The organism is Pseudomonas sp. 3HC3 (assembly GCF_044904505.1).
In the GTDB taxonomy this organism is placed as follows: domain Bacteria; phylum Pseudomonadota; class Gammaproteobacteria; order Pseudomonadales; family Pseudomonadaceae; genus Aquipseudomonas; species Aquipseudomonas putida_Y.
In genome coordinates, this window is record NZ_JADDRH010000012.1 from 1 (window position 1) to 55,982 (window position 55,982).

Sequence of the window (55,982 nt, forward strand, 5' to 3'; positions counted from 1 at the left end):
CCGTTGCAATCACCACCGTATTCGCGGGTAAACCCGCTCCTACACACGCATCGGTGGTTGGACGCAGGCCGTCGTAGGAGCGGGTTCACCCGCGAAAGGGCCGGACCTGCTGGCCAATTTCCCCCCGTCGTTCACCGTTGCAATCACCACCGTATTCGCGGGTAAACCCGCTCCTACACACGCATCGGTGGTTGGACGCAGGTCGTCGTAGGAGCGGGTTCACCCGCGAATGGGCCGCAAAGCGGCCCCAGCTATCTCAGGCCAGTTCCTCGGCCTGATCCTCACGCACAGCCGCCCTCACTTCATCCAGCCGGCTGATGAACTTCCAGTCCGCCTCGTCGATGTAGATGCCGTTCGGCCCGCTACCACCTTCCAGGTCGATCGCAACGTGTGCCGATACCTGTGGTTTCACACTCGCCAGGATCGGTACGAAGCCCAGTTGCTGGCTGGTCTCCAGCAGTGCCGCCTGGTTGCGTTCGTCGATATCTGCCGCTTCGTCCAGGTAGTACGGCAGGCGAATGCGCCCGGCCAGGTCTCGGTCCATCAGGTGCAGCAACAGGTACATGTTGGTCAGCGCCTTGATGGTCATGGTGGTGCCGTTGGACGCTGCGCCGTCAATGTCGGCGTGGATGATCGGCTGGCCATTGACCTTGGTGATCTCGAACGCCAGCTCGAACAGGTCCTTCAGGCCCAGCTGGTTGTGGTTGGCCGCCACCAGCCGTGCCAGGTACTCCTTGGCCTCCTCGTTCTTGTTGTCCTGGTCGGCACTCTGGGTCAGGTCGAAGACCGACAGGGTTTCGCCTTCTTCGTACTGGCCGGCACTGTGGATAATCTGGTCGATGTGCTTGAGCGCTTCCTTGTTCGGCGCCAGTACCACGCGGAAGCTTTCCAGGTTGGACACCTGGCGCTTGTTGATCTCGCGGTTGAACAGGGCCAGTTGGTGCTCAAGGCTGTCGTAGTCGCTGCGGATGTTGCGCAGGGTTCGGGCGATGTCGGTGACTGCGGCGCGGCGTGCCTTGGCCAAGGTCAGGGCTTCGTCGGTACGGTGCGCATAGGCGTTCACCAGCAGTTGCAGGCGGCGTTCCATGTCGTCTTCGCTGTCGAACTTGGCCACGCCCTTCAGGCGCACCTGGGCGTACAGCGCCTCGATCTGGTTGTCCACCCGTTGCAGGCCTTGCCAGCTGTCCTGGTAGTCATTGAGCAGCGGCAGCAGGTTGTCCATCGAGTCGTCGATGGCTTCCATGTATGGCGTGCCGTAGGGCAGGTCGGCCGGCAGCAGCTGGCGACGGCGCAGGGCGTCTTCCAGGGTGCGCTGCTTGGACTCGAGGTCGCCGAGCTGGCGGCCGACCAGTTGCAACTTGGCTGACAGCTGCTGGACGCGCTCGGTGAAGGCGTCGCTGGAGCGTTTGAGTTCGTCCTGGGCCGCTTCCAGTTGCGAGAGTTGTTCCAGTTTCTCGGGCTCTTCGGCGGCAAGGGTCTGGCTGCGGCGGAAGTCTTCCAGCGCCTTCTGCGCGTCCAGCACCTCCTGGTACAGGGTTTCGGTCTGCGCTTTGGAGGCGGAGCGGTCGGCGGCCACGGCTTGCTGGGTTTTTAGCTGCTTGAGCTCTTTTTCCAGGCGCTCTTTCTGGTCGCGCAGGGCGGCACGGTCGGCCAGGGCCTGCAGTGCCGGCGGGTCGATGTGGGTCAGGTCGATGGCCAGGCCCGGGGCCTCGAAACGTTCGCCCTTGAAGCCGTCGAGCACCGCTTCCAGCGACTTCACCCACAGGTCGCTGTCGTCCAGCTCGATGCCGCGGTCGCCCAGCGGCAGGCTGAACAATGCGCCGTTGAACAGGCGCATCAGGCGGTCGACGTCCTGCTGCGAGAACTCTTCGCGCAGGCGGGCATAGCTATTGTTGTCAGCGTGATCCAGCTGCTGCTTGACCTGCTTCAGGCGTTTTTCCAGGTCGCGTACGCGCTCGTCGAGGTCTTCGGCACTGAACTGGCGTGACTGGGCCAGTGCGCCAGCCAACTCGTCGTGGGCGTCCTTGGCCGCCAGCAGTTGCTGTTCCAGCACCTTGACGTCATCAACCAGCGCAAAGCGGTGCTTGAGCACCGACAGCTCGCCTAGCCAGCGCTGGATACCGGTAATTTCACGCTCCAGGCGCATCAGCTCCTGGGTGCCGCCGCGCTGGTCGTTCTGCAGGCGGTCCTGCTCGCCACGGTAGTGCTCGGACTGGATGACCAGCTCTTCCTTGCGTGCCATGGCGTATTCCTGCCAAGTGCCCAGCAGGGTGTCGAGCACAGGCGAAATGCGGTGCAGCTTGCCACGCAGGATGTCGCGCTGGGCCACGCCACCGGCCAGGGCCTCGACCAGCGGGCCGGCAGCGACCAGGGCGTTGTAGTCCTGCTCCATGCGACGTACGTCGCGGAAGGCTTCCTCGCACGCAGCGATGTAGTCGACGCTGCCCGAGCGCAGGCTGTGCTCGAAGGCGTCGAGGAACAGCTGCTTGAGTTTGGCGGCGGTGATTTCACGCATGTGCAGCAGGTTGATGAACAGCGCGCGGAAGGTTTTCAGGCTTTGCTCGCTGGTGGAGCGCAGCGGGATCATGGTCAGGTCCAGCGGCACCGAGGTGTGCCCGCCCACCAGTAGTCGGCGCAGTTCGTCCGGCTTCAGTTCGTAAGCCTTGATCCCCAGGCGTTCAAGGTTGGTGAACAGCTCTTTCTGTCGCAGGCAGGTGTCGTTCTTCTGGTAGTGGGCCAGGTCCAGTTCGCCCTTGTAGGCGAAGAACTGGTGGCCGAAACCGCCGCCCGGGCCGCGCCCGACCACGCCGATCACGTGCGGGCCGTGGGGCAGGCTCAGTTCGCAGAGAATGTACGAGGTGTCGCTGGCGAAGTAGAAGCGACGCGACTGCTCAAGGCTGTACTTGCCGAAACTCATGTCCGACATGCGTGCCAGGATCGGGAACTGCAGGGCGTTGATCGACGCCGATTTACCCAGGTTGTTGGCGCCGTATACCGACAGCGGGTGCTCCAGCGGGAACAGGCCAAGGCTGTAGCCGGCGGTGTTGAGCAGTGCGAAGCGGCGGATGCCGTAGCGTTCCTGGCTCATGCGTCAATCTCCTGTTGCTCTTCGCGGATAGCCCGGGCCAGGGCGTCCTCTTCGCTTTCCTCACCCTGGAAAGGCGCGAGGTCGAGCGGGTCGTCGGTACGGTTGAGTTCTTCGGCGCTTTCTTCCTCGACCAATACTGGGGTCGGTAGCGGCAGGTCGCTGTGCAGGGTGGCGGCCAGGTCACGGTCCTGCTGCACCGAAAGGCACACATCGAGGAAGCGGTGCATGGGCGGCAGGAAGCGGTAGATGCCGCCTTCCTCATGGGCGAAGCCGAGCTGGGTCATGCGGCGCAGGATTTTTTCTTCCAGCTCGTCCACGGTCTGCACTTCGGCCTGCAGGAACAGGTCGCGGTACTTGTCCAGAAGCGAGGGCAGTTCGTCGCGGCCGATGCTACCGCCGTCGAGCACGGCCATCGGGTCGCGGCCTTGGTCAGCAAGGTGCTCGACCAGAATGAAGGTGAACAGCGACAGGCGCTGCGCGGTCTTGTTGACCTGCGCGGCGGTCATGTCCGGAACGAAGTAGTAGAAACCACGGGTGTCGCATACCAGCTCGAAGCCCAGGGCCTTGAACAGGGTGCGGTACTGGTCCTGGAAGTTCGACAGCTGGGCGTACAGCTCAGGGTCGCGCCGGCTGACGTGGAAGCCTTTGAACAGCTCGCGGAAGATCGGCGCGAGCTGGGACAGTTCGGAAAGATCAAGATGCATGGGCTGGGCTCGCGTTGGGTTCGGTAGGCGCGCTGGGAGCGTCTTCGCGGCTGGAGGTCAGGGCGAACGAACGCAGGCTGACCAGGTGTTCCTGAGTTGTGTATTCGCGGCGGTCGAGGCGTTCGCGCTTGAAGCGCTTTTCCCGCGACAGACGCGAGAACCAGTACAGCAGCTCGTCGGTGGCGCCTTCGGGCTCCTGCTCCAGCAGCCAGACCATCAGGTCGGGCAGTGGCAGGGCCTGTTCGCAGCGTTCGGTCATTTCCTTGACCGTGCGCGGAGCACGGGGCAGGGCGTCAGACTGGGTCTTGTGGGCTTTGGGGAAGCGCGCCGGTTTGGGCTCGAAGCGGGCCAGTGCGTAAACGTAGGCCTCAACCTGGCTGGCACTGCCAAGGAAGGTGCTTTGCGGACGTGTGAACATCGGCATGGCCGCTTGCGGCACGGCATCGATGCCCTTGCGCCGGATCACCGACAGGGCCAGTGCGGCGCCGCGGGTCACGGCGTTGTGCCGGCGGGCTTCTTCGCGCAGCGGCAGCAGCAGTTCGCGGGCGTGGCGCAGGGTCAACTGGGCGCTGGTCTGCATTTCAAGGATGCGCGCGTGGGTGCGCAGCAGCATGTCGTCGTCGACCAGGTGGCCCAGGCGCGCTTGTTCGCCCAGCAGTTTCAGCAGCACGGTCTCAACCTTGCGTACACCCTGCTCGAAGGCGCCGTCGGCGTTGACCAGCTGAATCATCGGCTCGACGTATTCGTCCCAGGTGGCCAGTACTTCTGCATAACGCTGGCGCAGCGGAATCTGGCGGTTGCTGGTCTTGGCCCGTTCGGCCACGGCCACCAGCGCCTGCTCGTCGTTGTCGAGCTTTTTCAGCACATCGCGCACGCGCATGTCGAGCAGGCGCAGCTGGCGTGCCAGGTCGTCGCTGTCGCGGTTGTCGAAGGCATCCTGGATGTGCCCGGCCAGGCGCTCCAGGTGGCGCAAGTAGGCTTCGATCTCCAGGCACAGGCCCAGCCGGTGTTCGCGGCGCAGGTAGGCGAGGAAGTCGTGGATCTGCGCGTTGAGCTCGAAACGGTTCGGGCTCTTGGCCACCGGGACCAGGATATCCAGGCGGATCCAAACGTCGAGTAGCTGGGTGATGTCCTGCGGGGTGCTTTCGAGCTGCTGGCGAGCCACATGCTGGCGCAGTTCGACCAGGCTCAGGGTGCCCTGGTCGAAACGCTCGCACAGCGGCTCGATCAGGGCCCAGTGTTCGGCTAGGGCGCGCAGGACGCGCTTGGGTTCGATCATTGGCTTCGACTCGTTGCCAAGAAAAAGGGGGCGATTGTACTGCATTCGCGGGGGTGGTTTTTACCCCTTGGTCTGTAATGAGAGATAACCATGGAGTGTGTAGGTGTAGGGCGTTGTTGGTGCGGTGGCGCTCGGTCTGATAGGCGCTGCAAAAACCACGGCGTACACGTTAGAATGCCCAATTGCCGTCCCCCCCCCCTCGGATACCCGCCCCTTGCTGACCGAACCCCGTCGCCGCGCCTACCTTTCCGCCATGCAAGTGGTGCACTGGCTGCCGCGTGCCGAGCTGCCGTTCGCCGCACCTTCGCGGCCCGAACTGCTGCTGCCGGTTGCGCCAGTCGAGGACATCGATTTCGAGGTCAGGCCGGCGTCGGCAACCAACGAAACACCCGTCACCCCCCAGGCCCGCTCTGGCGAACGGCCGAAAATCGAGATCCCGCGCCCGGGCAGTGTGCCCAAACCCGCCGTCAAGCCCGCCGAAGCACAAGAGCAGCCCGTAGCTGCGCGCCCGACGCCCGTGCCACCACCGCGCTTCTCGCTGCAGTTGTTGCGCGCCGGCAGTTGCTTGCTGCTGGTGGAACTGGCCACCGGCCAGCCGTTCCAGAGCCGCGACCCCTCCTACCTGCTGCTCAAGGACATGCTGCGCGCCGCCGGCCTGCCCGACGCCCCGCAGATCATCGGCGAGCCGGTGCGCTGGCCGCTGCTGGTACGCGGCAACATGGACCAGGGGCCGGAGGCTGCGCGCGATTTCGTCCAAGGCTTCGTTCAGGCCCGCCTGGAAGACGCCCCGTGTACCTGTCTGTGGTTGGTCGGCCTGCCTGCATTGCGTTTTGCCGCCAATGCCGACGCCGAGGCCTACTACCAAACCCTGACGCTCGACAGCCTGGGCGACGCCTGGGCATTGCCGGGCCTTGAACTGTTGATGGACGAGCCGCAACGCAAGGCGGACGTCTGGAAAGCCATGCGCCAGCTGATGGCGCGCTGGAAGAGCGTTGAATGAGTGACTCGATCAGCTTCCGCCCGATGAACGAGGCGGATCTGGATGCCGTACTTAAGATCGAATATGCCGCGTTCAGTCATCCGTGGACCCGCGGAATCTTTCAGGATGCGCTCAAATCGTACGAAGTCTGGCTGATGTTCGACGGCGAGCAGCAAGTGGGTCATGGCGTGATCAACGTGATCATCGACGAAGCGCACCTGCTCAACATCACCGTAAAACCGGAAAACCAAGGTTGCGGCCTGGGCCTGCGTCTGCTCGAGCACCTGATGGCCCGGGCCTATCAGCTCAATGGCCGCGAATGCTTTCTGGAAGTACGCGCCAGCAACCAGTCGGCCTATCGTTTATACGAACGTTACGGTTTCAACGAAATTGGCCGCCGCCGCGACTACTACCCGATCGCCGGCGGCCGTGAAGACGCCCTGGTAATGGCCTGCACCCTGTTCGAAGACTGACCTTGCAGGGGCTTGCCCGGGCGCGCAGGCTTTGTTCTCGGCAGGGACGGATAAAGAATGAGAAAACTGCTTTTGGCAGCGGGCCTGTGTGTAGCAAGCGCTGCCCACGCAGACGAGCGCGACGTGTGGATGTTCGCCCAGTGGGCGGGTGATCATCAAACCCGCCCCTTCCGTGAAATGCTGGTAGATGCCCGGCTTTACGGTGTAGTGCCAATCCACCAGTTGCTGCGCTCGGCATCGGACTGGAAGCTGTGCCACGCATCGCCTTTCGCCGTACCGCCCGCCGGTAATTGGGCGGCTGTACGCTCGACCCTCGCGTTGATCAATGCACTCGACGACCAAGGCATCCTGCGCCAGTTCGAGGTGGTTTCGGCTTACCGTGAGCCGCGTCTGAACGCCTGTGCGGGCGGGGCGGCCAACAGTGCGCATACCCGCGCTTTTGCCGTCGACATACTGCTGCCGGCCTGGGCCGATCCCAATCCGCTGTGCCGTTTCTGGCAGCAGCACGGCCAAGCCTGGAACATGGGGCTGGGCCGCTACCCATCAGGCCGCATTCATGTGGATACCGCCGGCTATCGCACCTGGGGTGGCGATGGCAGTGCCGGGTCGTCGTTCTGCATCAAACCCAAATGAGCCAGGCAACCCCGGCATTCGTCCATTATCCACTCGGCGAAGCGCTGGCACTTGCCGCTGTCGCCCAAGGGCTGTGGGCTGAGCAGGTGGTAGGCCGAGCCATCACGCACAAAACCGTACGGCGCCTGCAACTGCCCGCTGTCGAGTTCGTCGCGCACCATCAGGGCTGAGGCAATGGCCAGGCCCAGGCCGGCGCTGGCGGCCTGAATCGACAGGTAGAAATGTTCGTAGTCGCTGCGCTCGCTGTGTCGCGCCTGCTGGCCGCTCAGGCGCAGCCAGGTGGGCCAGGCAGCGGGGCGGGTGGTGCTGTGCAGCAGCCGTTGGCCGTCAAGGAGGGCAGGGGAGGCGGCGTGGCAAACCGGGCCGATCCATTCGTCGCAGATTTTCTGGCTGTACAGTTGGTTGTCCCAGTGGAAGTCGTCGCGGCGTATTGCCAGGTCGACACCGCTGCGGGCGAAGTCCAGCGGGCCGCCTGCGGCGACCAAGTGCAACTGAAGGTCGGGGTGGGCGGCATGGAATCTCGGTAAGCGCGGGATCAGCCAGCGCATGGCGATGGTCGGCTCGCAAGACAGCACCAGCACATTGTCGCGAGCTTGCTGCTGCAGGCGCTGCACGGCGCCTTCAAGTTGTTCGAAGATCGCTTGGGTGGTGCCTTGCAGGGCACGACCGGCGGGGGTGAGGAAAATGGCCCGGTTGCGGCGCTCGAACAGTTCCACGCCAAGGCTTTCTTCAAGCAGGCGAACTTGGCGGCTGACCGCGCCGTGAGTGACGTGCAAATGTTCGGCGGCGCGCACGAAGCTTTCGGTCTGGGCGGCGATGTCGAAGTAGCGGAAGGCGTTGAGTGGCGGCAGTTTCATGATATCCCTGTTCAGCTGTGCCGGCCTCTTCGCGGGTAAACCCGCTCCTACATGGCCACATATTTCTCTGTAGGAGCGGGTTTACCCGCGAAGAGGCCAAGGCAGGCTGTACATATCTGTGAGCAAAACTATCAGATTCATCTCAGCATAAATCGATTTTGCCGCGTCTGTAAGCGCTCGATAATTGGCGTTCTGTGCATTTCCATCGCCTATCGAGAGCCCTCAGCATGACCGAACTCATCGCCGTCGCCCTGTTCACCCTGCTCGCCGTCATAAGCCCCGGCGCAGACTTCGCCATGGTCACACGCAGCAGTTATGCACAGGGGCGCAAGGCCGGGCTGGCTGCTGCCGTAGGCATCGCCCTGGGGGTGCAGGTGCATGTGTTGTACACGGTGTTGGGCATTGCCGTAATCATCAGCCAGAGCCCGGCGCTGTTCCTGATCATGAAAGTGCTGGGTGCGGGCTACCTGATCTACCTGGGGTACAAGTCATTGACCAACACCCGGCGCATCAGCCTGAACGGGGTTGGCCGGTCCGCTGCCGGCGTACTGCAAGCGCTGCGCACCGGCTTTCTGACCAATGCCCTCAACCCCAAGACCATGTTGTTTGTCATCAGTGCCTTCACCCAGGTGGTACAGCCTGGCAGCCCGCTGGCACTGAACTTCGCCTACGGTGCGTTCATGTCCGTCGCCCATTGGCTGTGGTTCAGCCTGGTGGCGGTATTTTTCTCCAGTACGGCATTGCGCAAGGCGATGATCGAGCGGCAAGTGCTGGTGGATCGGGCCATTGGTCTGGCATTGATCGGGCTTGGCCTGGCTGTGGCGGTGACCGGAATGCGTTGAGGCGGCGATTGCAGCAGCCAAGCTGAGATTCGAGGCTGCTGCTGGAAGGGTTTTGCGCTGGTGCCAGTGAACTTTTTTGCAGGCAAAGAAAAAGGGCTTACCTTGCGGTAAGCCCTTCGTCTTGTTTGGTGGCTACACAGGGACTTGAACCCCGGACCCCAGCATTATGAATGCTATGCTCTAACCAACTGAGCTATGTAGCCGATGGCGCGCATTATTCTCTTGAACGCCCCCCCTGTCAACACTCATTTCAAAAAAAATTTGCACGCTTTCAAAAACTTAGCGGCCAGCCCCGGTTTCAGTGCACCACAAGCCAGTGCCCGCGCACGTCCAGCAACTGCAACTGCTGGGCTGTAGCCAAGGGTTGCAGGCTTTGGCCAGGCCGGTCGAGGCAGAAGTCGCCGCCCTCCCGCCGAGACCATCCGCTGCTCCCCCCTGGATGACAATGACCTTGCTACTGAGCACCACAAGTTGGTCATGCCCTGCATGGCGGGCTATCTGCAAGCGAGTACCCTGCGCCAGGTGCAGTCGGCGGATGCGGCCGCGCAGGTCAATCTTCATCGCGCTGGCGCTTTCCATTTTCAAGCGTGTGGCAACAGGCAAATAAAAAGGTAGCTATGTATCTATTTGTTTCCCGATAATCGGATCCCAAACCTGAGGACGGAGATTTAGGTAAATGGCCACCAGTAGTGCCTCCACCGCATCCACCCCGGCAGCGGCAAGCCAAGCCTCGCCGTTGGTGATGCGTATCATCGGTTTCTGCGCCTTGGCGCACTTGATCAACGACCTGATCCAGTCGGTGCTGCCGGCGATCTACCCGATGCTCAAGGCCAACTACGACCTGAGCTTCGCCCAGATCGGCATGATCACCCTGACGTTCCAGATCACCGCCTCGCTGCTGCAGCCTTGGGTCGGCTTCTTCACCGATCGCCGGCCCACGCCAAATCTGCTGCCGCTAGGCACCCTGTGCACGTTGGTGGGGATTGTGATGCTGGCCTTCGTTGGCAGCTTTCCGATGATCCTGCTGGCGTCGGCGCTGGTGGGCATCGGCTCGTCGACCTTCCACCCGGAAACCTCGCGCATTGCAAGGCTGGCCTCGGGCGGGCGCTTCGGCCTGGCCCAATCGACCTTCCAGGTCGGTGGCAACACCGGCTCCGCTCTGGGCCCGCTACTGGCAGCGGCCATCGTCATTCCGTTCGGCCAGACCCATGTGGCGTGGTTCGGTGTGGCCGGGCTGTTCTTCCTCGGCGTCACCCTGATGCTGCGCGGCTGGTACAAGGAGCACCTCAATCAGGCCAAGGCGCGCAAGGCGGTTCAGGCTACCCACGGCATTTCGCGCAATCGGGTCATTGCGGCGTTGATCGTGCTGGGCCTGCTGGTGTTCTCCAAGTACTTCTACATGGCCAGCTTCACCAGCTACTTTACTTTCTACCTGATCGAGAAGTTCGGTGTGTCGGTGGCCAGCTCACAGCTGCACCTGTTCCTGTTCCTCGGCGCGGTGGCGGCGGGCACCTTCTTTGGCGGGCCGATCGGTGACCGTATCGGGCGCAAGGCTGTGATCTGGTTTTCGATACTGGGCGTGGCGCCGTTCACGCTGGCGCTGCCGTATGCCGATTTGTTCTGGACCACAGTACTGAGCGTGGTGATCGGCTTTATCCTGGCTTCTGCGTTTTCCGCGATCGTGGTGTATGCGCAGGAACTGGTGCCGGGCAGCGTGGGCATGATTGCCGGGATCTTCTTCGGCCTGATGTTCGGCTTTGGTGGCATTGGCGCTGCGCTGTTGGGGTACGTAGCAGACCTGCGTGGTATCGAGTATGTGTACGGGTTGTGCTCGTTCCTGCCATTGTTCGGGTTGTTGGCGGTGTTCCTGCCAAGTACAGGTAAACGCTGAAAGCGCCGGGGGCCTCTGCCAGGCCCCCGGGCAATTGACTCGCCCCCCGGAGGTGGCTAGAGTGCCGCCTCTTTTTCAATCACCTGCGTAGTAGCCAAAGCAATGCGCCGTACCCAGTCCCTCCCACACGCCCGCCAGCCTGCCTTCCAGGCACTGCGTCGTGCATGGCCGAGTGACACGGTGCTCAAGCGCCGCCGCAGCGTGCTGTTTGCCTTCACCTTCTCGCCACACCTCGCCTGAACTGATCTGCGCTTTAGCGTCGCTCGCCGTCCCGGCGTGCGCGCCTGTTTCTGCACGTCTTTTCGGTTTGCCAGGAGTGGTACATGAACATGCGTTTATTGGCGGGCTTGTTGTTCGCCGTTTCTGTCGTGGGTTTCAGTTTGGGAGCCAGCTTGCCGCTGGTGTCGTTGCGCCTGCATGAAGCGGGGGCGAGCACACTGGAAATCGGCATCATCTCGGCCATCCCTGCCGCCGGCATGATGCTCTCTGCTTTTCTGGTCGACGTCTGCTGCCGCCATCTCACCCGGCGCACCATTTATCTGCTGTGTTTCAGCCTGTGCACGGTCAGCATCGCCTTGCTCGAGTCGGCGTTCGGCTCGTTGTGGCTGCTGGCGCTGCTGCGCCTGGGCCTGGGGCTTGGCATGGGGATCGCCATCATCCTTGGCGAGTCGTGGGTCAACGAATTGTGCCCCGAGCATAACCGCGGCAAGATCATGGCCCTGTACGCCACCAGCTTTACGGGCTTTCAGGTGCTCGGCCCGGCCATGCTGGCAGTGCTGGGCGCCGATAGCCCTTGGATCACGGGTGTCGTCACGGTCTGTTATGGGCTGGCGTTGCTGTGCATCGTGCTGACCGTGCCCAACGACCATGTCGCGCACGAAGAGGGCGAAAAAAGCTTCGGCTTGGCCGGGTTCTTCCGGGTGGCACCGGCGTTGTGCATGGCGGTGCTGTTCTTCTCGTTCTTCGATGCCGTGGTGCTGTCGCTGCTGCCGGTGTACGCCACCAGCCATGGCTTTGCCGTTGGCGTGGCGGCATTGATGGTGACGGTGGTGTTTGCCGGCGACATGCTGTTCCAGCTGCCGCTGGGCTGGTTGGCCGACCGGGTTGAGCGCACCGGGCTGCACCTGGCGTGCGGGCTGGTGGCGATGGTGATCGGCATCGGTTTGCCCTGGCTGCTGAATCTGACCTGGCTGCTGTGGCCGCTGTTGGTAGTGCTGGGCGCGGTGGCGGGTGGCATCTATACCCTGGCGCTGGTGCTGATCGGGCAGCGCTTCAAGGGCCAGGACCTGGTCACTGCCAATGCCAGTGTGGGCTTGCTGTGGGGCGTGGGCAGCCTGGTCGGGCCGCTGGTCAGTGGGGCAGCCATGAATGTCGCGCCCCACGGTTTGCCCATGGCGCTGGCGCTGATGGCCGGGCTGTTCGTGTGCTTTGCCAGGCAGTCATACCGGCGACGTGGGCGGATGCGGGCTGTGGCGCAGTGATATCCCTTTAGGCCGCGCCGATGCTTACCCAATAACGCGTCCTGTACTCGACCCGCACGGGCAGGCTGCGGGTGAGCAGTTGCAGGATTTGCCCGGTGTCAGCCAACTGATAGGTGCCTGAAACTTTCAAGCCCGCCACTTCTGGAACGCAGCGCAGCAGGCCCGGTCGGTAGCGGCCAAGCTCGGTAACAAACTCGGCGAGTGGCATCTGCTGCACGCTGAGTACACCTTCGGTCCAGCCCCAGGGGTCGTTGTGCAGCGTTCTGGCCTGAATGCTGCCGTTGGTTCCGACTTGCAGGGTTTCACCCGGCAGCACTTGCCTCGCTGAGGCCGAGGCAGGGAACAACGTGACTTCACCACGACGCACCGACAGCAGCAGGCCCTGACTGTTTTCGCGTAGCAACAGCTGGCCATCGAAGGTGGTCAGCTGGCCGACACGGGTGGCGATGTGGAACGGGCGGTTGTCGCTGGGGTTGCTGTCCAGGCTGACCTCGCCATGGATCAGTTTCAGCTGGCGTTGCTCCGCGCTGTAGTGCAAGTCGATGGCACTGGCGGTGTTGAGCTGGATTCGGCTGCCATCACTGCCTTGCCATTGGCGCTGCTCGCCTGTGGCGGTGCTGGTGTCGGCCAGCAGTTGTGGCAGGCCTAGCGGTTCGCGCGCGGCCCAGCCCAGGCTGCCGCCCACGGCCAACAGCCCCAGCAACTTCAGGTGGTCCCTGCGGCTGGCTTTGGGGGGCTGGCTCGCGTCCAGGGTGCGCCGGCTAAGGTCCTTGGGCAGCCCGGCCAGTTCATCGCCCAGATTACTGACCCGCTGCCAGGCCAGGCGGTTGTGTGGGTGGCTGGCCAGCCAGTGTTGAAACTGCTGCTCGGTGCGCGGGCTGGGGCTGTCGAAACGCAGCTTCACCAGCCAGTCGATGGCCTGATCGACCTGAGCCTGTGCGGGCGTATCATCAGGCATCGGCATAGCGCAACCGGTAGCAGACGCCCAGGGCCTTGGCCAGGTCGCGCTCAACGGTGGCCCTGGACACCTCCAGACGTTGGGCAACCTGCGCGATGCTCAAACCGTCTAGCTGAGCCAGCAGGAACGCTTGGCGCACGCGCGTTTTCAACTGGCGCAAGGCGCGGTCGAGGCGTTCCAGGCTATCGAGGATGACAAGCTTATCCTCTTCGCTGGGCACTTCTGCTTCGGGCAGGTGAGCCAGGCTTTCCTGGTAGGCCCGCTCCAGCGCGCGGCGGCGGAACTGGTCGATCATCAAGCCGCGGGCAATGCTGCTGAGGTAGGCGCGCGGTTCTTTGAGCGGCGACACCTGGCGGGCGCGCAACAACCGCACGAAGGTATCCTGGGCCAGGTCTGCGGCATGTTCACTGCAACCGACCCGGCTGCGTAACCAGCCACGCAACCAGGCATGGTGAGACTGGTAGAGCAGAGCAACCTCGGTGGGCTTGAGCGTGTCGTTGATCTGCATCGTAGAGAAGGCCCAGTCCAGTGATGTGTGCGATTGTGAATGGTTCTCAATTCTATGCGGGGAAGATGGTGCCGAGCAATGGCATGCCAAAGATTAGCTGCGCAAGAACCGGCGTTTGCCCGATGAACGGCTGCGCTAAGCTGGACCTGCAATCGACTTGATGGAGGTGCCATGATGCTGGCCGACCTTTCGCCCGAGGCCTATCGCGAGGCCACGCAACACCTGGCGGCACTTGATCCGGACTGGTCGCGGCACATCGCAGCGATCGGGCCCTGCCTGCACCAGGCTACGCCGGGACGTGAGCCTTATGAGGCGTTGGTGCGGGCGATTGCCTACCAGCAACTGCACGCCCGTGCCGCGGAGGCGATCCTGGGGCGGTTGCTGGCGCTGTTCCCGGCGAATGATTTTCCGCAGCCAGAGCAGTTGCTGTCGGTAACCCCGGAAACCCTGCGCGCCTGCGGCTTTTCGGCAAGCAAGCTGGTGACGGTCCAGGGCATTGCTCAAGCCACCCTGGAGGGCCTGGTGCCGACGCGGGAGCAGGCGTTAGCCTTGGCTGACGAGGCGTTGATCGAACGCCTGGTCGCGCTGCGTGGGGTAGGGCGGTGGACGGTGGAGATGCTGCTGATCTATAGCCTGGGGCGGTCTGACATTCTGCCAGTGGACGATTTTGGCGTGCGCGAGGGGTATCGGCGGCTCAAGGGGCTGGAGAAGGCGCCGACACCGGCACAAATGCGTTCGCTGGGCGGCGCCTGGCGGCCGTTTCGTACCGTGGCGGCCTGGTACCTGTGGCGGGCCTGAGGTTTTTGCATCGCCTGTACAGGCAACAACATATCCGGGAATCATAGATGAACCTGTACACCACCCCCGACCAACGCTGGCAAGCCGTAGCGTGCCGAGACACTGCCGCCACGGGCCACTTTGTCTATGCCGTACGTACCACCGGCGTTTACTGCCACCCCGGCTGCAAATCACGCCAGGCCAAGCGCATGAACGTCGAGTTCTACGACACCGCCGCGGCCGCCGAGGCTGCCGGCTACCGTGCTTGCAAACGCTGTATCCGCAAGGCCAGTGCCACCCGACACAGCCAGCTTGTCACCCACGCCTGCCGCTTGATCGAAGCCAGCGACCCCGCGCCAAGCCTCGACCAACTCGGTGCACGGCTGGCCGTCAGCCCTTTCCACCTGCATCGGCTGTTCAAGGCTGAAACCGGGGTAACCCCCAAAGCCTACGCCACGGCCTTCCGTGCCCGGCGGCTGCGTGCGCACCTGGAAGACGGCCAGCGCTCGGTCACCGATGCTATCTACGACGCCGGCTACAACTCCAACAGCCGCTTCTACGAAAGCGCCGACCAGCGCCTGGGCATGCGCCCCCGGCAATACCGCGCCGGCGGCGCCGGGGCAACCATTCACTTCGCCCTTGGCCAGTGCTCGCTGGGTGCAATACTGGTAGCCCAGAGCGACAAGGGCATCTGCGCAATCTTGCTGGGTGACGACCCCGAGGCCCTGTTGCACGATCTGCAGGACCAGTTTCCCAAGGCCCATCTCATTGGCGGTGACAGCGCTTACGAACAGCTGGTCGCCGAAGTGATCGGTTTCGTCGAAGCGCCGGCTTTGGGCCTGGCCTTGCCGCTGGATGTGCAAGGCACCGCGTTTCAGGAGCGGGTGTGGCAGGCGCTGCGTGAGGTGCCGGCCGGCAGCCGGGTCAGCTACACCGACATCGCCGCGCGCATTGGCGCCCCCAAGGCCGTGCGGGCGGTAGCCATGGCCTGCGCGGCCAACCCTATTGCCGTGGCCATCCCTTGCCACCGCGTGGTACGCCGGGATGGTGATATCAGCGGCTACCGCTGGGGCGTGGAGCGCAAACAGCAGTTGCTGAAGCGAGAAACGGCACTCTCCTGACTGCCCGAAGCCGCGTAGAATCCCCCGCCAAATCGAATTGCTAAGAGGAATATTCGATGAGGCGTGTCAGCCTTGACCGTTACTGCCCGGGCCTGCTGGTCCTGCTGGCCCTGATGCTGGTACTTGCCAGCCCGGCCTGGTCGGCCCCAGCCACGCCATTGTCCAATCTGGCGGCTGCCGAAGCGCCAGCATTGGACGAAAACGCCAGCCTCGAACAGCTGAGCGACCACTTGGACCTCATCCGCCAGGGCGTCACCAGCGAGGCCAACGACGACGTGCTGTCGCAACTGCGCCTCGCAGCGATGCAGGTTCAGCGTCAAGCTGATGCATTGAGTGCACAGCGCACTGCCGATGTGGGAAGGCTCGACGACCAGCTGAAGGTCATCGGCCCAGCCCAGCCGGACGAGGCCGCTACCCTGACGCAGCAGCGCAAAGCGCTGGAGGCCGATAAAAAGGCGCTGGTAGCTCAGCAGGATCAGGCCACCAAGCTGACCCAGTCGGCCCGCGACCTGTCCACGCAAATCGTCAACCTGCGCCGCAGCCAGTTCAACTCGCAAATCACCAGCCGTGCGGCCTCGCCGCTGAGCCCGGCGTTCTGGCAGAGCATCATCCGCCCCACCCAGGATGACGTGGCGCGCCTGCGTGACTTGCGCGGCGAGGCGGCCGATGCCATCGGCAGCGCCTTCAGCGCCGAAAACCGCTGGCAGTTCGTTGCCAGCCTGGTGGCAGCGATTCTGGTGTGGACGTTGGTACGGCGCGTGCTTGAACGCATGCTGGCCAGTGCCATGGTCCGCTGGTTGCCCGACGGCCGCCTGCGCCGCAGCGCCTTGGCTCTGGGCGTTAGCCTGGCAACCCTGGGTACCATCGCCGGCTCGGTTTCGTTGCTGCGCTGGGGGCTGGAAAGTAATGCGCAATTGGGTTCGGACATCGCCAGCCTGACCAACCACATCCTCACCCTGGTGGTGTTCAGTGCCTTCATCACCGGCCTGGGCCGCGCCATGCTGATGCTGCAGCGCCCGTCCTGGCGGCTGCCGGCGATCCACGACCAAGTCGCCAGTGCGTTGGGCTGGTTCCCGAAGGTGCTGGCATTGGCACTGATGTTCATGATGACCATGGAGCGCATGAACAGCGTGATCGGCGTCAGTCTGGCGCTGACGGTGGCCGTCAACGGGCTGACCGCGCTGGTGGTGGCGTCCACCTTTGCCAGCGCGCTGCTGTGTTACCGCCGCACCCTGCGCAAGCATGACCTGCAGCGCCCGACCGGCCTGGCCGGGCTGATCCCGTTCGTGATGGTCATCTGGCTGACGTTGATCCTGCTGGCACTGTTCACCGGCTACCTGACACTCGCCTATTTCCTCACCGCCAAGCTGTTGTGGGTCAGCCTGGTGATCACCTGTGCCTACTTGCTGACCACCTTCCTCGGCGACCTGTGCGAAACCCTGCTGTCGCCCCGCCAGCCCGGTGGCCTGGCACTGGCCTCGACCCTGGGCCTGGCGCCTCGTCACCAGGCGCAGGTCAGCACCATACTGGCCGGTGTCGGCCGCACCATCGTGCTGTTCCTGGCGCTGTTGCTGGTGTTGATGCCGTCAGGCACCAGCCCCAGCGAATTGCTGCTGAGCCTTGGCGACTGGGATGGGACCGGGGGCAAGTTACTCGGCAACCTGAACATCGTGCCGCAGGACATCCTGCTGGCCTTGGCGATCTTCCTCGGCGGCCTGTTCGCCATCCGTGTGGTCAAGCGCTGGCTAAGCGATCGCCTGCTGCCGGAAACCGACATGGACGCCGGCATGCGGGCCTCGTTGGTAACCCTGGTGGGTTACCTGGGCTTCCTGTTCCTGGCCATGCTGGTGATGTCGACCTTGCGCATCAACCTCACCAGCCTGACCTGGGTGGTCAGTGCCCTGTCGGTCGGTATCGGTTTCGGTTTGCAGCAGATCGTGCAGAACTTCATTTCTGGCCTGATCCTGCTGACCGAGCGCCCGGTGAAGGTAGGCGACTGGGTCAGCCTGGCGGGTGTCGAGGGCGATATCCGCCGCATCAATGTACGCGCCACCGAGATCCAGATGTCTGACCGTTCCACGGTGATCGTGCCCAACTCGCAGTTCATCTCGCAGAACGTGCGCAATGTGACCATGGGCAATGCGCTGGGCGTGGTCAGCATAACCCTGACACTGCCGCTGGAGACTGATGCCAACCGTGTGCGGGAGCTGCTGCTGGCGGCTTACCATGAGCATGAGGCGATTCTGGACGCGCCCGCTGCCTCGGTGTCATTCAAGGACCTGACGGCCAACGGTATGGTGATTGGTGTGAGTGGCTACGTGGCCGGGCCGCGACAGGTGTCGGGCACCCGCAGCGACCTTCTGTTCACCATTCTTGGCCGGTTGCGTGATGAAGGCATTCCACTGTCTTCGCCGCAGAGCATGGTGCTGGTGCAGGAAGGTGCGCGGCCGGCTGACGAGTCGGTGTAGGCATCGGGGGGCGGTCCAGCTTGTAGGAGCGGGTTCACCCGCGAATGGGCCGGCCCTGCTGGTCAATCTCCACCCGCTGCTCACCGTCGCCGCCGCCACCGTATTCGCGGGTAAACCCGCTCCTACACAGATTGGTGGTGGAGACACACCGGGGGGTTGGACATAGGCCGCCGTAGGCGCGGGTTTACCCGCGAAGAGGCCGGCCCTGCTGGCCAATCTCCATCCGCTGCTCACCGTTGCCGCCGCCACCGTATTCGCGGGTAAACCCGCTCCTACCACAGATTGGTGGTGGACACACCTCGGGGGTTGGACACAGGCCGCCGTGTAGGAGCGGGTTCACCCGCGAAGAGGCCGGCCCTGCTGGCCAATCTCCACCCGCCGTTCACCGTTGCCGCCACTACCGTATTCGCGGGTAAACCCGCTCCTACGCGGATTGGTGGTGGACACACCTCGGGGGTTGGACACAGGCCGCCGTGTAGGAGCGGGTTTACCCGCGAAGAGGCCGGCCCTGCTGGCCAATCTCCACCCGCCGTTCACCGTTGCCGCCACTACCGTATTCGCGGGTAAACCCGCTCCTACCATAGATTGGTGGTGGAGACACACCGGGGGTTGGACACAGACCACCGTAGGAGCGGGTTTACCCGCGAACACCGGCAGAGCCGGTGCCATAACGCGGCCCCTTGCGATATCAGCCCAGGCAGCGCGTCACATGCTTGACCGACTGATACGCTGACAACCCCCAAGGCCCCAGCTCACGGCCGATCCCGCTGCCTTTGGTGCCACCCCATGACGTCTCGACGAACACCGCCTGCACCGAGTTGATCCACACATGGCCAACTTCCAGCGCATCGGCCACGCGCTCAGCGCGTTCCAGGTCGGCGGAGCACACCGTGGCGACCAGCCCAAAGCGGCTGTCATTGGCTTCGGCAATGGCCTGCTCCTCGGTGGTAAAGCGCCGTGCGCAGAGCACTGGGCCAAAGATTTCCTCGGTCCATAGGCGGCTGTCTTTCGGCACATCGGTATACAGCGTTGGGCTGACGAACCAGCCTTCACGGTCCAGTGCATGGCCGCCCGCCAGGCACTGCAAACCTTCTTCCCGCGCCGTGGCAAAGTAGCTGGCCACCTTCAGCCACTGCGCCTGGCTGGTCAGCGGGCCCATGTCGACCTCTTCGGTCAAAGGATTACCCACCCGCAAGTTTGCCAGTGCCGCCTGCAAGCGCGGCAGCAATGTATCGGCAATGCCGTCCTGCACCAGCAGCCGCGATGTGGCCGAACACATCTGACCTGCGTTCCAGCTGATGCCGGCCACAATCCATTCCACCGCCTGGTCGACATCGCAATCCTCGAACACCACGATGGCCGACTTGCCGCCCAGTTCCAGCGTCACCGGCCGGCACTGCGCCGAAGCGCTGCGCATCACCTGGCTGCCGACGCTGTTGCTACCTGTGAACGACAACTTGTCCAGGCCGTTGTGGTTGCTTAGCGCGGCGCCGGTCTCGGCCTTGCCGTTGACGATGTTCAGTACCCCGGCCGGCAGGCCCAAGGCGTCGGCGATCTGGCCGTAGGCCTGCTCGATCAGCGGCGTAACCTCTGAAGGTTTGAGCACCACGGTGCACCCGGCGGCCAGGGCCGGGGCAAGCTTCCAGGCGCTGGTCACCAACGGGAAGTTCCACGGCACGATCAGGCCGACCACGCCCACTGGTTCAAGGCGGGTGCGGGCGGTGAAACCCGGCGCAGCCAGCGGCACGGTGCGGTTCTTCGATGGCAGTTGCTCGGCCTGCTCGGCGTAATAGCCAAAGGTCGCGATGGCGTCATCCAGGTCGATTTCCGCTTCGTGACGCGGTTTGCCGTTATTGCGCATCTGCAGGGTAACAAGCGCTTCACGGCGCTGCCCGAGCTGTTCGGCAAAACCACGCAGGAAGGCGGCACGTTCGCTGGCGCTGGTGTTTTTCCAGGCAGGCAGGGCGTTGCGGGCAGCGGCGACGGCCTGGTCGACCTGGGTCACGCTGGCGGCCATCAGCTCGGCGAACGGTTGCCCCAGCGCAGGGTCGTTGACGCTGATGCAGTCGCTGCCTTGGCCTTCGACCCAATGGCCGGCGATATAGTGGGAGGTGGTCATGGTCGGTTTCCAGTCAGGCCATTTCGGCAGTGGTCACAGGCGTATGCGCGGTGTTTTTGCAACGCACCCATCGCGGGCCCGAGGGGCCATACACGCCAGCAGGTTCAGGGAACAGGTTGAGCAACAGCAGGTACAGCACGCCAGCCAGCCCCAGCGTGACCGGCAGGCTCAGGTCGATGCCGCCAGCCAGGTCACCCAGTGGGCCGACGAACTGCCCCGGCAGGTTGACGAAGCACAGGCCGACCGACGCGCTGGGGATCCACGCCCCCATACCGCGCCAGTTCCAGCCGTGCAGGAACCAGTAGTGGCCACCACGCTGGCCGCGGGTGAATACCTGCAGGTCATCGGCGTGGTAGAAGCCGCGGCGGGTAATCAGGCCAAGGATCATGATCACTATCCACGGGCTGGTGCAGGTAATGATCAGCACGGCAAAGGTCGATACGCTTTGCACCAGGTTGAAGGTGAAGCGGCCGATGAAGATGAAGCCGATCGCCAGCACGCCGATCAGCAGCGTGGCGCCGGCACGGCTGAGCAAGCGGGGGAACACGCTGGACATGTCCAGGCCGGTGCCATACAGCGCGGTGGTGCCGGTGGACATGCCGCCAATCACCGCAATCAGGCACACCGGCAGGAAGAACCAGCTAGGGGCAACTGCCAGCAGGCCGCCGACATAGTTGTTGGCGGCAATGTAGTCCGGTGCCTGGGTGGCGACCAGGGTGGCCGTACACAGGCCGAACAGGAACGGAATCAGCGTCGCCCCCTGTGCCGCGATCACGGCCAGCATGATGCGCGCCTTGGGTGTTTCACGCGGGATATAGCGTGACCAGTCACCCAAAAACGCACCGAACGACACAGGGTTGCTCATGGCCAGGATCGCCGCGCCGACGAACGCAGCCCAGAAACCTGCCTGGCCAAGGTTGACGCTGCCTGCGTAGCCCGCATCGAAGGGCCCGGCAAAGGCGACGATGCCCAGCAGGAACAGCAGGCTCGAGGCCCAAACGGCAATCTTGTTGACCCACAGCATGAAGCGGAAGCCAAAGATGCATACCACCAGTACCAGCACCGCGAACAAGCCGTAGGCCAGGCCCAGGGTCAGGTCGGTCTCTGGCAGGCCGGCCAGGCGCTTGGCACCACCGACCAATGCATCGCCCGAGCTCCACACCGAAAGCGAGAAAAACGCCACCGCCGTGAGCAGCGACAGAAACGAGCCGACGATGCGCCCGTGTACGCCAAAGTGCGCGCCTGATGAAACGGCGTTGTTGGTGCCGTTAAGCGCACCGAACAGCCCCATCGGTGCAAGGATCAGCGCGCCGATGCCAACGCCGAGCAGAATCGCCCACACACCCGCCTGGAATGACAACCCGAAAAGCACCGGGAAGCTGCCCAGTACGGCGGTAGCGAAGGTATTGGCACCGCCAAAGATCAGGCGGAACAGGTCTAGCGGGGAGGCGTCGCGTTGATCGGCGGGGATCTGTTCGACGCCGTTGGTCTCGATACCGGTCGAGTGGCTCATGGTGGTGCTCCAGCGCGGTTGTTATAGCCTGCGCAGTGCGCGGGCCTTTTTGTGGGTGCGATGGCAGGGCGGCAGCGCCGCGTAAAGGGTGATCAGGCCGGCGTTACGACCGACAGGTGCTCGTGGCAGGCCAGCCACTGGTCACCATGGCGGCGGAAGACAATGGTCTCGCGCTCGCTCAACGGGTGCTCTTCACCGCCGATGCGGATACGCGTGGCCACATCGTGCATGAAAATAGCCACGTCGCCGTGCAGGCTTACGTGGGCGTTCCCCGACTCGCAGGCAAGCACGGCAAAGTCCTCGGCCTGCCACTGGGCCCAGAGCTCTTCATAGGCGCGACGCGACAGCAGCGGATGCGCCAAGGTGTGGAACAGAAAGGTGGCGTCTTCGCTGAAGCAGGCGAAATAGCGGGCGGTGTCGTTGCTGGCGAACGCCGCGACGAGGTCGGCGGCGGCTTGCCGCACTTGAAGTGTCTGGTCCACGGGAGTGGCCTCACGGTTTATTGTGATTGTGGTGAAGCGATTCTGGTGGCGGTTGGCGAGGGGAAAAATCGCTGTCGGCAAATAATCAGTTCAGAAATTTGTGAAGTGATGGGGGGCACGCCAGAACAGGCAAGCCGACTGACGGTCTCTCCCACCCACCATCCTTGCCTACGCTGATACTCCCAACCCGCTGAAGCAAGGAGATCCACCGTGGCCTTCCAATACACGCGTCTGGACAAGAACAACGCAGCCGTACTGCTGGTCGACCACCAAACCGGCTTGCTCTCGCTGGTAAGGGACATCGACCCCGACCGCTTCAAGAACAACGTGTTGGCCCTGTCTGACCTGGCCAAATACTTCAAGCTGCCGACCATCCTCACCACCAGTTTCGAGACGGGCCCCAACGGCCCGCTGGTGCCGGAACTGAAAGAGCAGTTCCCTGATGCCCCCTACATTGCGCGCCCGGGCAATATCAACGCCTGGGACAACGAAGATTTCGTCAAAGCGGTAAAAGCCACCGGCAAGAAGCAGCTGCTGATTGCTGGTGTGGTCACTGAAGTATGCGTGGCCTTCCCGGCCCTGTCGGCATTGGAGGAGGGCTTCGAGGTATTCGTCGTCACCGACGCCTCTGGCACGTTCAACGAACTGACCCGTGACTCGGCCTGGCGACGCATGGAGGCTGCCGGGGCGCAACTGATGACCTGGTTCGGCGTGGCCTGCGAACTGCACCGTGACTGGCGCAACGACATCGAAGGGCTGGGTACTCTGTTTTCCAACCATATCCCGGACTACCGCAACCTGATGACCAGCTATAACAAGCTAGCCAAATAGTGCCTCCTGGGGCTGCACGACAGCCCCCATATCAATCTGCAAGCGAAGCGGCAAACTGGCATTAATCGACCATACTGACTCTTCATTCGCCTTCAGGAGAGTGTCATGTCGAAGCCGTCCAGGAAGAAGCGCTCCCAGGAGCAACCAGAAAAGTTGGGCGGCAAGGCCTACGAAAAAGCGCTCAAGAACCTGCATGTAGAGTTGGTGAAACTACAGGAGTGGGTGGTCGCCAAGGGCCTGAAGGTATGCATCGTCTTCGAAGGCCGCGATGGCGCCGGCAAGGGCGGCACCATCAAGGCCATTACCGAGCGTGTCAGTCCGCGGGTGTTTCGTGTAGTGGCGCTGCCCGCACCGACCGAGCGGGAAAAGACACAGATGTACCTGCAGCGCTACCTGGGCCATCTGCCAGCGGCGGGTGAAGTGGTGATCTTTGATCGCAGTTGGTACAACCGTGCGGGCGTTGAGCGGGTAATGGGCTTTTGCTCTGGCGAGCAAGTGGACAAGTTTCTGACCGGTGTACCTGTGTTCGAGAGGGTCATGGTCGATTCGGGGATCATCCTCATCAAGTACTGGCTTGAAGTCAGCGCCGATGAGCAGACCCGGCGCCTGCAGGACCGCATCAACGACGGCCGCAAGCTGTGGAAGTTATCGCCGATGGACCTCAAGTCGTATACCCGCTGGGATGACTACACCCAAGCGCGTGACGATATGTTCCAGGCATCGGATACCGCTTGGGCACCTTGGTTCGTGGCCAATTCCAACGACAAACGTCGCGCCCGACTGAATATCATCAGCCATCTGCTCAGCCGTATTCCTTACAAAGACATAACCCGCGACCAGCACGTGAAGCTGCCCAAACGCGGCAAGATCGGCAAGTACACGGCTGTCGCCTACCCGTTCAAGTTCGTCGAAGAACGCTTCTGAACCCCTCCCTGCCGGGAGCTGCGAAGGTACGAGTTCATGCCACATGACGGCAGCCTGTTGCAGGCGACGGTGGTATTCCTTTTGGCTGTGGTGCTTCTGGTACCGCTGGCGCAGCGTCTGAAAATGGGCGCAGTACCGGGATACTTGTTGGCGGGCATCCTGATTGGTCCGTCGGTGCTTGGCCTGCTTGGCAACCCGGACAACGTGGCGCGGCTGTCGGAAATGGGCGTGGTCATGCTGTTGTTCGTGATTGGCCTGGAGCTGTCCCCAAGGCGACTGTGGACCATGCGCCGGGCGCTATTTGGCGTCGGCAGCTTGCAGGTGGGGCTGACCGCCGTACTGCTTGGGCTACTGGCATTCTGGCTGTTCGACCAATCAAAACCTGCCGCCATCGTGCTGGGTCTGGGCCTGGCACTGTCGTCCACCGCCTTTGGCTTGCAGGTACTGGCCGAGCGCAAGGACCTTGGCAAACCTCATGGCCGCCTGGCCGTGGCCATCCTGCTGTTCCAGGATATTGCCGCCATTCCCTTGATTGCCGTGGTGCCGCTGCTCGGTGGCGATGTCAGTACGGCTGACGAAGGTGCCTGGCCTTTGTTGGCTGTGGTTGTCGGCATTGGTGTGCTGATTGTTTTTGGCCGTTATCTGCTGACCCCGATATTCAAGTGGACGGTGGGTTCGGGCCTGCCTGAACTGTCGACCGCCACGGCCTTGCTGGTCGTGTTGGGCACCGCCTGGTTGATGGAGCATGTGGGTGTGTCGATGGCGCTGGGGGCCTTCCTGGCCGGCGTGCTGATGGCTGAGTCGCCGTTTCGCCACGAACTGGAAACCCAGATCGAGCCGATCAAAGGCCTGTTGCTGGGACTGTTCTTCGTTGGCGTAGGTATGAGTGCCGACCTGCGCCTGCTGTTCGGCATGCCGCTGATGGTGTTGGGCCTGACGTTGCTGCTGGTCGCCATCAAGCTGCCCTTGTTGTATGGCCTGGGGCGCACGATGGGTGGGCTCAACCAGGCCCAGGCGCTCTGCCTGGGTGTGGTGCTGGCTTCGGGGGGCGAGTTCGCCTTCGTGGTGTTCAAGCTGGCGCTGGAGCACCAAGTGCTCACGCAAGCGGTACACGACCTGCTGGTGCTGGCCATCACCTTGTCGATGGCGGTGGTGCCCCTGGTAATGATGGCCTTGGCGCGGCAACTGCGAGACGACAGCCTTACGCAGGCAAGCTCTGGGACGGATCAGTGAATTGCGCCTTGCTGGCGCATTGAATGTTCGGAGGTCAAACATGCAGCCAGGTATCAAGCTGGACAGCGCCCTGTCGCGGGGCCTGCTCGATGTGCTCATCAAGGCAGGCCTGGTGGCAGTCTTGGTGACCTTCGCCTTTCAGGTGTTCCAGCCGTTCCTGGAGTTGATGCTGTGGGCGGTGATTCTGGCGGTCACCTTGTACCCACTGCATTGCCGCATCCAGCGCCGCACCGGGTTCAGGCAAGGTTATGCGGCGACGCTGTTGGTGCTATTGGTTCTGGTAGTGCTGCTGGTGCCTATCTACCTGGTGGTGATGTCCATCGGCGAATCGGTGGACAGCCTGGTGACGCTGCTCAAAAGCGGCGCCTGGAGCGTGCCGGTCCCGCCTGATTCCGTGGCGACCTGGCCACTGATCGGGCCGAAGGTGCATGCGCTGTGGTTGGCGGCCTCCGAAAACATGGCCAGTGTACTGAACCAGTGGATGCCCCAGATCAAGGGGGCCGGGCTAACGGTGCTGGGCGCTGCGGCCAGCGCCGGTGGGGCCTTCCTGCTGTTCATCGGCGCGATCATCATTTCCGGGGTCATCATGGCCTTCGGTGATCGCGGTGAAATCGCTGCGCAGCGTATCGCCATGCGGGTATCAGGCGAAGAGCGCGGTAAACCCTTGGCCAAGCTGTGCACCGCCACCATTCGCGCAGTGGCGCAAGGGGTGATCGGCATTGCCTTCATCCAGATGTTGCTGATCGGTGTCGGTTTTGTCGTCAAAGGGGTTCCCGGTGCCGGGATGCTGGCCATCGCCATCCTCATGCTGGGCATTGCACAGGCCCCGGCGACGCTGGTTACCGTGCCGGTGATCATCTATATGTTCAACGTCGAAGGTTTTACCGTGGCGACCATCATTTTTGCCATCTACACCTTCGTCGCCGGCCTTGCCGACAATGTGCTCAAGCCGCTGCTGCTGGGGCGCGGGGTTGATGTACCGATGCCGGTGGTACTGATCGGGGCATTGGGCGGCATGGTGGTCAAAGGCATCATCGGCTTGTTCATCGGCCCGGTAATCCTCGGCGTGGCGTACGTGCTGTTCTGGCAATGGGTTGCGCTGCAGGTGCCGGAGCAACCGGCACCACCCGTCGCCTGAGCCATGCCCAACCGCTGCTATGGCCTGGGGCTGCTGATGGTGCTGGCCGGTTGCACTCAGGTTGGTCCGGATTTCGAGAAGCCCCAAACGCCGTGGTTGGACGGCTGGAGCACGCCCATGCTGGAGCAGGCAGGGCGCAGCGCGGCGGCGCCCGACCTGCGCCAGTGGTGGGCGGTGTTTGCCGACCCGACGCTGGATGCGCTGATAGCCGAGGCCGATACCAACAACACCAACCTGCGCGTGGCTGGCCTGCGTATCGCTGAAGCTCGTGCCCAGTTGGCCATCGTGCAGACCGGGCGTTATCCGCAGCTGCAGCAACTGAGTGCGCAGAGCCTGTACCTGAAGCAGAATCAGTCTGGTACGCCTTCGGCCCGTGATTCAGTGTTCTGGCAATCCAGCGTGGGCTTCGACATCGGCTGGGAAATTGACTTCTGGGGCCGTTTCAGTCGCGCCATCGAAAGCGCCGATGCCGTCTATTTCGCCTCCCAGGCCAACTACGCCGATGCCATGCTGCTGCTGCGTGCGCAAGTGGCCGACACCTACTTTGCCCTGCGTACCGCCGAGGCGCGGCTGGCTATCGCACAAGAGAACGCCAAGCGTCAGGCGCGTAGCCTGGAGATCACCGAGCGGTTGTTCCGCCACGGCGAAAATGACGAACTCGACTGGCAGCAGGCGCGTACTCAATACCTGGCGACTCTGGCCACCATTCCCGAGTTCGAGAACCAGCTCAACGCCCTGCGCAATGTGCTGTGTTCGCTGCTCGGCCGCCCGCCCGGGCCGCTGCCGCAACTGGAGGCCGGCCGTGGCCAACTGCCCTTGCCAGAGCGGGCAGTGTTGCAGGATGTACCTGCCAGCCTGCTGCAGCGCCGCCCGGACATTCGCGCCGCCGAGCAGGCAGTGGCAGCGCAGTCGGCGCTGGTCGGGGTGGCCGAGGCCGATCTTTATCCACAATTGAACTTGCTCGGCAGTATCGGCTGGACCTTTTTATCGGCCAATCATCTGCCCGACACCTTCGACCTGGCTGCTGGCCCAAGCCTGATCTGGAACCCGTTCGACTATGGCCGGCGCAAGAACACCGTACGCGTGGAAGATGCCCGCTTGCAGCAACTGATCGAGCTGTACCAGCAGAGCGTGCGCGAAGCCGCCCGTGAGGCCGACGATGCAGCCAGCGGGCTGGTGCGCTCGCTGCAGAGTGCAACCATTCGCGACCAGGCCTCTCAGGCTGCGCAACGCTCGCTGAATCTGGCCAGCTCGCAATACCGCGAAGGCTTCGCCGATTTTCAGCGGGTGCTCGATGCTCAGCAACTGCTGTTGCAGCAACAGGACGGTTACCTGGTCAGCCGTGGCAACGCGGTCAGCAGCCTGGTGACCTTGTACAAGGCTCTGGGTGGTGGTTGGGATGCCAGCCGCGCGCCGATCGACCCAGCCACCCGCCAACAAATGCAACAACGCACCGACTGGGGCGAGTTGCTCGACGAGCCAGCCCCCACCGCGCATGCACAAGGTGAAACCGAATGAGCGACGCCACGCCAACGCCGCCCCCGTCAGCCCCGGATCGCGGCATGCGCTGGGTGCTGCTGCTGATTGCCATCAGCCTGCTCTGGTACTTGCTGGCTGACCGATTTACGCCATACACCCAGCAAGCCCGCCTGCAGGCTTACGTGGTCCCGGTGGCCGCCGAAGTGGCCGGGCAGATCAAGCGTGTGGCCGTGGGCAACAACCAGGAGGTGCGCCAGGGCGATGTGCTGTTCGAACTCGATCAGGAGCAATACCGCATTGCCCTGGCCCGTGCCGAAGCCGACCTCGATACCGTGCGCCGGCAGATTGGGGCCAGTACCGCCGGCATCGATTCAGCGCAGGCAGCGTTGGTGGCAGCCCAGGCCAACGCGCGCAAGGCGCGGCAGGACGCCGAGCGCCTTAAACGGTTGATTGACGAAGACCCCGGTACGGTGTCGGTGCGCCGCCTGGAAGGCGCCCAGGCCAACCGCGACCAGGCCATCAGCCAAGTGGCGGCGGCCCGTGCTGAGGTGGAGCGCGCCCGTGAGCAGCAGGGCGGGGCACAGGATGACAACGCCCAACTGCGCAGCGCTGCGGCCAATGTGGAAAAGGCGCGCCTGGACCTTGCCCGTACCGTGGTGCGGGCTGACGCGAACGGGCTGATCACCGATCTGCGCACAGACGTTGGCCATTATGTCGGGGCGGGCAGCCCGATGATGACCCTGATCAGTATCCATGACGTGTGGATAAGTGCCGACATGACCGAGAACAACCTCGGGCGCTTGCGCCCTGATACCCCGGTGCTGGTGGTGCTCGATGCGCTACCTGGCACCGTGTTGAAGGGGCGCATACGCAGCATTGGCTACGGCGTTAGCGTGGGGCAGAGCACGCCGCCGGGTACGCTGCCGACCGTGAAGAACAGCCGCGAATGGCTGCGTTCGGCGCAGCGCTTCCCGGTGATTGTCGAGCTGGAGCGCGACCAGCTTCAGGACAAGACCGTGCTGCGGGTCGGTGGTCAGGCCGAGGTCATGGCCCTGCCCAGCGAAGGCAACCCGCTGAACCTGCTGGGCCGGTTGTTCATGTGGCTGATGAGCTGGCTGTCGTATGCCTATTGAATTGCGCCGCTTGCGCGCACTGCGCCTGGCCTGGGGTGTGGCGCTGTGCCTGGCGGTGAGCTTTGGTATCGGCTTGCCGGTGCCGATTCTGGCGCCGGTGTTCGCGGTGCTGTTACTGGCCATGCGCAGTCAGCCATTGCCCCTGCGTGCGGCACCGGCCCTGGCGCTACTGGTGCTGCTCGCTTGCGGCAGCGGGTTGCTGCTGATTCCGCTGTTGCGCCATGCTCCGTTGGCCGGGGTGTTACTGGTCGGGGTGGGTGTTTTCCTGACCTTGCGCTATGCACTGAAGGGCGGCAACGGCCTGCTGGCCAACCTGCTGGTGATCGGCCTGACCATGATCGCCGCTGCCGGCACCAGTGACTTCACCCTGGCATTGTCGGTGGTCGAAGCGCTGGCCAAAGGCATGCTGCTGGCAGTGCTGGGCACGTCGGTGGCGCATACGTTGTTCCCCGAACCTGCCAATGCGCCAGCACAGCCGGTGCCGCCGCTGCTGGGCAGTGAGCATGTCAGCTGGGTAGCGCTGCGTGCCACGTTGATCGTGATGCCGGCCTTTCTGCTGGCATTGATCGCCCCCGACCAGTACATGCCGTTGATCATGAAGGCCGTGAGCGTGGGGCAACAAGCCGGCGAAACCCGCGCGCGGCACGCCAGCCGGGAGCTGATCGGTTCAACCTTGCTTGCCGGGGTGTTGGCGATAGTGCTGTGGGTAGCGCTGAGCCTGTTCGTTCACCTGTGGATGTTCTTCTTGTGGGTACTCCTGTTCGCCCTCTGGCAGGCTCGACGCCTGTACCAGGCGGTGCTGAGCCGGCAGGGCCCGGCGTACTGGGTCAGTTGCCTGACGACCATGCTGATCTTGCTGGGGCAGTCGGTGCAGGACAGTGCTGCCGGGCAGGATGTGTACAAGGCGTTTGCGGTGCGAATGGCGCTGTTTCTGGCGGTATCGGTGTATGCCAGCGCCATGTTGATCTGGATTGACCGGCTTCGGAGTCGGCGCGGGCTTCTTAGCGGTTAAGCCCGGCTCCCAGGGAATTCAGGGTTGCCAATCAACCCCACTCTCTTCCAGATAGGCATCCACCGCTGCGCCCACCGTCGGATGAAAGGCTTTCTCCCCTATAGGTTCGAACAACTCGAACTGCCGCATCTTGTCCTTCACCGGGTCCTTCATTTCGGCAAACTGCAGCTCCACCCCCCGCGCCTCCAGTGCCCGGTCCAACTCGGCCAGCATGTCCGCCGAAGTGATATCGATGCTGGTCACGGGCTCAGCGGCAATCACTACCCGCTGCACAGGCGTTGGCGACGCGTCCACCGCCGCCATCACCGTGTTCTGGAATTGTTCGGCGTTGGCAAAGAACAACGGCGCGTCCCAGCGCAGCAGCACCAGCCCTGGAATACGCCGGGCTTGTGGATAACGCTGTATGTCATGGTATCCGCGCAGCCCATCGGCCCGGCCGAGCACCGCGTAGTGCGGCCGCCAGCCGTCCCACAGGAACTCGATCACCGACACCGCCACAGCAATGCCAATACCGGGAATGGCGCCAAACACCGCCACGCCGACAAAGCAGGTGAACGACAGCCAGAACTCCCACTGCTGCATGCGGAAGATACGCTTGAGGTCAGCAAATTCGAACAGCCCCAGTGCAGCGGCAATCACCACCGCAGCCAAAGCGCTGTTGGGCAGGTGCTGCATCAGATTGGGCGCTACCAGCAGCAACAGGATCACCGCCAGGGCGCCGATGATGCCGGTGAGCTGGGTCTGCGAGCCGGCGGCTTCAGCCACAGGGGTGCGCGATGAACTGCTGCTGATCGGGATGCCCTGGAATAGTCCGGAGGCCAGGTTGGCCACGCCCAGGCCGAACATTTCCTGGTTGGGGTTTACCGGCATCTTGAGACGCGCGGCATAGGAGCGTGACAGCACACTGGTGTCGGCGAACGATACCAGCGCCACGGCAATCCCGCCCAGTAGCACCTCGACCAGGTCAATGTCGCTAACCCAGGGGAACACGAAGCTTGGCAGGCCCTGGGGCAATTGCCCGAGTACCTTGACGCCCACCTGATCAAGGTTGAACAGGCTCACTGCCAGCGTCGCCAGTACCACGGCGATCAGGATGCCCGGCAGGCGCTTGAACGGTTTGAGCAGCAGAATCAGCCCCAGGCTACCGGCACCCACGATGAAGCTTGGCCAGTGCCCTTGGCCGGCGAAAAGCGCCTGGCCCAAGTACCAAAGGTCGCGCAAGGGCCCTTCGCTGTCGACTTTGATGCCGAACAGCTTGGGCAACTGGCTGATCAGTACGGTCAGGGCGATGCCGTTCATGTATCCATAGCGGATGGGCTTGGACAGCAACTCGGTGATAAAGCCCAGGCGCAGCAGCCCGGCAATCACACAGAACGCCCCGGCGACCAGTGCCATCATGCTGGCGATGGCGATCGCCCGCTGCGGGTCGCTGGCGGCGTACTGCACCACCACAGCCAGGATAGGCGCGGCCAGCGCCGAGTCCGGGCCCAGCACGAGGATGCGGCTGGGACCGAACAGGGCGTAGGCCAGCAGGGGGATGATGGTGGCGTACAGGCCATAGATGCCGGGGACGCCGGAAGCCTCGGCGTAGGCGATGCCCACAGGCACCAGCATGGTGGTGAGCACCAGGCCGGCTGCGATGTCCTTGGGTAGCCAGGCTGCCTTGTAGTGGAGCAGGGTGACCAGGCCGGGTAACCAGCGTTGCCAGTCTGAACGAGTGGGTTGGGGCATGGTGTCGGCTCTGGGCGAGAAGGGCGCTGAACCTCAGCTTAGATGCTGGGGGCGAGGGCCGCTTTGCGGCCCAGAGCGACACAAGGCCGCCCCTGCAAAGGGCGCGCATGCCAGGGCAAAACAAAACCCCTTGAAGCGCAAGCCTCAAGGGGTTTGTGTGTGCTGCAGGCTACCGCTTAGACGTTGAAGCGGAAGTGCATCACGTCGCCGTCTTTGACGATGTAATCCTTGCCTTCCAGACGCCACTTACCGGCTTCCTTGGCACCGGCTTCACCCTTGAACTGGATGAAGTCGTCATAGGCCACCACTTCAGCGCGGATGAAGCCTTTTTCGAAGTCGGTGTGGATAACGCCGGCTGCCTGCGGGGCAGTGGCACCGACGCGAACGGTCCAGGCGCGTACTTCCTGCACGCCGGCAGTGAAGTAGGTCTGCAGGTTCAGCAGCTCGTAACCGGCGCGGATCACGCGGTTCAGGCCAGGCTCTTCCAGGCCCAGGGCCTCGAGGAACATGTCCTTCTCTTCACCGTCTTCCAGCTCGGCGATTTCTGCTTCGATCTTGTTGCACACCGGCACCACTACCGCGCCTTCTTCCTCGGCAATGGCCTTGACCACGTCCAGGTGCGGGTTGTTGTCGAAGCCGTCTTCGGCCACGTTGGCGATGTACATCACCGGCTTGCTGGTCAGCAGGTGGAAGCCACGGATGACGGCCTTTTCGTCGTCAGCCATGTGCTTCATCAGGCTGCGCGCGGGCTTGCCTTCGGTGAAGTGCGGGATCAGCTTTTCCAGAATGGCCTTTTGCGCCAAGGCTTCCTTGTCGCCGCCCTTGGCGTTGCGGGCTACCTTCTGCAGTTGCTTTTCGCAGCTGTCGAGGTCGGCGAAGATCAGTTCGAGGTCGATGATCTCGATGTCACGCTTGGGGTCGACGCTGTTGGAAACGTGGATCACGTTCTCGTCTTCGAAGCAGCGCACCACGTGGGCAATGGCGTCGGTCTCGCGGATGTTGGCGAGGAACTTGTTGCCCAGGCCTTCGCCTTTCGAGGCACCGGCAACCAGGCCGGCGATGTCGACGAACTCCATGGTGGTCGGCAGGATGCGGTTTGGCTTGACGATCTCAGCCAGCGCAGCCAGGCGAGCGTCGGGCATAGGTACGATGCCGCTGTTTGGCTCGATGGTGCAGAAAGGGAAATTCTCCGCCGCGATGCCAGACTTGGTCAGGGCGTTGAACAGGGTGGACTTGCCGACGTTGGGCAGGCCGACGATGCCGCAATTGAAACCCATGGGTATTCCCCTCTCTAAAGGAAATCAGGCCTTCTGGCTGTGCAGCTCGCGCATCGCCTTGGCGAAATCGCCGGCGAGCACGTCCGGCAGCACGCCGAGGGCAAAATCGATGCTGGCGTCGAGCTTCTCCTGCTCGGCGCGCGGCGCGCGGCCCAGGACGAAGTTGGATACCAGTTTGGCGTCACCCGGGTGGCCGATGCCAAGCCGCAGGCGGTGGAAGTCGTTCTGGTTACCGAGCTGCGCGATGATGTCGCGCAGGCCGTTGTGCCCACCATGGCCGCCGCCGCGCTTGAGCTTGGCAACGCCCGGGGGCAGATCGAGTTCGTCGTGTGCCACCAGTATCGCTTCCGGCTTGATGCGGAAGAAATTGGCCAAGGCCGCTACGGACTGGCCGCTGCGGTTCATGTAGGTGGTGGGGATCAACAAACGAACGTCGTTGCCCTGATGGCTGAATTTAGCCGTCAGGCCGAAATACTTTTTGTCAGCGGTCAGCGAAACACGCTGGGCGCTGGCAATGCGTTCAACGAAAAGAGCCCCTGCGTTATGCCGGGTCTGTTCGTATTCGGGGCCGGGGTTACCCAGGCCGACGATCAACTGGATGGCGGTCACGTCAGGGGCTCTTCCTTGGAGTTGGTGGGTTACAGTGCGCGCGGCACTGTAACCCGATCAACGCCGGCGTGCGAGTGGATTACTCGGCAGCGCCTTCTGCTTCTGGAGCAACGCGTGGAGCGTGAACGTTGGCAACAGCTTTGTCATCACCGTGGGCCAGAGCGACGAACTCTACGCCTTTCGGAGCTTTCAGGTCCGACAGGTGGATGATGGTGCCGACTTCGGCGTTGGCCAGGTCAACTTCGATGAACTCAGGCAGGTCTTTGGCTTCGCAGGAAACTTCGATCTCGGACTCAACGTGGGAGATCTCGCCGCCTTTCTTGGCCGGGGCTTCTTCGTTGATGAAGTGAACCGGAACCTTGGCGGTCAGTTTCTGGCCAGCAACGACGCGGACGAAGTCAGCGTGCATGATGAACTGCTTGGCTGGGTGGCGCTGCATGGCCTTGATGATGACGTTCTGCTTAACACCGTCAACGTTCAGCTCGATAACGTGGCTGAAGGCAGCTTCGTTTTCGAACAGCTTGGTGATTTCCTTGGCCAGAATGGTCAGGGATTGAGCTTCTTTATCACCACCGTAGACAACGGCAGGGATGCTCAGCGAGTGACGCAGGCGGCGGCTCGCACCTTTCCCCAGGTCAGTACGCGCTTGGGCGTTCAGAATAAAATCAGTCATTTTGTTTCTCCAAAATAGCCCCCCGAGGGCGTTTGCGACCAGCGCCAACGGGGATGGCAAAAAAGCCCCGCCCCAACACAGGTTGGGGCGGGGCGCTTCACATCAACACGTGTCCCGCTTAGCGGAACATCGCGCTGATCGATTCTTCGTTGCTGATGCGGCGTACCGCTTCAGCGACAACCGGTGCGATATCCAGCTGGCGGATACGGTCACAGGCTTGAGCAGCGGCGGACAGCGGAACGGTGTTGGTCACCACCAGCTCGTCCAGTACCGACTTCTCGATGTTCTCGATCGCGCGGCCCGACAAAACAGGGTGCGTGCAGTAGGCGTAAACCTTGGCAGCGCCGTGCTCTTTCAGGGCTTTGGCCGCGTGGCACAGGGTGCCGGCGGTGTCGACCATGTCGTCTACCAGGATGCAAGTGCGCCCTTCGACGTCGCCGATGATGTGCATAACCTCGGAGTGGTTAGCCTTTTCGCGGCGTTTGTCGATGATACCCAGATCGACGCCCAGGGACTTGGCGACAGCGCGTGCGCGCACGACACCACCGATGTCCGGGGAAACGATCATGAGGTTCTCGAAACGCTGGTCTTCGATGTCGTCAACCAGTACGGGCGAGCCGTAGATGTTGTCGACGGGGATATCGAAGAAGCCTTGGATCTGGTCAGCGTGCAGGTCGACGGTGAGTACACGGTCGATACCTACGACAGTGAGCATGTCAGCAACGACTTTGGCGCTGATGGCTACACGTGCCGAACGCGGACGGCGGTCCTGGCGGGCATATCCGAAGTAAGGAATCACGGCGGTGATTCGGGATGCTGAGGAGCGGCGGAAGGCGTCGGCCATCACTACCAGTTCCATCAGGTTATCGTTGGTCGGAGCGCAGGTCGGCTGAATAATGAAAACGTCTTTACCGCGAACATTTTCATTGATCTCAGTACTGATCTCGCCGTCGGAGAATTTACCGACAGAGACGTCACCGAGAGGGATATGCAGCTGACGTACGACACGCCGAGCCAGATCGGGGTTAGCGTTCCCCGTAAAGACCATCATCTTGGACACGCGCAGTACCTGAAGGCTGAGGGTATACCTGGATGAGTATAAGGAAAATGGCAGGGGCGGCTGGATTCGAACCAACGCATGGCAGGATCAAAACCTGCTGCCTTACCGCTTGGCGACGCCCCTGTATCTGTTGCTGCGAACGCTCATGCGCTCGACTTCTTGACCAGACTTTGCAGCTTGCGATGCAACATCGAAATATTGCTTCCTTTCGCCACAAACCCTGTTTGGGTCGCTGAAAGAAGGGCCAGAACTTTATCAGCTTCGGCTTTGCTTGGGAAGGCCCCAAACACACAACTTCCAGTGCCGGTTAGTCGAGCCTCAGTGAACTTTCCCAGTGAATTCAACGCATTGCGAACTTCAGGGTAATTCTGCTCTACCACCGGTTGGCAGTCATTTCGACTGTTTCCCTCGGGAACGGGGCGCATCTTAAGGGGGAGAGAATCACGTGTCAACTGTGGATGTGAAAAAATTTCTACTGTGCTGACAGACACTTGCGGCACCAGCACGACATACCAGGGTTCGATCGGGTCGACCGGGGTCAGTTGCTCCCCTACACCTTGCGCGAACGCTGCGTGGCCGCGTACGAACACCGGCACATCGGCGCCCAGGCGCAGACCCAGTGCGGCCAGGCGGTCTTCGTCCCAGTCCAGTTGCCACAGGTGGGCGAGGGCCAGCAGGGTGGTCGCGGCGTCCGAGCTGCCGCCGCCGATACCACCGCCCATGGGCAGTAACTTGGTCAGCCAGATGTCGGCACCTAGGGTGGTGCCCGATTGCGCCTGCAACATACGCGCGGCCCGCACGATCAGGTTGCTGTCGTGGGGGACTGCCTCGATCTCGGTGTGTAAGTGGATCACGCCATCGTCACGCAGGGCGAAGCTCAGTTCGTCGCCGTGGTCGAGAAACTGGAACACCGTTTCCAGCTCGTGGTAACCGTCCGCGCGGCGGCCGATGATGTGCAGCCACAGGTTGAGCTTGGCCGGGGCGGGCAGGGTGAGCTTGTGCATGGGATCAGTGCCCCAGCTGGCGTGGCTGCCAGTCCTTGACCACCAGGGTTACGTCCAGGTCCTTGCCGTGCAGCTTCAGGCGCTCGGGCAACCAGTAGCCGTTCTGTTCGGTGTAGCTCAGGTACTGCACCTGCCAGCCATCCTGGTCCAGGCTGGCCAGGCGGCTGTCGCCGTCCAGGGTCAGCTTGCTCTTGCTGTCGGGAGCGGGCAGGCCGCGAACCCACCAGACAAGGTGCGACACCGGCAGTTGCCAGCCCAGTTGCTCTTCCAGCAGCGCTTCAGGGCTGGCAGCTTCGTAGCGGCCCTGGTTGGCCACCTCCAGCACGACGCCACCCGGGCGGCCGGTCAGGCGTGCGGCGCCACGACCCAGTGGGCCGGCCAGGCGAATGTCATAGTAGTCCTGGCGTTGCAGCCAGAACAGCGTGCCGCTGCCAGAGTCGCGCGGGGCACGGATGCCTACCTTGCCGCTGATCTGCCAGCCATCAAGGTTGCTCAGTTGCTCTTTATGGGCGCGCCACTGTTGCGGGTCGCCGTGGCCCTGCAGGGCTTCTCGGCTACCGAAGCCGGCACAGCCGGCCAGCAGGGCGATCAAGGTAAAGGTGATGCAATGGCGCAGGAACATGGCGTTAAAGAGTCTCGGATCCGGTCAGGCGCAAAAGGGTCTTGCGCAGGATAGGGCTGTCGGCCTGGGCTTCGAAGCCCTTGGCCCATACATGGCGAGCTTCGCGGCGCTTGCCGTTGGCCCACAGCACTTCGCCCAGGTGGGCGGCCACTTCGTGGTCGGGGAAGTTGGCAAAGGCCTGGCGCAGGTAGGTTTCAGCGACGTCGAGGTTGCCCAAGCGATAGTTGACCCAACCCAGGCTGTCGAGCACTGCCGGGTCATCGGGGGTAAGTTGGTGGGCCTTGTCGATCAGCACCTTGGCTTCGGCATAGCGGGTGGTTCGGTCGGCCAGGGTGTAGCCCAGGGCGTTCAGGGCCATGGCGTTTTCTGGCTCGCGGGCGATGATGGCGCGCAGGTCTTTTTCCATCTGCGCCAGATCGTTGCGCTTTTCGGCCAGCATGGCGCGGGTGTAAAGCAGGTTGAGGTCGTCCGGGTAGCGCTGGATGGCTTGCTGCAGCACCTGGTTGGCCTGGGCGTCCTTGTTGTTGTTGCTATAGCTCTCCGATTCGATCAGGAATAGCTGGATGGCGTAGTCTGGCTGTGCTTCGCGCGCTTCGGCGAGCAGGCGCGAGGCATCACTGCCGCGGCCGTTGGCGATCAGGATGTCGGCCTGGCGCAGCTGTGCCGGCAGGTAGTCTGGGCCTGGGCCGACCAGGGCGTATTCACGCAGAGCGCCAGCAGGGTCGTGGCGCTCCTCTTGGATGCGGCCCAGGTTCAGGTGCGCGGCGTCGACGTTGCTGTCTCGCTCGACCAGTTCCTGCAAGTAGCCTTCGGCTTCATCCCAGTCTTTGTTCTCAAGGCACACCAGCGCCAGCGAGTAGCGCAACTCGTCATCATCGGGGTATTGCTGGACCAGGCTGATGAATTCGCCTTTGGCATCGGCGATACGATCCTGTTCGACCAGGGTGCGAGCGTAGGTCAGGCGCAGGCGTTTGTCGTCCGGGTTGTCGCGAATTGCCCCACGCAGCAGTGGCAGGGCTTCCGGACCACGGTCCAGGGCCTGCAGCAGTCGGGCGCGCAGCAGGATCGGAGCGACTTCGCCGTTTTGTGGCGGGTGCGACTCGAGCAGTTCCAGGGCTTCTTCTGTCTTGCCGTCCTGGTTCAGCAACAAGGCCTTGCCGAATATCAGCTGGCCGTTGTCGGGGTATTTCACCAGCAGGCGTTCGAAACTATGTAGCAGGCCGTCGCGGGTGCTCTGGTCGGTTTCGGCTGCAGACAGGGCGAGGAAGTCGAAGTGGGTGTCGCCCTTGCCCTGCAGTACCTTTTCCATGTAGGTCATGGACTCGTCATAGCGACCGGCGCGGGCCAGCTGGATGGCGGCGGCGCGCTGTGCGTCGAGGTTCTGCGGGTCGTTGCGCGCCCAGACCAGCGCATTCTCCAGTGACGGCTCGTCGGCGCCGAGGTACTCGGCAATGCGGTAGGCGCGCTCGGAAACCCCAGGATCCTGGGTTTTTGCCGCCTGATCGGTGTAGTTGGCCAGGGCGATGTCGAAACGGTTGCGCTGGCCGGCCAGCTCTGCCACCAACAGGCTATAGAGTGTGTCCTGCTTGAACGAGCCATACACCACGGGCTTTTCCGCCTCCCCCTTGCCAGCTTCGGCAACGGGAGGCTCGGCCTTTTGCGGGGCCAGGCTCTGGCAGCCCTGGAGCAGGGCGAATGCAAGCAGCAATGCGTATGGTTTGTTCATAGAAAGGCTTATAGGAGGACTCACCGGCGGTCGGAGCATGATGACACAAGCGTGGAGGCAAACCCACCTGCGAAGGTCGTGGTTTACAGGCTGGGTGGTGCTGAGTAGGACAGCGGGGTGGGGGAGAGGTTCGAGGGGGCTTCTGACGCAATGACCCAGCCCCTGCCTGTATATTTTACGTCCCTGGAAGCAGGAAATGGGAGAGCACAAGCGCCATGAGAAGCGTAAAGTGCGGAGTTAGGGGCTGTTCCCGTTTCACATGGGTAGCCAAAGAAAGGCGCAGGCCATGGCCACTGCGCTTTCATAATTCCGCTTGAGCTTGTCGAAGCGCGATGCGGCCGCCCGCTAGTGCTTCAACCGGGCGAAGGCGTTTTCAACCAGGTGCAGCCTGAAAAACCTTGAGCCATTTACCCGCCGCGATCCTCGAATCTACCGTCAGGGTTAGTCGCACCGACAATTTTGTCGAGATCACCGGTCAGGATAGATCCGCTCGTATAGTGCCACGTCGCTGGGGCAGTCAATTTCTCCCCAGGGAGCGTGCGTCGCCACGCCGGCGACTGGAAAACCTTCGCTGACTAGTGTCCCTAAAAGCGATGTCATGTCAGTTTGGTCGCGTGCCTGAGGCGTGAGCCCTTGCAATTGCTTTGTCAACGCCTGCCAACCCGCTGGCGTGACTTTGAACAAGCCCATGTACTGGCCCTGAATGACTTCAAGACTGGTAGCGGTCTGCCCAATAGCGCTCACCCATCCATCGACTAAGCGGAAGTTCTCCAGATCTGCTAGCGGATCGTTGAAGCGTTGCTGCCAGAGACGCACTGCAGTGGGATCGTAGCCCAGGACAATATCGGCTGGATGGTTAATTAGCTCGGATACTAGGGTGCTGTCGTAGAAGATGTCACCGTAGCTAACAAGGCAAGGCTCTGCGCTCAACCAATCGCTGGCGCAATTTAGAGAGCTGAAAATACCGGAGCTGTGCCAGCGGTGGTTGTGAAACAAAGTGTCGGCGAATGGTGTAAGCATTTCGCTTCGATAGCCTGCAACGATGCCAACCTCGCTGACATCGCATCGACGGAGCGTTTCAATCGCGCGCTGTAGCAGTGGCACACCGTTAAAGGGTACCAAGGCCTTGGGGCGTTCATCGGTCAGGGCTTGTAAGCGGCTCCCGCGACCAGCAGCAAGAATGATGGCTTTCATGAAAAAGCTCCAAAGGCATGTCGCACACGTTGAATATCCAATGGATCGGCAGGTAGTTCTCGCTCGGGGTGCCACATGATCCCGGTATGCCGACGGTGGTCGTCATACACAGCCTCGATCACGCCGTCGTCGGCCAGGGCTAGTACGCGGTAGCCGTCGGGCGCCTCGCGAAAGCCGTATTCATGATAGGAATTCACTCGCCGCCGTTGTTCTTGCATGTTGATCATGTGCTCACCTACATGGCCGGCCAAGCGTTCCAAAGTGCCGCCAGCTCGCGTCAACATTACCTGCATGCCGCGGCATACACCGAGCACCGGAAGCCGTAGATTTTCCGCAAGGTCAAGCAAGACCCTCTCAGTGACGTCGCGTGTGTCGGCTGTCCCACTGAGGGCCTGGCAACTCCCTCCACCAGTAAGCAGGAGGCCCTGAGGGCGCAATGATTGGACTAACGCCATGCTGACTCTCGGATCGTTTGGAAGGTACAGCGGGGTCAGCCCACATTGGCCTAAAAATTCAACCCAGCGCTGGTCGAGCGCGTCCCGCCATTCCTGGCGTTCGGCGTTGAACTGCCTGAGCATGGTCAGCCCAACCAAAATCATGCCAGCACCTGTATACGCCGCTCGGCGCAGTCGAGCAGCAGGCTTGTCGCCGCCAATAGGGTTTTGAATCGAGTATCGCCCACGCCGATAGCTGCGGGAATGGCGAACTCTCGCGCTCGGATCGACATATGCGAGTTCTCGCCTCCGTAGGCGGTGATGAAACCAGCAATGCGGTGGGTAAAAATCCAATCAAAACCCGGATCAGCGTTTTCGATTAAGACAATGCAACCCTCTATGTCCGGTGCCAATTGCCCTGGAAGCACATGGGCCACCCGCGCATGAGTGGCACTTCGAGTGATGAAGTTGGGATTGCACCAGTGCACTCGATGGCCGAATAGATCTTGCGGCTGACAGATGATGCTTGGCGTACGGACTAACTGCGTTTCATACCAGCGGCAGCGGTTGTGGACAATCGCTTGGTGCAAACGTTTGCGATCAATGTCGGCGTAATCGCGGGTAAAGTCGGTGATTTGCGCAAAGCTGAGTTGGTCGCGGTCAAGACCATGTACCTCACCCCAATCGCATAGTGAGCGCAACACATCCGAAACAAACGCTGCATAGAGGTATTTGAGCTTCTCGCGCGATGCAATAGCGGCTTGAGCAAATTGGAGGAACTGCTCGGCGGAAACGTTAAGACCGCACTGGTCGAAAGCTTGCTGCATGGCGTTGACCTGGGCCCGAGATACAGTTAGCCCGTTCGTAGATTTTGGGGGGCGTTGTAATGGGCGCTGCCAGTCAAAATAACTCTCCGGAGTCTCGTCGTAGCGCGCCACACGTATATCGTAGGTACCCGGCCGGACATGACCGTGGAGCTTTAGGAAATCGTCCTTATGCAAAGTCTGGAAATCGTTGGCCATCTCGCGACCGATACTATTGACCCCTCCGGTCACATGATCGATGAAACCGGCAGATACTACCCCCGCTGTTTCCAGCGATTTAATTATTGCGGTACCTACGAACGCTGCACGGGCAGCGCCAGCGAATACTTCAGCGACCACGTTGGCCGCCGATAGAGCATTCCTCATACGTTGCAAGGACTCGCCCCGAGGTTGCCTCGCCATTAAACTCTGCACCTTGTCAGTAATACTCGGTAGACGTGTCAGGTCGGAGAAGAACGGGCCGCTGGGGGAAATAATGTGCTCGGTCAACTGGCGTAGCTCGTTCAAGTAGCATTCGTGCTGCTTGGTACTAAGAGTCCGGAGCGCCGGCAGCGCGGCAGCGGCATCGGGGCTAGTAAGCTCTGGCGTGAAGCAAGTAGGAATGATCGCGAACTCGATCTTGTCATGCAGATGAGGATGCATGGCCAAGTACTCGCCGCACTGTTCGACTACGCGCTCGGCAACATCTTGAGGTACCGAGGCCGGGATGAATGACTCGATGCTGTGGGCAATGCAGATGTAAGGAGAGCCACCCACCTGGTACATCAGCGGTTTGCGCCGCAGATCCCGGTAGCCGTATCGGAATCTGGCAGAGGCCCAATTAAGGTCAGTGATCAGCTCCTTATATAGCGAGTAGGCTAGCGCCCGCGGCTTGGTACCGATCATTTCCGCCGGGTTCCAGTCCGGCATAAGGCCAAGGAAGGCGGTCGACGTAGGACGCAGATGGTGTTGCTTGCAGATCAGCTCTTCGAGCTGGGAAACCTCGTGCTCCAAAACTTTGCGTAGTTGGGCGTCGGCAAGTGCGCTGGCACTACGGGGCCCATCTGCGGTCATGGGACGTACTTGGAATAGCAGAGGGCCATCGACAGTGATCGCGAACTCTATGTCCAAGGCATCGCGCCCGGTTAGAACTTGTACCTCTTCGAGCAAAGCAAACAGCCCTGGTAATTCCGCAGGCTCGCTTGCCGCTTCGCTGCCAAGGGAGACGAAAGCATGCACAGTCTCGTTGCCGGTAGTGACACCGTCAGTACTGGCACCTGGTACATAGTCAACTACGTAATATGGCAAACCCGTCTCTGGATCACGGGTCATCGCCACTCCGCTGGCCAATACTCCTCTCGCCATCTGCTGCACCAGCACCTCATCGCGCTCGCGAGCTAGGCCGTAGGAGGCGATCACCGTCTTGATGGCTTCGCCGAGTGCCTGGCCGCCACACACATCTAGAACTGACGCGTACATTCCTGCACCGGAATGGCCGTCGCGGTCTTCGGCTAGGCAGCTGGATCGTACAATCAGCGGCTCATCGCCAAAGAACGCCTGACAGTGCGCGATCACTGCCTGCCAGTCCTCCCGCCACTGTGCCACGGTGAATCGATGAAGGGGCAACACTTGCCCGGTGCTCAGAAGTGGTGCCAGTTGCTGCAGGGTATCGGCCTTGCCGGAAAAAGCGAACACGGGAGAAGGATTTACTGAGTGCATATGTCTTCCCTAATCAGTCGAATCAGTCCGTTGCAGGGGGCTGTCAGTTCATGTCAGGTTTAAGCCAATTCGGCGCCGGTATAAGTCGCGAGTTCAAGGCCGTAAAGTGAGGACAGCTCGCGCAGGAAGCGATTGCCCTTTTTCGCCGCAGAGTGGGGGCAGTCGTCCTCAACGATGACGTGGCCAATTGTGCCGATGTTGCCGCTATAGACGTTTACCGCCTGGCCAGGCGCAACGTGGGCGGTGCAAAACCGGATGGCGTACTTGTCCAGTAATGGCTGTAGGGTGTCGGGGTCGTAGTCGTGGGCGATATGACCGCCATTGCGGGAGGCGACAGTTACGACGCTGCCTGCGCGCTGAAGCACTGAGTCGTCAATTAGAATGGGCTCGCCCAGGTGCAGACGGACTAGCAGTTCGAACGGGTCGACGCCGGTCAGCATCCGGTACATCTGCGGCGCTACGCTACCCATCATGCGTGCGTTGATCTCCACTAGACAGGGCCCTTTGGCATCGCGCAACAGTTCAACATGATAAAGGCCAACATCCAGCCCCAGAGCGCTGAACACTGCCTGCACATATGCTTTGATCTCGTCGCGCTGTGCTGCGTCAAGGCCTGACGGCATGGTCGCGGTCATTTCTAATATTTCGCTATAGTCGGCGCGGAAACGGATGGTGGTCGCAAAGCAGGAGACCTTGGTGTCCTGGACGATGACTTCCGCTGAATGCAATGTACCGTCGATGTATTGCTCGACCAGATAGTCGCGGCTTACCAAGTGGTCGATCATAGGATCAGCACCCTTGCGACTCTGGCGCAGTTCGGCGAGAAAGGCGTCAAAGTCGGTCTGGCTATGGCAAATGGCGGAAAACTGCTTGGCGAATCCTCGGGTCGGCTTGACAACGAATGGCAGCGACAAACTCGGAACGACCCCATTGATCAGTTGCTCCTCGCTTAGTACTTCAAAATCAGGAGAGCGTAGTCCGTGTGCCCGCAGCGTTTCGCGCAGTCGACTCTTGTATACCGCCCCGCACAGAGCTTCGTACCTCGGGTAGAGGGTGCCGATGCGCTGGGCCTCACGCGCCACCGGTACTATGGCTGCTTCAGAGGTAGAGATCAGGGCGTCAATAGGGCGCTCTGCGTGCAGGTTGGCCAACAACTGGCTGAATTCACCGCCTTCCAGATTATCGATACGCAAATAAGCATCCACATATCGCAGGTAAGGCTCGAGACGGGAGGTGTCGTCCTTGATCGAGATCGTCAGGAACGAGGCGTCGCGCTGATGAATGAAGGTGACGTGGCAGCCAAGCCGTTTGGCTGCCTCAAAAGCCAGCAGGCCGCTTACGGTGCTGTCGACGAAAACCACGTGTTTCATTGGAGCCTCGGATTACCAGGGATGAAAGTAAATAGTGCTGAGCCCGAACAGCATTGCGAAGCAAGCGACCGTCGAAGGTGCGCCATACTTGGGAATTCTCAAGCTGGTGACCTGGAGGATGCCGACCAGGGCCATTAGGCCGATGATCACTCCGGCACCGTAATGCCCGGCCGATAACCCCATCAGCGCCAGCGCAAAGACAAATCCTGAATATGTGGTGGGTAGCCCCTGATATCCCCCGCCAGCCGATGTGCCGGGCATGCCAAACAGCGATAGCCGCAAAATGGCCGTGAAAACCAGAGTTACTGCGGCCAGCGTGGCCGAAAGAGACTGGTCGAGGATTAGGATGACAAGGGCTGGCGTGATGCTGAAATTGAGCAAGTCGGCAAAACTGTCTAGATGCTTGCCGAAGGCCCGTTGCGCGCTGTTCGCAGCCAGGTAGCGCCGGGCTATGTGGCCGTCAAGGAAATCGAGCATCGCGGCCAGGCAAATCACCGTCGCCGCCAGAACAAACCGTCTTTGCAACGCAAAATAAACAGTACCGAAGGCCAGGCCGATATTGAACATTGTTAATATGTTCGCCAAATCCAAAAGACGGACGAACGGAAATACACGCGCCAATGTGGGCATGCTGTTCACCTTGAAGAAATTATTTAGACAGGTTGTTTTTCCTTGATCGCAACTGTCGTTCGCAGGGCGTTGGATGCTACGAAATAAAAAGCAACGAAAATAATGCTCGTGCTGAACAGGCCAACATACTTAACCAGTATTGAACCGGCGAAGATGGTGATTATCATGCCTAAGTAGACCCCCGCATACTGGACAGATGCCATCAACGGCATGGCGCTGGTAGGTGTGCTCCTGACAAGATCGGCTTGCAACTTGAAAAATGCCAGTTCGAAAAAGAATATGTAGAGAAAATACGCGATGTAACTTGACTGAATGTCATGGCCGAACGCTGCGAGCATCATGAACAGGCCGCTGACTACAGCCATCGGCATAGGTAGCGGTTGCACATTACACTTGCCCAAACGATAGAACAGTACTGCGCCAACCAAAGCTGCCCCACTATTGACGGCCTGCAACAAACCGACATACACCTCTCCCAAGCCCAGCACATGGGCCGGTAACAGCACCCTGGACACATTGAAGAAGCCCTGAAAAAGACTGACGAAGACGATGAACTGATAGAGGCTGAGGCGTAGCGCGGGATACTCCTGCAAAAGCGAACCAAGGGCAGTCAATAGTCTTGGTGCGACCTGCACGGTGATCGGAGGCTTTGTTGGCGCAGGTAGTAGATAGGCCGCCAAAGCCGCGATGGAAAAAAGACTGACAGTAATGAGCAGGGCTAACCCAGGCGTCATGTTGGCTTTGAACAGTAGCAGGCTGATGCCTGCCAAGCCGCCGGCAATGAATTGTGCGGTGAGTGTCAGAGGCACTGAGCTGGCGATTTGCGCACCCGGGAAATAACACTTGATGGCAACAATACGCCCTACCCGTTGCAGCGCATCCAGGGTGCCAATGACTACCGCGCCTAACACGGCGACTTCCACATGATGTGGCAGGATCTTGTAGGTGACCGCCGCGCAGCCCAGCGACAGCAAGTTGGCACTCCACAGCAAGGTGCGTGGCGCTAGATAGTCAGCCAGTCGGTAGATTGGAGCGACAAGAATTACCGGCAGAACCATTGGTGCAAACAGCACCACTTGGGAAAGTATTAGGCTAGCAGTATGAGCATAAATATAGTAGGAAAAATAAATATAGCTCAGCGTAGAGGCCGAAATAGCACACAAGTTAACGCCCCAAAGAAGCACTGAGTGTCTACGAGATGCTGCAAATTCTTCCATTGCTCGCGCCTATTATATAGCTTCCCGCCATGCACGAAGCATACCCTACATTGGAAATCGTTTTTAAGATGAGTCTAACAAAACTGAAATATAAAAATGCTAGTTGTTGGTGTGTCACCAAGTAATGTGCATCATTCCAGTTCATCATTACCGCTACTAATCCTCATCAATAAAACTTCTAATCATCGGCAAAATTAATAGCTGGAAATAAACCGACTGACTGATAGCTCGATGCTATCCAACTCGTATCGCTGTCTCAGTGAGGAATATCGATGTAGCGGCGTCAAGACTAGGTCCCGAAGGAGGGTAGGGCAACAGTTGGGCATGTATTTGGGAAATGGACTACAAGACTGTGGATAAATCTTTTGGAAATATGTCAAAAGTCTTCTCGACGCCGGTCGGCGTAGTTGGCTAGGGCGATGTCGAGCCGATGGCTCTGGCTTTTGCTGCTGCTGTCGCTTCTAAGCGCGCGGTTGATCAGGCGCTGCAGATTGCGACTTCAGGAGGCCGAGCGTAGGGCTTGCTCCCGGGAGGACCGCGCTGCAGGCCCCATCCTGGGGCACAGCGCTTGACGGGCATCCATGCTCGTCACCTCCCTGCGTTCGGCCTCCTGAAGTCGCGAAGATCAAGATCAGGATCAAAAGCCGGCAAGACCTGAAAACACCGCTAGGGCAGGCTACGAAAAGGCGATAGCCGCAGGACTATCAGCACAATAGCGAACGGTGGTTGTTCTAAAACCTGCGAAAGAGGACAATTATCGGCTTCCCGTCACAACCAGCGACCTTGCATGGCCTTTCTTGCACTTGGTATCAACCATAAGACTGCCTCGGTAGACGTACGCGAGCGCGTGGCGTTTACCCCAGAGCAGCTGGTAGACGCCCTGCAGCAGCTCTGCCGACTGACGTCCAGCCGCGAGGCGGCGATCCTGTCGACCTGCAACCGCAGTGAGCTCTATATAGAGCAGGACCACCTGTCCGCCGACGCCGTGCTGCAGTGGCTGGCCGACTATCACCGCCTCAGCCTCGACGAGCTGCGCGCCAGCGCCTACGTGCATGAAGAGCACGAGGCCGTGAAGCATATGATGCGCGTGGCCTCGGGCCTGGACTCGCTGGTTCTCGGCGAGCCTCAGATCCTGGGCCAGATGAAGTCCGCCTACGCCGTGGCCCGCGAAGCCGGTACCGTCGGGCCGTTGCTCGGGCGCCTGTTCCAGGCCACCTTCAGCGCCGCCAAGCAGGTGCGTACCGATACGGCCATCGGTGAAAACCCGGTTTCGGTTGCGTTCGCCGCGGTCAGCCTAGCCAAGCAGATTTTTGCCGACCTGGGCCGTAGCCAGGCCCTGCTGATCGGTGCCGGCGAAACCATCACCCTGGTCGCCCGCCACCTGCACGAGCAGGGCGTACGCCGTATCGTGGTGGCCAACCGTACTCTGGAACGCGCCAGCATCCTGGCCGAGCAGTTCGGTGCGCATGCCGTGCTGCTGGCAGACATCCCCCAGGAACTGGCCAACAGCGACATCGTGATCAGCTCCACCGCCAGTCAGTTGCCAATCCTGGGCAAGGGCGCGGTCGAGAGCGCACTGAAACAGCGCCGACACAAGCCGATCTTCATGGTCGACATCGCTGTACCTCGCGATATCGAAACCGAAGTTGGCGAGCTGGACGATGTCTACCTGTACACCGTCGACGACCTGCACGATGTGGTGGCGGAAAACCTCAAGAGCCGCCAGGGCGCAGCCCAGGCGGCCGAAGAGCTGGTATCCGTGGGCGCCGAAGACTTCATGCTGCGCCTGCGCGAACTGGCTGCGGTGGACGTGCTCAGGGCCTATCGCCAGCAAAGTGAGCGCCTTCGCGACGAAGAACTGCAAAAGGCCCTGCGCCTGCTGGCCAATGGCGGCAACCCCGAAGACGTGCTGGCCCAACTGGCCCGGGGCCTGACCAACAAACTCCTGCATGCGCCCAGCGTGCAGTTGAAAAAGCTCTCGGCCGAGGGCCGCCTCGATGCGCTGGCCATGGCCCAGGAACTCTTTGCCCTCAACGAGGGCTCCACGGACAAATCCCCGCAATGAAAGCGTCGCTGCTGAACAAACTGGAAATCCTCCAGGACCGTTTTGAAGAACTCACCGCCCTGCTCGGTGACGCCGAGGTTATTTCCGACCAGACGCGTTTTCGCGCCTACTCCCGTGAGTATGCCGAGGTCGAGCCGGTCTACGCTGCCTATAAAGAGTGGCGCAAAGTCCAGGACGACCTCGAAGGCGCCCAGGCGCTGCTCAAGGACAGTGACCCGGACCTGCGTGAAATGGCCGTGGAAGAGGTGCGTGAAGCCAAGGAGCAACTGCTGACGCTGGAGGCGCAACTGCAGCGCATGCTGCTGCCCAAAGACCCCAACGACGGCCGCAACGTGTTTCTCGAAATCCGCGCCGGTACGGGTGGCGACGAGGCAGCCATCTTCTCTGGTGACCTGTTCCGCATGTACTCGCGCTACGCCGAAAAGCGCGGCTGGCGCCTGGAGATCTTGTCCGAGAACGAAGGCGAGCACGGCGGCTACAAGGAGATCATTGCCCGCGTCGAGGGCGAGAACGTCTACGGCAAGCTCAAGTTCGAGTCCGGTGCACACCGGGTTCAGCGTGTGCCCGAGACCGAGTCCCAAGGCCGTGTCCACACTTCCGCGTGCACGGTGGCGGTGCTACCCGAGCCGGACGAGCAGGCTGCCATCGAAATCAACCCGGCCGACCTGCGCGTGGATACCTACCGTGCCTCCGGTGCTGGCGGCCAGCACGTCAACAAGACCGACTCGGCAATCCGCATCACCCACTTGCCCACCGGTATCGTGGTCGAATGCCAGGAGGAGCGCTCGCAGCACAAGAACCGCGCCCGTGCCATGTCCTGGCTGTCGGCCAAGCTGAACGACATGCAGACCAGCGCCGCGCAGAACGCCATTGCCAGTGAGCGCAAGTTGCTGGTGGGGTCCGGTGACCGCTCCGAGCGCATCCGCACCTACAATTATCCACAGGGCCGGGTGACCGATCACCGCATCAACCTGACCTTGTATTCGCTGGACGACATCCTCAGCGGTGGCGTAGACGCGGTGATCGAACCGCTGCTGGCCGAATACCAGGCCGATCAACTGGCCGCCTTGGGGGACTGATGACTGTCATCGCCAGCCTGTTGCGCAACGCGCAGTTGCCCGAATCGCCCACTGAGCGCCTGGATGCCGAGTTGCTGCTGGCTGCGGCCATCGGTAAGTCGCGCAGCTACCTGCACACCTGGCCTGAGCGTATCGTCAGCAGCGAAGATGCCGAGACCTATGCCAGCTACCTGCAGCGCCGCCGTGGCGGCGAGCCAGTGGCCTATATCCTTGGGCTGCAGGGCTTCTGGAAGATCGACCTGGAGGTTGCGCCGCATACCCTGATCCCGCGGCCGGATACCGAGCTACTGGTCGAGACGGCTCTTGAGCTGCAACCCGCTTCGCCAGCCAAGGTTCTCGACCTGGGTACGGGAACGGGTGCCATCGCTCTGGCGCTGGCCAGCGAGCGCCCGGCTTGGCAGGTGACAGCGGTTGACCGTGTGGAGGAGGCTGCTGCCCTCGCCGAGCGCAACCGCCAGCGGTTGGGCCTGGACAACGCTCGGGTACGGCTAAGCCACTGGTTCGACAGCCTGGCCGGCGAGCGTTTCGACCTCATCGTCAGCAACCCGCCCTACATCGCTGCAGAAGACCCGCACCTGGCGACCGGAGACGTGCGCTTCGAACCCAGCAGTGCACTGGTGGCCGGTGCCGATGGCCTGGACGACCTTCGTGTGATCGCCACCCAGGCCCCAGCGCACCTGTTGCCTGGTGGCTGGCTACTGCTGGAACATGGCTACGATCAGGCGGCAGCGGTACGCGCTCTGCTGGCTGAACATGGCTTTATCGAGGTGGCCAGCCGCACGGACCTGGGCGGCCATGAACGCATTACCCTGGGGCGACTGCCATGCTGAGTGATCAGGAACTGCTACGTTACAGCCGCCAGGTGCTGCTGGCTCAGATCGACATTGATGGCCAGCTGCGGCTCAAGCAGAGCAAAGCGCTGATTGTCGGGCTGGGTGGCCTGGGCTCGCCAGTTGCCCTTTATCTGGCCGCGGCCGGAGTGGGTGAGCTGCACCTGGCCGACTTCGACACCGTCGACCTGACCAACCTGCAACGCCAGGTAATCCACGACAGTGCCAGCGTCGGCATGAGCAAGGTCGACTCGGCCTTGCAGCGCTTGCAGGCAATCAACCCGGAAGTCAGCCTGGTTGCTCACCGCCAGGCATTGGACGAGGACTCGCTGGCGGCTGCGGTGGCGGCGGTCGACCTGGTGCTGGACTGCTCCGACAATTTCTCTACCCGCGAAGCGGTCAACGCTGCCTGTGTCGCCGCCAGCAAGCCACTGGTCAGCGGTGCGGCAATCCGTCTGGAAGGTCAACTGTCGGTGTTCGACCCGCGGCGCGACTACAGCCCGTGCTATCACTGCCTTTACGGGCATGGTAGCGAAGCTGAACTGACTTGCAGCGAAGCAGGCGTCATTGGCCCGCTGGTTGGACTGGTGGGTAGCCTGCAGGCGCTGGAGGCGATGAAGCTGCTGGCGGGCTTCGGTGAACCGTTGGTCGGCCGCTTGCTGTTGATTGATGCCCTAGGTACCCGTATCCGCGAGCTTCGTGTCAAGCGCGACCCGGCTTGCACAGTTTGTGGCAAGCGCGATGGCTGAGCGCTCGGCGCCGGTCGGCGTCATGGACTCGGGGGTTGGCGGTTTGTCGGTGCTCGCCGAGATCCAGCGCCTGCTGCCAAATGAGACGTTACTGTATGTGGCCGATTGCGGGCATATACCCTACGGTGAGAAGTCGCCGGACTATATCCGCGAGCGCTGCCGGCACATTGCCGGGTTCTTCCATGAGCAAGGCGCAAAGGCCATGGTGCTGGCTTGCAACACCGCCACGGTGGCGGCAGTAGCCGACCTGCGAGAGTTGTATCCGACCTGGCCGTTGGTGGGTATGGAGCCGGCCGTGAAGCCTGCAGCAGCCGCCACCCGCTCAGGCGTGGTCGGTGTGCTGGCCACTACCGGTACCCTGCAGAGTGCCAAGTTCGCAGCCTTGCTCGACCGCTTCGCCAACGACGTTCAGGTTATTACCCAACCTTGCCCAGGGCTGGTCGAGCTGATTGAAACCGGTGACCTTGCAAGCCCGGCGTTGCGCCAGATGCTGCAAGGTTACGTGCAGCCGCTGCTGGCAGCAGGTTGCGATACGCTGATCCTCGGCTGCACCCATTACCCTTTCCTTCGCCCATTGCTGGCCGGCATCGTGCCGGAGGACGTGGCCATCATCGACACCGGCGCAGCCGTGGCGCGTCAGTTGCGACGGCTGTTGGGTGACAATGATCTGCTGGCCGAAGGCCCAGCTGGCGCTGCACGCTTCTGGACAAGCGCTGATCCAGAAATTTTAAGAAAAATCCTACCTGTGCTGTGGCATAAGTCCGGCGATGTGCAAAGCTTTGCGTTGTGAAAAAAACGTGAAAAACAGCTGAACTATCGTTCCACTTCTGCTTTCTACCGCTTTGCCTGAGATGAGGCGGACACTAACAACAGCATCAGGAAGAAGGATGTTTCTTATGAGGAAACTGCTCGGTTTGGCAGCGGCTGCTGCCTTTGTTATGGGGCAACCGATGTTGGCACAAGCTGCCGATGTTTCGTTTTCGGTGGGGCAGACCGGCGATTCGACCATGGTCTACCGGCTAGGGCTGCAATCGAACTGGGATGCGAGCTGGTGGCAGACCAGCGTTGGTCGGCTGACCGGCTATTGGGATGGCGCCTACACCTACTGGGATGGCGACGAGACCGCGAGCAATCACAGCCTGTCCTTCGCGCCAGTGTTCGTCTATGAATTTGCCGGGGAGTCGGTGAAGCCTTACATCGAAGCGGGGATCGGGGTGGCGGCGTTCTCCAGCACTGAGCTGGAAAGCAACGAGCTGGGTTCGGCTTTCCAGTTCGAGGATCGCATCGGCTTTGGTTTGCGCTTTGCCGGCGGGCATGAGATTGGGGTGCGGGCGATTCACTACTCGAACGCCGGCATCAAAGAGCCCAATGATGGTGTAGAAAGCTATAGCTTGCATTACCGAATGGCGCTCTGAGCTCACCTGCATTCCCCCCTTCGCGGGCAATGCCCGCGAAGGGGGTAGTACTGAATTCAGGTGTTAGCGCGTCAGTGGCCACAGGCTACTGACGTTCAGCGTCTCCAGGACCAGTTCCGGTTCTCGCTGAGGCCAGCGCCGCAATAACTCCTCTGCGGCACTGTCGGGCGTCCACGCCTCCGGTATCGCCTGTGCCGACGTTACCGTTACCTTCAGCGATTGTGGTCCTACAATGGTCAGTGCTACCCCTTGCTCCTCAAGGGCCTTGCGCTGCTCACGCATCCACTGCGGCAAGTTGTTCCAGCCCGCAGTCACCTGTGTCGGTGCAAACAGCTGCAACGCCGAATAGCGGTTGAAAAGCGCCATCACCTGCGGTGACTGCCCCTTTGCCAGCAACGGCAGCGCTTTGCCCAGGCAATGCTCTGCGGCAAGCTGGTTGGTAGTGACGATTGTTTCGATCAGCTCAGTGTCATTGACATCGGCTGACAGGTAATCGCTGGTGCCGGTGTTGATGATCAGACCGTCCAGCGAACACCAGGCATGGCAAATCTGTTGGCACGCATGGGTGATTTGCTGTTCTTCATGCAACTGCCACGGCAAACGCAACAATTGGCGGCCGTAGCGTGCCCCCAAAGCATCCAGTGCAGCGCCATCCTTGCCGCTGGCGGCAACGCGATGCCCTTCCTCGAGCATCCTCTTCACCAAAGCCAAGCCAAGTCCGTTGCTTGCGCCCGTAACCCAGAAACTACGCGAGTTATTCAAGACGTTATCCCCTGATTCTGCCGGCGTGGCAGCCCTTTGAACGCTTCCAGGGCCCGCTGGCGACTGCTGCTGAGATCTACGATTGGACTTAGGTACGAAGTATTACCGAAAAGGTCCGTCGATTTAATGGGTTGATGGATGGCTTTTTCATCGAGCGCTTGTAGTTCCGGTACCCAGTGGCGAATGAACTGCCCCTGTGGATCGAAGCGCTGCGACTGTGAAACCGGATTGAAGATACGGAAATAGGGCACCGCGTCGGTGCCGGTGGACGCACTCCACTGCCACCCCCCGTTGTTGGCGGCCAGGTCGCCGTCTATCAGGTGGCGCATGAAGTGCCGCTCGCCTTTGCGCCAGTCAATCAGCAGGTTCTTGCTGAGGAACATGGCCACGACCATGCGCAAGCGGTTGTGCATCCACCCGGTGTGCAGCAGCTGGCGCATGGCGGCATCGATGATCGGGAAGCCGGTGCGGCCCTGCTCCCAGGCCTCCAGGTCTGCCGGGGCGTCACGCCACGGCAGGGCTTCGGTCTGGACGCGAAAGGCGCGGTGGCGGGAGACCTGTGGATAACCGCTCAGGATGTGCTTGTAGAACTCGCGCCAGAGAAGCTCGTTGACCCAGGTCTGCACGCCCGTGCTGCCACTGTCGAACTCGCCCCGGTTGCAGGCCAGTGCACCGTGCAAGCATTGGCGGGGCGAAATCACGCCGGCGGCCAGGTAGGGGGAAAGCTGGCTGGTACCGGGCTTGGCAGGCAAATCACGCAAGTGCTGGTAATCGTCGATGGCTTCGTCGAGGAAGCGTGACAGGCGGGACTGTGCCTCAGCCTCACCGGCTGGCCAGTGGTCGCGCACTGTGTGCGTGGTTGTTCCGAATCCCTCTACGTGTAGCGGGACCGGATCGCTGCCGATGTTCAACGGTGCCTGGCGCTTCACTCGCCGGGCCAAGGCCGGCAGGCTGCGGTGCAAGTGTTCCAGGCAGGTTTTCTTGAACTGGCTGAAGACCTGGAAGTAATCGCCACTGCGGGTAAGCACGGTGCCCGGACGAAAGAACAGCTGGTCGAGGTAGCTGTGTGCCTGGATGGCCGACTTTTCCAGCAGTGCCCGGGTGGCATCATCCCGGCGCTGCTCATTGATGCCGTACTCCTCGTTCCAGTGCACGCTTTGCACCTGATGCTGACGGCAGACATCGAGCACCGCCTGTGGCGCCTGGTCCCAGGTTTCGATTGTGCGGATCAGCAGGGGTATGTTCAGCTTTTCCAGTGATTGGCGCAGGTCATTCAGATTACGCAGCCAGAAGTCGACTTTGCAGTCGGCATCGTCATGGGCTTGCCATTGCCCGGGGCTGACCAGCCACAGGGCGATGGTCGGGCCGCGCTCGGTGGAGGCGCTGAGTGCAGTGTTGTCATCGATACGCAGGTCGCTGCGCAGCCAGGTCAGGTGCATGGGGGATTTATCTCTACAGGCTGTCGATCATGGGCTTGAAGCACGCGCAATGCCGCCTGCGGGGTATCGAACAGGAAAAGGTCGGGAAGCTCAAAAGCCTTCAAGCGGGCTTCATGCAGCGCTAGCGTGGTACCGCCCAGCAGCTTGGGGACTGGCAAGCCTTGCAGGGTGCGCAGCAACGCCTTGTCGTCGATGCGTGGCCCCAGGTGCAGGAGTAAGGCGCGTGGTTTCAGCACGTTGACGGCGCTTAGCAATTGCGGGCCTGCGACGGGCTGCTCGAGCACCTCGACCGGGAAGCCGTTGCTGGTGAGCAGCCAGGCGCACAACCATAAGCCTGGACTGAAGGTGCGTTCGCTGTCTTCGGCCAGCAATACGGCAGGGCCTTGCAGCAGCTGGTTGTCGTGGTACACGCGGGCACCGAGCTTGCTGCGTAGCCAGCTGTGGAAAAACACCTGCTCCAGCCGAGCGTTGAAGTAATTGCGCCAGCGCAGGTCGAGCATGTCGAGTAGCGGCAGCAGCAATTGCTCGCACAGGGTGACCGCCGGGTACAGCGCCATGGCCTGGTTAAGTTGCTGGTCGAGGGCGCGCTGTGACAGGCTGGCGATGGCCTCGATCAGCTGGAATTGCCTGGCTTGCCAGTCACCCTTTGGTGGAGTGCTGGTAGGTTTGTCGAGCAACTCGCGGACTTGGCCGACCGACGCGCCACGCTGCAGCCAGGCCAGGACGGCCTCGACGCGTTCGACCTGCTCAAGTGGATACAGGCGATGCCCCTTGGCGGTGCGCTGTGGCTTGAGCAACCCATAACGGCGCTCCCAGGCGCGCAGGGTGACGGGGTTGACGCCGGTGCGACGGGCCAGTTCGCCGATGGGCAGCAAGTCCTCAGACCGCATTGCGCAAGCCCAGGCTCTCGGGGTGCGGTTGCAGGTAGGCTTGCTGCTGCAGGTAGGGGTCTGGGTGCTTGCGCAAATGGTGTTTGAGCAGGGTCAGTGGCACTACCAGTGGTACCACGCCTTGTTGGTATTGGCCGATGACTGCCTGCAACTCAGCCTTGTCCTGCTGTGTCAGGGCATCCTTGAAGTAACCGCTCAGGTGCTGCAGCACGTTGCTGTGGGTGCCGCGGCTGGCGCAGCGGCGCAGAGCCTGCATCAGCTGGCTGAAATAGCGCGGGCCGATGCTCTGTGGTTCATCATCTTTGCTCATGCTGCCAAGCAGGCGGCCGAGGGTGCGATAGGCCTGGGGGTTGTTGGCCATCAGCAAATACTTGTAGCGCGAATGAAAGCGCACCAGAGCACCACGGTTCAGGCCTTCGGCCAGCAGGCGCTGCCAGTCGGCGTAGGCGTAAACGCGGCTTATGAAGTTTTCGCGCAGCACGGGGTCATGCAGGCGGCCTTCTTCCTCTACTGGCAGGTCCGGGCGCAGCGCGCAGAAAGCCTGGGCATAGACACCACGGCCGCCATGCACGGCCGGGTGGCCATTGTCCTGATAGACCTTTACCCGTTCCAGGCCGCAAGAAGGAGACTTCTGCATGAAGATGTAGCCGCAGATGTCGTCAAGTTCGTTGGCCATCTGCTCACCATAGGTGCGCAGCGGGTCGGTCAGGTCCTTGCCGGGGTCCCGGGTGCCGACCACTTCGGGCTGTTCGGGGTTGCCG

50 protein-coding genes, 2 tRNA genes and 1 pseudogene (1 of these 53 running past the window's edge) are annotated in these 55,982 nt (G+C 61.8%); 23 read left to right on the top strand and 30 right to left on the bottom strand.

The window, feature by feature from the left end; all coding sequences use genetic code 11:
* Window positions 1-256: 256 nt before the first annotated feature.
* From mksF to mksB, 3 genes are read right to left on the bottom strand one after another with little or no spacing between them, the layout of a single operon-like run.
* Window positions 257-3,088, bottom strand: coding sequence for an Mks condensin complex protein MksF (gene mksF / locus INQ47_RS16665; RefSeq protein ID WP_252459297.1), 2,832 nt, complete (start codon window positions 3,086-3,088; stop codon window positions 257-259).
* A complete protein-coding gene (mksE, locus tag INQ47_RS16670; RefSeq protein WP_252459298.1) occupies window positions 3,085-3,792 on the bottom strand; it encodes an Mks condensin complex protein MksE in 708 nt (235 codons plus the stop codon). Before mksE ends, mksF begins: the two co-directional genes overlap by 4 nt.
* On the bottom strand, window positions 3,782-5,071 hold the full coding sequence (mksB, locus tag INQ47_RS16675) for an Mks condensin complex protein MksB (RefSeq protein WP_028698108.1): 1,290 nt from the start codon (window positions 5,069-5,071) through the stop codon (window positions 3,782-3,784). The genes mksE and mksB overlap by 11 nt, the downstream gene beginning before the upstream one ends.
* Window positions 5,072-5,285: 214 nt before the next feature.
* On the opposite strand from mksB, the gene INQ47_RS16680 reads away from it, so the two are divergent.
* Genes INQ47_RS16680 through INQ47_RS16690 form a run of 3 tightly spaced genes read left to right on the top strand, consistent with a single transcriptional unit; the run spans window position 5,286 to window position 7,156 of the window.
* A complete protein-coding gene (locus INQ47_RS16680; protein WP_404702127.1) occupies window positions 5,286-6,071 on the top strand; it encodes an energy transducer TonB in 786 nt (261 codons plus the stop codon).
* Entirely contained in the window at window positions 6,068-6,523 is a 456-nt protein-coding gene (gene rimI, locus INQ47_RS16685; protein ID WP_252459300.1) for a ribosomal protein S18-alanine N-acetyltransferase, read from the top strand. The genes INQ47_RS16680 and rimI overlap by 4 nt, the downstream gene beginning before the upstream one ends.
* Window positions 6,524-6,580: 57 nt before the next feature.
* Complete coding sequence (locus INQ47_RS16690) at window positions 6,581-7,156, top strand: D-Ala-D-Ala carboxypeptidase family metallohydrolase (RefSeq protein ID WP_404702128.1); 576 nt, start codon at window positions 6,581-6,583, stop codon at window positions 7,154-7,156.
* On the opposite strand, the gene INQ47_RS16695 is transcribed toward INQ47_RS16690, so the two are convergent.
* Window positions 7,096-8,013 (bottom strand): LysR substrate-binding domain-containing protein, encoded by a 918-nt coding sequence (locus INQ47_RS16695; protein ID WP_404702129.1) that lies wholly within the window; start codon window positions 8,011-8,013, stop codon window positions 7,096-7,098. The two genes, INQ47_RS16690 and INQ47_RS16695, sit on opposite strands and share 61 nt — an antisense overlap.
* A gap of 227 nt (window positions 8,014-8,240) precedes the next feature.
* On the opposite strand from INQ47_RS16695, the gene INQ47_RS16700 reads away from it, so the two are divergent.
* Complete coding sequence (locus INQ47_RS16700) at window positions 8,241-8,855, top strand: LysE family translocator (RefSeq protein ID WP_404702130.1); 615 nt, start codon at window positions 8,241-8,243, stop codon at window positions 8,853-8,855.
* Between the two features lie 126 nt (window positions 8,856-8,981).
* Here the strand turns inward: INQ47_RS16700 and INQ47_RS16705 are convergent.
* Window positions 8,982-9,058 (bottom strand) — tRNA-Met (locus tag INQ47_RS16705).
* A 473-nt stretch (window positions 9,059-9,531) separates the two neighbouring features.
* Between INQ47_RS16705 and INQ47_RS16710 the strand changes: the two genes are divergently transcribed.
* The 3 genes from INQ47_RS16710 to INQ47_RS16720 all read left to right on the top strand — a co-directional run bounded on the left by INQ47_RS16710 (window position 9,532) and on the right by INQ47_RS16720 (window position 12,227).
* Window positions 9,532-10,746: an MFS transporter gene (locus INQ47_RS16710; protein WP_404702131.1), complete on the top strand. Its 1,215-nt coding sequence runs from the start codon at window positions 9,532-9,534 to the stop codon at window positions 10,744-10,746.
* Window positions 10,747-10,848: 102 nt separating this feature from the next.
* Window positions 10,849-10,986: a hypothetical protein gene (locus tag INQ47_RS16715; RefSeq protein ID WP_003247435.1), complete on the top strand. Its 138-nt coding sequence runs from the start codon at window positions 10,849-10,851 to the stop codon at window positions 10,984-10,986.
* Window positions 10,987-11,069: 83 nt separating this feature from the next.
* Window positions 11,070-12,227: an MFS transporter gene (locus INQ47_RS16720; RefSeq protein WP_252459305.1), complete on the top strand. Its 1,158-nt coding sequence runs from the start codon at window positions 11,070-11,072 to the stop codon at window positions 12,225-12,227.
* Between the two features lie 7 nt (window positions 12,228-12,234).
* Here the strand turns inward: INQ47_RS16720 and INQ47_RS16725 are convergent, their stop codons facing one another.
* Both INQ47_RS16725 and INQ47_RS16730 read right to left on the bottom strand, forming a co-directional pair.
* Window positions 12,235-13,191, bottom strand: coding sequence for a FecR domain-containing protein (locus INQ47_RS16725; RefSeq protein WP_404702132.1), 957 nt, complete (start codon window positions 13,189-13,191; stop codon window positions 12,235-12,237).
* Window positions 13,178-13,693 carry a sigma-70 family RNA polymerase sigma factor gene (locus tag INQ47_RS16730; RefSeq protein ID WP_252459307.1) on the bottom strand — a complete coding sequence of 172 codons (516 nt, stop codon included), beginning with the start codon at window positions 13,691-13,693 and terminating at the stop codon, window positions 13,178-13,180. The genes INQ47_RS16725 and INQ47_RS16730 overlap by 14 nt, the downstream gene beginning before the upstream one ends.
* Window positions 13,694-13,864: 171 nt before the next feature.
* Between INQ47_RS16730 and INQ47_RS16735 the strand changes: the two genes are divergently transcribed.
* Genes INQ47_RS16735 through INQ47_RS16745 form a run of 3 tightly spaced genes read left to right on the top strand, consistent with a single transcriptional unit; the run spans window position 13,865 to window position 18,059 of the window.
* Entirely contained in the window at window positions 13,865-14,491 is a 627-nt protein-coding gene (locus tag INQ47_RS16735) for a DNA-3-methyladenine glycosylase (RefSeq protein ID WP_252459308.1), read from the top strand.
* A gap of 47 nt (window positions 14,492-14,538) precedes the next feature.
* Window positions 14,539-15,591 carry a bifunctional DNA-binding transcriptional regulator/O6-methylguanine-DNA methyltransferase Ada gene (ada, locus tag INQ47_RS16740; protein WP_252459309.1) on the top strand — a complete coding sequence of 351 codons (1,053 nt, stop codon included), beginning with the start codon at window positions 14,539-14,541 and terminating at the stop codon, window positions 15,589-15,591.
* A 56-nt stretch (window positions 15,592-15,647) separates the two neighbouring features.
* Complete coding sequence (locus INQ47_RS16745) at window positions 15,648-18,059, top strand: DUF3772 domain-containing protein (protein ID WP_252459310.1); 2,412 nt, start codon at window positions 15,648-15,650, stop codon at window positions 18,057-18,059.
* A gap of 688 nt (window positions 18,060-18,747) precedes the next feature.
* Here the strand turns inward: INQ47_RS16745 and INQ47_RS16750 are convergent.
* From INQ47_RS16750 to INQ47_RS16760, 3 genes are all read right to left on the bottom strand, one after another.
* Entirely contained in the window at window positions 18,748-20,178 is a 1,431-nt protein-coding gene (locus INQ47_RS16750; RefSeq protein WP_404702133.1) for an aldehyde dehydrogenase family protein, read from the bottom strand.
* A gap of 13 nt (window positions 20,179-20,191) precedes the next feature.
* Complete coding sequence (locus tag INQ47_RS16755; RefSeq protein WP_404702134.1) at window positions 20,192-21,691, bottom strand: purine-cytosine permease family protein; 1,500 nt, start codon at window positions 21,689-21,691, stop codon at window positions 20,192-20,194.
* Between the two features lie 92 nt (window positions 21,692-21,783).
* The gene (locus INQ47_RS16760) at window positions 21,784-22,173 is read right to left on the bottom strand and encodes a nuclear transport factor 2 family protein (RefSeq protein ID WP_252460272.1); all 390 of its coding nucleotides are present in this window, start codon (window positions 22,171-22,173) and stop codon (window positions 21,784-21,786) included.
* A 210-nt stretch (window positions 22,174-22,383) separates the two neighbouring features.
* Between INQ47_RS16760 and ycaC the strand changes: the two genes are divergently transcribed.
* From ycaC to INQ47_RS16795, 7 genes are all read left to right on the top strand, one after another.
* On the top strand, window positions 22,384-23,004 hold the full coding sequence (ycaC, locus tag INQ47_RS16765; RefSeq protein ID WP_209968059.1) for an isochorismate family cysteine hydrolase YcaC: 621 nt from the start codon (window positions 22,384-22,386) through the stop codon (window positions 23,002-23,004).
* 105 nt (window positions 23,005-23,109) lie between these two features.
* Window positions 23,110-23,928 carry a polyphosphate kinase 2 gene (gene ppk2, locus INQ47_RS16770; protein ID WP_252460271.1) on the top strand — a complete coding sequence of 273 codons (819 nt, stop codon included), beginning with the start codon at window positions 23,110-23,112 and terminating at the stop codon, window positions 23,926-23,928.
* Between the two features lie 36 nt (window positions 23,929-23,964).
* The gene (locus tag INQ47_RS16775; RefSeq protein ID WP_404702135.1) at window positions 23,965-25,161 is read left to right on the top strand and encodes a monovalent cation:proton antiporter-2 (CPA2) family protein; all 1,197 of its coding nucleotides are present in this window, start codon (window positions 23,965-23,967) and stop codon (window positions 25,159-25,161) included.
* 40 nt (window positions 25,162-25,201) lie between these two features.
* Window positions 25,202-26,299, top strand: coding sequence for an AI-2E family transporter (locus INQ47_RS16780; protein ID WP_404702136.1), 1,098 nt, complete (start codon window positions 25,202-25,204; stop codon window positions 26,297-26,299).
* 3 nt (window positions 26,300-26,302) lie between these two features.
* Window positions 26,303-27,817: an efflux transporter outer membrane subunit gene (locus tag INQ47_RS16785; protein ID WP_404702137.1), complete on the top strand. Its 1,515-nt coding sequence runs from the start codon at window positions 26,303-26,305 to the stop codon at window positions 27,815-27,817.
* Window positions 27,814-28,911 (top strand): HlyD family secretion protein, encoded by a 1,098-nt coding sequence (locus INQ47_RS16790; RefSeq protein ID WP_404702138.1) that lies wholly within the window; start codon window positions 27,814-27,816, stop codon window positions 28,909-28,911. Before INQ47_RS16785 ends, INQ47_RS16790 begins: the two co-directional genes overlap by 4 nt.
* Window positions 28,901-29,923 carry a DUF2955 domain-containing protein gene (locus tag INQ47_RS16795; protein ID WP_392522961.1) on the top strand — a complete coding sequence of 341 codons (1,023 nt, stop codon included), beginning with the start codon at window positions 28,901-28,903 and terminating at the stop codon, window positions 29,921-29,923. The genes INQ47_RS16790 and INQ47_RS16795 overlap by 11 nt, the downstream gene beginning before the upstream one ends.
* Window positions 29,924-29,941: 18 nt before the next feature.
* Here INQ47_RS16795 and INQ47_RS16800 read toward each other — a convergent pair whose 3' ends face one another.
* The 16 genes and pseudogenes from INQ47_RS16800 to INQ47_RS16875 all read right to left on the bottom strand — a co-directional run bounded on the left by INQ47_RS16800 (window position 29,942) and on the right by INQ47_RS16875 (window position 45,992).
* Window positions 29,942-31,654: a SulP family inorganic anion transporter gene (locus INQ47_RS16800; RefSeq protein ID WP_404702139.1), complete on the bottom strand. Its 1,713-nt coding sequence runs from the start codon at window positions 31,652-31,654 to the stop codon at window positions 29,942-29,944.
* A 176-nt stretch (window positions 31,655-31,830) separates the two neighbouring features.
* Window positions 31,831-32,931 carry a redox-regulated ATPase YchF gene (gene ychF, locus INQ47_RS16805; RefSeq protein WP_021784760.1) on the bottom strand — a complete coding sequence of 367 codons (1,101 nt, stop codon included), beginning with the start codon at window positions 32,929-32,931 and terminating at the stop codon, window positions 31,831-31,833.
* Between the two features lie 24 nt (window positions 32,932-32,955).
* Window positions 32,956-33,540 carry an aminoacyl-tRNA hydrolase gene (pth, locus tag INQ47_RS16810; RefSeq protein WP_012270476.1) on the bottom strand — a complete coding sequence of 195 codons (585 nt, stop codon included), beginning with the start codon at window positions 33,538-33,540 and terminating at the stop codon, window positions 32,956-32,958.
* A 79-nt stretch (window positions 33,541-33,619) separates the two neighbouring features.
* Complete coding sequence (locus INQ47_RS16815) at window positions 33,620-34,213, bottom strand: 50S ribosomal protein L25/general stress protein Ctc (protein WP_209968047.1); 594 nt, start codon at window positions 34,211-34,213, stop codon at window positions 33,620-33,622.
* A 118-nt stretch (window positions 34,214-34,331) separates the two neighbouring features.
* Complete coding sequence (locus INQ47_RS16820) at window positions 34,332-35,273, bottom strand: ribose-phosphate pyrophosphokinase (RefSeq protein WP_003247410.1); 942 nt, start codon at window positions 35,271-35,273, stop codon at window positions 34,332-34,334.
* A 48-nt stretch (window positions 35,274-35,321) separates the two neighbouring features.
* Window positions 35,322-35,396: transfer RNA gene (locus INQ47_RS16825), tRNA-Gln, on the bottom strand.
* Window positions 35,397-35,416: 20 nt separating this feature from the next.
* Window positions 35,417-36,277, bottom strand: coding sequence for a 4-(cytidine 5'-diphospho)-2-C-methyl-D-erythritol kinase (gene ispE / locus INQ47_RS16830; RefSeq protein ID WP_404702140.1), 861 nt, complete (start codon window positions 36,275-36,277; stop codon window positions 35,417-35,419).
* Between the two features lie 4 nt (window positions 36,278-36,281).
* Window positions 36,282-36,899 (bottom strand): lipoprotein insertase outer membrane protein LolB, encoded by a 618-nt coding sequence (lolB, locus tag INQ47_RS16835; protein ID WP_209968043.1) that lies wholly within the window; start codon window positions 36,897-36,899, stop codon window positions 36,282-36,284.
* A gap of 4 nt (window positions 36,900-36,903) precedes the next feature.
* Entirely contained in the window at window positions 36,904-38,625 is a 1,722-nt protein-coding gene (locus INQ47_RS16840) for a tetratricopeptide repeat protein (protein WP_209968041.1), read from the bottom strand.
* 255 nt (window positions 38,626-38,880) lie between these two features.
* A pseudogene (locus INQ47_RS16845) lies at window positions 38,881-39,012 on the bottom strand (IS5/IS1182 family transposase); the annotation flags it as partial.
* Window positions 39,013-39,093: 81 nt separating this feature from the next.
* Window positions 39,094-39,819, bottom strand: a complete 726-nt coding sequence (locus INQ47_RS16850; protein WP_404702141.1) for a phosphocholine cytidylyltransferase family protein — start codon at window positions 39,817-39,819, stop codon at window positions 39,094-39,096.
* Window positions 39,816-40,418, bottom strand: a complete 603-nt coding sequence (locus INQ47_RS16855) for a type 1 glutamine amidotransferase (RefSeq protein ID WP_245354980.1) — start codon at window positions 40,416-40,418, stop codon at window positions 39,816-39,818. Before INQ47_RS16855 ends, INQ47_RS16850 begins: the two co-directional genes overlap by 4 nt.
* A complete protein-coding gene (locus INQ47_RS16860) occupies window positions 40,415-42,775 on the bottom strand; it encodes a PEP/pyruvate-binding domain-containing protein (RefSeq protein ID WP_404702142.1) in 2,361 nt (786 codons plus the stop codon). The genes INQ47_RS16855 and INQ47_RS16860 overlap by 4 nt, the downstream gene beginning before the upstream one ends.
* A gap of 59 nt (window positions 42,776-42,834) precedes the next feature.
* On the bottom strand, window positions 42,835-44,145 hold the full coding sequence (locus INQ47_RS16865; protein WP_404702143.1) for an ATP-grasp domain-containing protein: 1,311 nt from the start codon (window positions 44,143-44,145) through the stop codon (window positions 42,835-42,837).
* 12 nt (window positions 44,146-44,157) lie between these two features.
* Entirely contained in the window at window positions 44,158-44,775 is a 618-nt protein-coding gene (locus INQ47_RS16870) for a phosphatidylcholine/phosphatidylserine synthase (protein WP_209968033.1), read from the bottom strand.
* A 23-nt stretch (window positions 44,776-44,798) separates the two neighbouring features.
* Entirely contained in the window at window positions 44,799-45,992 is a 1,194-nt protein-coding gene (locus INQ47_RS16875) for a hypothetical protein (protein WP_404702144.1), read from the bottom strand.
* A 787-nt stretch (window positions 45,993-46,779) separates the two neighbouring features.
* On the opposite strand from INQ47_RS16875, the gene hemA reads away from it, so the two are divergent.
* The 6 genes from hemA (at window position 46,780) to INQ47_RS16905 (ending at window position 52,130) form a co-directional block, all read left to right on the top strand.
* A complete protein-coding gene (gene hemA / locus INQ47_RS16880; RefSeq protein ID WP_003247394.1) occupies window positions 46,780-48,057 on the top strand; it encodes a glutamyl-tRNA reductase in 1,278 nt (425 codons plus the stop codon).
* Window positions 48,054-49,136, top strand: coding sequence for a peptide chain release factor 1 (prfA, locus tag INQ47_RS16885; protein WP_003247392.1), 1,083 nt, complete (start codon window positions 48,054-48,056; stop codon window positions 49,134-49,136). Before hemA ends, prfA begins: the two co-directional genes overlap by 4 nt.
* On the top strand, window positions 49,136-49,966 hold the full coding sequence (prmC, locus tag INQ47_RS16890; protein ID WP_404702145.1) for a peptide chain release factor N(5)-glutamine methyltransferase: 831 nt from the start codon (window positions 49,136-49,138) through the stop codon (window positions 49,964-49,966). The genes prfA and prmC overlap by 1 nt, the downstream gene beginning before the upstream one ends.
* The gene (locus tag INQ47_RS16895) at window positions 49,960-50,715 is read left to right on the top strand and encodes a molybdopterin-synthase adenylyltransferase MoeB (protein ID WP_028698055.1); all 756 of its coding nucleotides are present in this window, start codon (window positions 49,960-49,962) and stop codon (window positions 50,713-50,715) included. Before prmC ends, INQ47_RS16895 begins: the two co-directional genes overlap by 7 nt.
* The gene (gene murI / locus INQ47_RS16900) at window positions 50,708-51,505 is read left to right on the top strand and encodes a glutamate racemase (protein ID WP_252460305.1); all 798 of its coding nucleotides are present in this window, start codon (window positions 50,708-50,710) and stop codon (window positions 51,503-51,505) included. The genes INQ47_RS16895 and murI overlap by 8 nt, the downstream gene beginning before the upstream one ends.
* 106 nt (window positions 51,506-51,611) lie before the next feature.
* Window positions 51,612-52,130, top strand: coding sequence for an acyloxyacyl hydrolase (locus INQ47_RS16905; protein ID WP_252460304.1), 519 nt, complete (start codon window positions 51,612-51,614; stop codon window positions 52,128-52,130).
* A gap of 63 nt (window positions 52,131-52,193) precedes the next feature.
* On the opposite strand, the gene INQ47_RS16910 is transcribed toward INQ47_RS16905, so the two are convergent.
* The 4 genes in view from INQ47_RS16910 to INQ47_RS16925 are tightly spaced (each overlapping or abutting the next) and all read right to left on the bottom strand, a layout consistent with a single transcriptional unit that may run on beyond the window.
* Entirely contained in the window at window positions 52,194-52,892 is a 699-nt protein-coding gene (locus INQ47_RS16910) for an SDR family oxidoreductase (protein ID WP_252460303.1), read from the bottom strand.
* Window positions 52,889-54,331: a deoxyribodipyrimidine photo-lyase gene (phrB, locus tag INQ47_RS16915; RefSeq protein WP_404702146.1), complete on the bottom strand. Its 1,443-nt coding sequence runs from the start codon at window positions 54,329-54,331 to the stop codon at window positions 52,889-52,891. Before phrB ends, INQ47_RS16910 begins: the two co-directional genes overlap by 4 nt.
* Window positions 54,322-55,221 carry a MerR family transcriptional regulator gene (locus INQ47_RS16920; protein ID WP_404702147.1) on the bottom strand — a complete coding sequence of 300 codons (900 nt, stop codon included), beginning with the start codon at window positions 55,219-55,221 and terminating at the stop codon, window positions 54,322-54,324. The genes phrB and INQ47_RS16920 overlap by 10 nt, the downstream gene beginning before the upstream one ends.
* Window positions 55,211-55,982, bottom strand: the 3' portion of a protein-coding gene (locus INQ47_RS16925; protein ID WP_404702148.1) for a YbgA family protein. 197 nt of this gene lie beyond the right edge of the window; only the last 772 of its 969 coding nucleotides appear in the window; its start codon lies beyond the right edge, outside the window; its stop codon occupies window positions 55,211-55,213. The genes INQ47_RS16920 and INQ47_RS16925 overlap by 11 nt, the downstream gene beginning before the upstream one ends.

Excerpts from the sequence above, each read along its gene's own strand:
- mksF (WP_252459297.1), bottom strand. The coding sequence starts at position 3,088 with ATGAGCCAGGAACGCTACGGCATCCGCCGCTTCGCACTGCTCAACACC.
- mksE (WP_252459298.1), bottom strand. The coding sequence starts at position 3,792 with ATGCATCTTGATCTTTCCGAACTGTCCCAGCTCGCGCCGATCTTCCGC.
- mksB (WP_028698108.1), bottom strand. The coding sequence starts at position 5,071 with ATGATCGAACCCAAGCGCGTCCTGCGCGCCCTAGCCGAACACTGGGCC.
- rimI (WP_252459300.1), top strand. The coding sequence starts at position 6,068 with ATGAGTGACTCGATCAGCTTCCGCCCGATGAACGAGGCGGATCTGGAT.
- INQ47_RS16690 (WP_404702128.1), top strand. The coding sequence starts at position 6,581 with ATGAGAAAACTGCTTTTGGCAGCGGGCCTGTGTGTAGCAAGCGCTGCC.
- INQ47_RS16695 (WP_404702129.1), bottom strand. The coding sequence starts at position 8,013 with ATGAAACTGCCGCCACTCAACGCCTTCCGCTACTTCGACATCGCCGCC.
- INQ47_RS16700 (WP_404702130.1), top strand. The coding sequence starts at position 8,241 with ATGACCGAACTCATCGCCGTCGCCCTGTTCACCCTGCTCGCCGTCATA.
- INQ47_RS16710 (WP_404702131.1), top strand. The coding sequence starts at position 9,532 with ATGGCCACCAGTAGTGCCTCCACCGCATCCACCCCGGCAGCGGCAAGC.
- INQ47_RS16715 (WP_003247435.1), top strand. The coding sequence starts at position 10,849 with ATGCGCCGTACCCAGTCCCTCCCACACGCCCGCCAGCCTGCCTTCCAG.
- INQ47_RS16720 (WP_252459305.1), top strand. The coding sequence starts at position 11,070 with ATGAACATGCGTTTATTGGCGGGCTTGTTGTTCGCCGTTTCTGTCGTG.
- INQ47_RS16725 (WP_404702132.1), bottom strand. The coding sequence starts at position 13,191 with ATGCCGATGCCTGATGATACGCCCGCACAGGCTCAGGTCGATCAGGCC.
- INQ47_RS16730 (WP_252459307.1), bottom strand. The coding sequence starts at position 13,693 with ATGCAGATCAACGACACGCTCAAGCCCACCGAGGTTGCTCTGCTCTAC.
- INQ47_RS16735 (WP_252459308.1), top strand. The coding sequence starts at position 13,865 with ATGATGCTGGCCGACCTTTCGCCCGAGGCCTATCGCGAGGCCACGCAA.
- ada (WP_252459309.1), top strand. The coding sequence starts at position 14,539 with ATGAACCTGTACACCACCCCCGACCAACGCTGGCAAGCCGTAGCGTGC.
- INQ47_RS16745 (WP_252459310.1), top strand. The coding sequence starts at position 15,648 with ATGAGGCGTGTCAGCCTTGACCGTTACTGCCCGGGCCTGCTGGTCCTG.
- INQ47_RS16750 (WP_404702133.1), bottom strand. The coding sequence starts at position 20,178 with ATGACCACCTCCCACTATATCGCCGGCCATTGGGTCGAAGGCCAAGGC.
- INQ47_RS16755 (WP_404702134.1), bottom strand. The coding sequence starts at position 21,691 with ATGAGCCACTCGACCGGTATCGAGACCAACGGCGTCGAACAGATCCCC.
- ppk2 (WP_252460271.1), top strand. The coding sequence starts at position 23,110 with ATGTCGAAGCCGTCCAGGAAGAAGCGCTCCCAGGAGCAACCAGAAAAG.
- INQ47_RS16775 (WP_404702135.1), top strand. The coding sequence starts at position 23,965 with ATGCCACATGACGGCAGCCTGTTGCAGGCGACGGTGGTATTCCTTTTG.
- INQ47_RS16780 (WP_404702136.1), top strand. The coding sequence starts at position 25,202 with ATGCAGCCAGGTATCAAGCTGGACAGCGCCCTGTCGCGGGGCCTGCTC.
- INQ47_RS16785 (WP_404702137.1), top strand. The coding sequence starts at position 26,303 with ATGCCCAACCGCTGCTATGGCCTGGGGCTGCTGATGGTGCTGGCCGGT.
- INQ47_RS16790 (WP_404702138.1), top strand. The coding sequence starts at position 27,814 with ATGAGCGACGCCACGCCAACGCCGCCCCCGTCAGCCCCGGATCGCGGC.
- INQ47_RS16795 (WP_392522961.1), top strand. The coding sequence starts at position 28,901 with ATGCCTATTGAATTGCGCCGCTTGCGCGCACTGCGCCTGGCCTGGGGT.
- INQ47_RS16800 (WP_404702139.1), bottom strand. The coding sequence starts at position 31,654 with ATGCCCCAACCCACTCGTTCAGACTGGCAACGCTGGTTACCCGGCCTG.
- ychF (WP_021784760.1), bottom strand. The coding sequence starts at position 32,931 with ATGGGTTTCAATTGCGGCATCGTCGGCCTGCCCAACGTCGGCAAGTCC.
- INQ47_RS16815 (WP_209968047.1), bottom strand. The coding sequence starts at position 34,213 with ATGACTGATTTTATTCTGAACGCCCAAGCGCGTACTGACCTGGGGAAA.
- ispE (WP_404702140.1), bottom strand. The coding sequence starts at position 36,277 with ATGCACAAGCTCACCCTGCCCGCCCCGGCCAAGCTCAACCTGTGGCTG.
- lolB (WP_209968043.1), bottom strand. The coding sequence starts at position 36,899 with ATGTTCCTGCGCCATTGCATCACCTTTACCTTGATCGCCCTGCTGGCC.
- INQ47_RS16840 (WP_209968041.1), bottom strand. The coding sequence starts at position 38,625 with ATGAACAAACCATACGCATTGCTGCTTGCATTCGCCCTGCTCCAGGGC.
- INQ47_RS16850 (WP_404702141.1), bottom strand. The coding sequence starts at position 39,819 with ATGAAAGCCATCATTCTTGCTGCTGGTCGCGGGAGCCGCTTACAAGCC.
- INQ47_RS16855 (WP_245354980.1), bottom strand. The coding sequence starts at position 40,418 with ATGATTTTGGTTGGGCTGACCATGCTCAGGCAGTTCAACGCCGAACGC.
- INQ47_RS16860 (WP_404702142.1), bottom strand. The coding sequence starts at position 42,775 with ATGCACTCAGTAAATCCTTCTCCCGTGTTCGCTTTTTCCGGCAAGGCC.
- INQ47_RS16865 (WP_404702143.1), bottom strand. The coding sequence starts at position 44,145 with ATGAAACACGTGGTTTTCGTCGACAGCACCGTAAGCGGCCTGCTGGCT.
- INQ47_RS16870 (WP_209968033.1), bottom strand. The coding sequence starts at position 44,775 with ATGCCCACATTGGCGCGTGTATTTCCGTTCGTCCGTCTTTTGGATTTG.
- INQ47_RS16875 (WP_404702144.1), bottom strand. The coding sequence starts at position 45,992 with ATGGAAGAATTTGCAGCATCTCGTAGACACTCAGTGCTTCTTTGGGGC.
- hemA (WP_003247394.1), top strand. The coding sequence starts at position 46,780 with ATGGCCTTTCTTGCACTTGGTATCAACCATAAGACTGCCTCGGTAGAC.
- prfA (WP_003247392.1), top strand. The coding sequence starts at position 48,054 with ATGAAAGCGTCGCTGCTGAACAAACTGGAAATCCTCCAGGACCGTTTT.
- prmC (WP_404702145.1), top strand. The coding sequence starts at position 49,136 with ATGACTGTCATCGCCAGCCTGTTGCGCAACGCGCAGTTGCCCGAATCG.
- INQ47_RS16895 (WP_028698055.1), top strand. The coding sequence starts at position 49,960 with ATGCTGAGTGATCAGGAACTGCTACGTTACAGCCGCCAGGTGCTGCTG.
- murI (WP_252460305.1), top strand. The coding sequence starts at position 50,708 with ATGGCTGAGCGCTCGGCGCCGGTCGGCGTCATGGACTCGGGGGTTGGC.
- INQ47_RS16905 (WP_252460304.1), top strand. The coding sequence starts at position 51,612 with ATGAGGAAACTGCTCGGTTTGGCAGCGGCTGCTGCCTTTGTTATGGGG.
- phrB (WP_404702146.1), bottom strand. The coding sequence starts at position 54,331 with ATGCACCTGACCTGGCTGCGCAGCGACCTGCGTATCGATGACAACACT.
- INQ47_RS16920 (WP_404702147.1), bottom strand. The coding sequence starts at position 55,221 with ATGCGGTCTGAGGACTTGCTGCCCATCGGCGAACTGGCCCGTCGCACC.